Raw genomic sequence first — 57671 nt, forward strand, 5'->3', positions numbered from 1 at the left:
GAACATGACTGTAGCCAGTGCCGTTGAAGAACAATCGGTAACAGCAGAAGAAATTAATCGCAGCATCGACAACCTGAAATCCATGGCGGTGGAGTCCGACGCGCATTCTCAGGACACCTTAAAGGAAGTTGTTGAACTTTTGTCGTTAGCCAGAGATATGCAATCGTTATTAAATCGATTTAAGGTCGAATAACTTGTAGAGCTGCTTATGCAATCCCTGTGTCGTAGTGTAATTTTCCTGCTTTGTTTTAGTCAGCATAGCTGGGGAGCGTTGGTGACATTTCAACTCAAAGATAACCAGGGTGACCCACTCCCCCATGCCATTATTAGCCTGTTCCCGCTAACAGAGGGAGCAATTCAGCTGGCCGCCAACAGCACCCCGCAAAGCGCCACTCTGAGTCAAAGTAATAAGCAGTTTACACCACACGTTGTGGCCGTAAAAAAAGGCGCAACGGTTACATTTCCAAATCAGGATTCGATAAAACATCAGGTGTATAGCTTATCAGAAGCACAGCCTTTTGATTTAACTATCGAGGCTGGCGAAACTGAGACGGGACCGACAATGTCTGCCACCGGTGCAATTCACATCGGCTGTAATATTCACGACTGGATGCAAGCCTACGTATATGTCACCGATACCCCCTGGTTTGCAGTATCTGACAGCAATGGTGCAGTTACTATTGAGGTTCCGGAAAATGAGCAATTTCGCTGGCAATTGTGGCACGCGAGATTGTCACAACAAGAGCCCGTTCACCAGGGTGAGCTACTAACGCCTTCAGCCCCGGTTTCTGTACAACTGCAAACAGCTTTATTGCCCGGCTACGATGAAGCCAGCGACTTAGACGATTTTGATGATTATTGACGGCGGGCTACACACCCCATTGCCAGTCGTTTTTTGAATATTAGCCAAAACCGAGAACAACAATGAAATCTGTCGCCTTCCTCATCACATTAGCTATTACGCTGTCCACCTCAGTTCAGGCTGAATCTCTAAAAGTGCGCGGGTTGATTCAGGGCAGTCTGGCCTTATCTGTAGATGATGAATTGAGTTTTACAGAGGGTGGCACCGGCATTTTAAGATACGATGCTGATAATAAATTGCAGCTCAGTCAGGCTTTATTAGAATTATCAGGCGATCTGACAGACTATGTTTCCTGGCATTCCGTGCTCAATGCAACACATTCACCCAGTTCACATGCCGGACTGACCCAGCTCTCGATAAAATATAAACCCATCTGGTCCAGCAAGTATCGCTGGCAATTTAAAGCGGGGATGTTCTATCCTGAATTTGGCTTTGAAAACCCTGACATCGGCTGGTTGTCACCTTATACCTACACCAATTCAGCAATCAGCAGTTGGATAGGCGAAGAGGTCCGTACTTTAGGTGGCGAATTTAAAGTCACCCGTCCAGGTCGGTTTCACAACCGTAGTCCTCATACCTTTGCATTTTCAGGGGCTGTATACAAAGGCAATGATCCCGCCGGAACACTACTCGCCTGGCGAGGCTGGGGTCTGCATGACAAACAATCTATTGTGAATGAGCGAGTTTTCTTTGCAGATTATCCCTCCATTGGTGAGGGCCAGGCACTGGCCCCACAAGCCAACTGGGTTGAACCCTACCGGGAAATCGACGGACGTTGGGGATATCAAATGGGCTTACACTGGGATTACCAAAAAACATCCCGATTGCGCTACCATTATTTTAACAACAACGCAGACGAGACCGTTTTGGCTCGCGGCGGCCAATATGCCTGGCATACCATTTTTCATTCTTTGTCATGGCAATATCGATTTGACCGCAACTGGCGTTTGATTATGCACGGTATGCATGGACGAACTGCAATGGGTCCAGGCGCAGTACTGGTGGGGTTTAATAGTTGGTATGCCATGATTGCCTACCGCGATAAGCAGCATAATTTTGCCCTTAGATTTGATGACTTTAACACAATAGATAAAGACACTTTGATTCCTGAGGACAATAACAACGGTCACGGCTGGGGATTGACAGCCGCCTATCGGTATAACCTTGATGAGCACTGGCAAATAGGAACAGAGTTGCTGCTAACCGAAACCTGGCAAGCCAGTCGTCAACAGTTTACTGACACAGATGCCAAATTGTCACAACAACAGCTACTCGCCGTCGTGCAATTCAGGTTCTGATAGTGCCGGGATTAAAAATTCGCTTTACAAAATTAGAATGGTAGCGCTAGTATTACAATCAGATATTCACAAAAATCGAACATTCTCATGTATCGCTCTAAAACGACTCTCGAGCAATGGCGAATTTTACAGGCAGTTGTTGACCACGGTGGCTACGCTCACGCTGCCAAAGTGCTGAATAAAAGCCAATCTTCACTCAATCATGCAGTCGCAAAATTACAATCCCAACTAGACGTTCAGCTTTTGGAAGTGCGAGGTCGTAAGGCTTACCTGACCAAAGCCGGAGAAGTCATGCTGCGCCGTTCCCGCCTGCTGAGTAAGAGCGTTGAAGACCTGGAAGAGCTGGCCAAAAGCATCAACCAGGCGTGGGAACCAGAAATAAACATTGCCGTTGAGCTGGCGTTCCCTGACCAGTTTTTGACACCTATCCTGATGGACTTTTATCCATCTTGTCGGGGTAGTCGGCTGAACATCATAGATACGGTGCTGACCGGCACAGAAGAACTGATTAATGAAGGTTGGGCTGATATTGCACTCACAGCCTCAATTCCAAAAGGGGTGCTCAGTGAGCCTATACTCAACGTCAAATTTGTCGCTGTTACTCACCCGGAAAATCCGTTAGCACAGAAAAAAGGGCCTATTGATCCGAATGAGTTGGTGCAACATTTGCAGATAGTTATCAAAGATACAGCAAAAGCGCCAATTGAACGACAGGGTTGGTTAAAGGCTGAGCAACGCTGGACCGTCAGCCGCTTTGAAACTGCTATCAAATTCCTGCGTCAGGGACTTGGATTTTGCTGGTTACCTATACACAATGTTGAAAAACATATTGAGGGCGGTGAACTGGCGCAGTTAAATATACAAGGCAGTAGTTTTCGCTCAGTTACTATGTCGCTTGTTAACCCACATTCAGATAGAATGGGACCAGGTACTAAAATGCTGACCGATTTAATTTTGGCCCAACGAGAACTACAACAATAATTTGGAATAAAATATGGCAATGACCCGCGAAGAACTTGATGAATTGATGCAAGACAGTGCCAGAAATGCGGTGATTACGACACGTGACGAGTTCGGTATCAATCTTGATGGCAGTGCTGATAGCATTAAGGTGATTGATGAAGTTATCTTAAGATGGATTAATAAATACCGCGACCAGGCGCTGGAAGACAAAGCCGTTTTTACTCTGTGCAATATTTACGGTGCCTATGTAGGTGAAGTATTTAGATCCACTGTAGGTGGTCAATGGAGTTATGACGAATCAAACCCGGATGCCCCGTATGTACTTCTTGAATACGGCATTCACTCCTATGCTTTTGCCGGGGTTTGTTATCAACGTCTGGTGAATGACAGTCAAATTAGCGTTGAAAATTACTTCAATCAGGCGATCGCCAATAACACTCAATAAAACCGAAAATAGCCGATAAATTATCATGCAGGGGAAAAGAGTGTTGTGTGACTTAACTGCGTGCCACACAACAACCCTTGTCTGTCTGTCAGATTCTTCACAACTTGCTTCCTGCCCCTGAAGAATTCTCCTTGCTCTGACAATTCCCTTTTACCGACAACTCCTTGTAAGGGTTGTCACTGGTCCTGTCCAACACAGGTTATTTCCTGCTAACCTGGCGTTGCACTGTTGCCCCTTCCCTTGTTGCCCATCAACGCTGAGCTAACCGCCTTCCTGGCTAATTTCGGACCCAAGCATCCTGCTTAAATATTAAATGCGAAGCTCATCCTGAGTTCACATTAACTTGCTCCCAATGCTTACTGTTCCCTTGTGCAACTAACAATTTAAATTAGTGTCAACATCCCGTTGATATGGCCTGAATGCGTCCTGCCTTCCGCCTCGCTGTGTAAGCATAGATACAGATTAGCAGAGGAATAATAATCGGCTTTAACCTGCAAGCCTTCAAATCATAAAAATGGGACCCAATTGAATTTAATTAACAGTGACAAAGAGACAAATTAACTGACCAACAGTCAATTAAATTGGTAAACACTTGATATTTATCAGATTAAAATGAAAGCGGCAGTTCTGAAGACTGCCGCTAGAATTTAAACAATGAAACTTATTCGAACTTTCTGGCCCGCTTAGTTTCGATTGTATCAATATAGGCATGCCATGAGGCATAGCCAATTAACGGCATGGTAAACAGGAAACTACCAAACCCAAGAATATAATCCAGCGTAATGCCGACAACAAAACCAAAAGCAACACAGGTAAATATAAAGCCACCCCAAATAGCCATGACTTTTTTGTTGACCCACACAGCATTCATACTGGTCATTACTGCAGTTGCCAGATCCACCTTGCGCTCCATTAATATAGGTTGGGTAAACGCACTAATGAAAAACACCAGTAAGGTAAAGCCAGCCCCCACCAAGGTTCCTACCGTCAGGAAGGGAAGCAAGTTTTCTAAATTGTCTTCCAGATAAGGCGGGTACAATGCATGTATCAATGCGGCCACTCTCAGCCAGAAGATCATCAGCACCATCAGCAATATTCCAAATGCCCATTCGTTCACGGCGTTGCGGGTAATTGCTTTGATACTGTGCCAGATACTGGGAACGTGATTTTTCTCCAGCTCCCAGGAAACATCGTACAGCCCGGCAGCTAAAAACGGGCCAATTAACATAAAACAAACCAGGGCGGGTAATATTACAAGGTGCCACCCGGTTTGCTCCACGAGGTATGCAATAAACCAAGGTACAATGGCAAACAGCAAGCCGAAAAAGGCAGTAATGTGTGGGGCTTTCAGCATATCTTTCAGCCCCAGGCGTAACCATTTAATGGGGTCGCCGTAATCTAACTCTTTGCAGCGTATTACTCGCGCAATTTTACTGTCTGTGATGGCATTTTGCGGTTGTTCCTCAAACTTATGCGACATATATTCTCCTAATCTTCCAGTTCTTCTAGTTTTTGGTTTTTCAACGGATTATCGAAGGTCGTATCCTTGCCGAGGTATCGCGAACCGGCTTCTGTTTGTTGCACAATCTGCTTCGCTTTATCGGCGTGCTCATCATCAGTATATACAAGCATGATAGCTTTGCCATTTTTCAGCTCATTTTCATAGCGACTAATGCGATAATTTCTGTGACTGATGCCAAAAAGGCCCCCTATCCAACCACCGAACCCCGTCGTCAACGCCAGAACAAAAGCGGCGTTAACCGCTCCAAATTGCCATCCGTAAGGCTGGGTTTGATACAGGATAACACTCAGTAAAATACCGACAAAAAAGCCCACAATGCCATAACGTACAGCACTGTGGAGCAAATCACGTTCTTCAAAGATTGATGCCTCATGTATATGATGCCCGGCATAGTCGCGGTTCGTTTCGGTCACAAAGTGAATGTCGTTTTCTTTGATTCCAGTCGCGACTAAGCTAGATTGCAGCAGATCAGATTTATCCAAATTATTTAACAGAAATTGATGTTGCATAACAACACCCTCCACTATTGAGTTAAAACAACCGACATTGGTTAGTTTTTATACTGTCAATTTTAGCAGGCAGTTTAGTTATAGCGTAATTTCTGTACAGAAAATTTGTTTCAGGTCAAATTTTCATGGGGAATTTGCCATTTCAGACCAGTTTTAACCATGAAACCGGCCCCTGGTGAAAAGCGTTCAGTCGTTTATTGAGGTCGGTGAAAGAATGCACCGGCTCTCTGATATCACTGAGCATTTCCCAAACAAAGCGATGGCAGTTATTGCTGAATAAATCATAGTTTCGATATTGATAGATGTGTTTTACGGCATTTATCTGGGTATTTTCCGAGATCATGGGTGAGCCTGTTGCATCACAAGCAATGTAGGCGACTTCTCCTGAGCGGTCGGCCAGGAATCGTTCCGGACTGATACTTCTCACAAGGCCATTGCCGTTTAATTCGATAATGCTTTCTTCCACCCATATGCCGGTGTGATCCAGAACGCCATATACTTCACAACAAATAATGGCGCCATTAACAGGTTTAACGGTTTGCAGACTACCACCGGGCAACACGTCAGCATAGCCGCGATATTGTGAAACTTTACTGCTGTATTTTATGCCGGCATAGGTGGCTGCAGCGGCACCTAACCATAAAAGGGGTATTGCCATTAGGATGAAATTACATTGACATTAATGAATTATTAATCAGGATATAAGCAACAAGCCAAGATGAAAGCAAATCCAACTTCGTAAAATTGTATGTCTGACCTACAGGAAGCCACCGAAAAACTGGAACAGTGGATTGCCCAGCAATTGCGCAAAGGGGTAAACAAGCAGCAACTTTTTTACTATCTGCTAAAAAGAGGGTTTTCTGAATCTGTTGTAGCTGCTTTGCTGGGCGGGTATACGCCACCCACACCAGGCGCGATTATTGAGCAACTACCTGACAACATTTCCTCGCAGGCGGATGTGTTCGGCTCTACCGGTTATTTTTATGCTTTATCCAGGCTCAACTTTACACAACAATTTATGCGTCATCAGATCCGGTGTGACGAACTGCAGTTGTTTGTTGTTCCCAATATACTGGACGCTAAATTGTGCGAGCAACTTATCATTCGCTCAAAACGGCATTTCGCCCCTTCAAAGGTCATTGGCAAAGCCTATGCGCAAAGTAACTCGGGGCGTACTTCCGACACCGCGCTGGTCAGGGATATTGCCAGGGACATCGAACAAAAAGTCACGCAGCACATCAGCAAGGTCATGGGGATACACCCTGCTTATTGTGAGCCTTTGCAAATACAGCGCTACGAACCGGGGCAATCTTATCAGAACCATGCGGACTGGTTTGACGAACAGCACCCGGGCTACCAGCAAGCGATGAAAGATCAGGGGCAACGCACCTGGACCTGCCTGCTTTATTTAAATGATGATTTTGAAGGTGGAGACACTTATTTCACTCAGTCGCAGCAAGTGGTCAAACCCGTCGCAGGTGCCGCCTGCATCTGGAACAATTTACAGGCCTCAGGCGACGTCAACACGCAGGCCTACCACGAAGGTAAGCCTGTCACAAAAGGCAACAAGTTTATTCTCACAGCCTGGTTCAGAGCCCGGCCCTATTTATAATGTGGATCAGGCCTTCGCTTTATGTGCTTTAACCGCTGTACCGGCGATACTCACCATTAACATACTGCCTTTATCGCCAACTATCTGATAATCGATGTCGATACCAATTACAGCATTCGCACCGCAACCTCTGGCTTCAGCCTCAATTTCAGAAAAAGCAATTTTACGAGCTTTAGTTAATACATCTTCATAGGCGCCACTGCGACCACCGACAATATCTCTGACTGACGCAAAAATATCTTTGAACAGATTGGCGCCCATTACCGCTTCGCCGACGACAATCCCGTAATAGTGTTCAATCTCATATCCCTGTAATTCGTGTGTGGTGGTTACTATCATCCTGGTTCTCCTTGTGTGTATTCGATAAATTGTGAGATTAACGCTGAACTGGCGTCCTGACTATAGGGTTTCGCAGGAAATTTACCCCATACCGGTGCAGGCCAGGCTTCATCATGACTAAAGCGGCCAATATGGTGTACGTGAAGTTGCGGGACCACATTACCCAATGCCGCCACGTTGAGTTTATCGGCGTTAAGCTCTGTACTTAAAAAGCGCTGTGTAAGAGCCGATTCAAACCAATACTGCCGGGCATCTGCGTCGGATAACTGCATCAACTCGGTTAACCCTGCAACTCGAGGCACCAGAATAAACCAGGGGTACCTGGTTTCATTCATTAAAAGTACCCGGCATAACGGCAAGTCCTTTACCGTAAAACAATCTTCCTGCAGACGCTGATGCAGTGTAAAAGGCTTGTCCATTTATTTATCCTTCAGGCTGGTAGGAACGACTGTCAGTAACGCCCGTTGCCCTAAAGCCACCCTGGCATTAGGAAACACAATCGCTTCGCCATCCTGTTCTGCCCGGTACTCCGCGCCAGGCTCGGAAGCCAGTAATGTTCCTTTGGGATAATCAGTGAAATTGGGGGTATCGTCTTCAAAGTGAAGTACAAATTCCGGTTTGTGGCGATTGATTATCTGATTGACCCGATAAATGTGAAACTGCGTTTCGTCGAATTCAGGTAATGCGACTTCTGACTCTGTTGCCCAGCGTTGCAACATTCGTTTTGCTGCGGCAAAACGCGACATGTCGTTTTCACCAAAGGGGCGCACTTTACCCAATTCCACTGTAAAGGCGTCAGCATGAAAATGTTTGCAACTGAAATAACTAAAGGTTGTTGTTGGCGATTCGGATAACAGAATAGTGGACACGCCACATTGCTGTAAAAAGACCAATTGTTCCGGATTTCTTGCCCGGCCGTGAGTAAAGGGATATACCGCAAACTTTTCGTTTTTAGAATCCCGAATCGCCGTGTGTAGATCATAATGATAGCGCTGTCTGCCGCCTGGCACCGACAGGAAGAAATCCCTGACCCTTTCTTCCAGGTGTTTGGCGCGCTTTCTTTCCGGGTTGCTATCTACCTGAGGATTACTGTGTTCGCCATCAAACAAACGATTCATGTTTTCATGAACAAATCGCTGTGCAATATCCATAGCGGGTAAGTTGCCAAATAACACAAGCAGACGATGGGCTAATTGCAGTTCTTCGCGCAGTACCGCCTGAACAATATCGTCACAAATTTCGATTGGCGCAGTTTCGTTGCCGTGAACACCACAGGAATAGACAATATCTTTCGCCCCATAATTTGCAGGCTCAAATTGAATGACACCTTCAGAGTGAATCTGCACAGTCGTTTGATTGGACAAGGTAAATTGCAGTGGATGAGCAAATAATTCGGGCGATTTTCTGGATAACTGCAGAAAGTTACCCTGTGCCAGTAAAAGATCGATGGTTTTGGACATAATAATGTAGGGTATTTATTTTTTTAGTCTTTGATAGCGCAATAATACAGGAATGCAAAGGCTTTTATAAGACGGGGACCAGCAAGAATGCCCGGTTTGGCTTGTCAGATTTGACGTTTAGGCTCGTTCGGTAAAAGCGTAGGAGCCCCCCACACTGATATCAGTGTGCAACAAAGCGATAAAATCCTGCATTGGAACAGCCTGAGAAAACAAATATCCCTGGCCTGACCCAATTCCCAGTTCCCGCAAAATATGCAGGTGTTGTAACTCTTCGATACCTTCCGCTACGACATTACAGGACAGCGAATCGGCAATCACTTTTGTCGCTTCGACAATGGCTTTATTTACCGGATTTTCCAGTAACTGCATGATAAAGGTTTTATCGATCTTGATGGTATCGATATCCAAATCACGAATGTATGCCAGGTTAGAATAGCCTTTGCCAAAATCATCGATAGCAATTTTGGCTCCCAGACGCTTTGCAGCCGCAAGTTGTTGATTCACCATCAGTGAGTTAGACATAGCTGCATCTTCGGTCAGTTCCAGCTCGATACGACTTAAATCAATACACATATTTTCGCTGTATTGCTTTAAGCGGTGAACAAACTTATCGTCGTACAATTGCGTCGGTGAAACATTGACCGCGAGATTGATATCAAACCCTGCGGCCTGAAAATACAACAGGCTATCAAACGCTTTACGCAACGCCCAATACCCCAGTTCATTCATCATATTGTAGGATTCAGCAGCGTCAATGAGGGCCCCGGGAAACAATACACCGTCTAACGGGTGATGCCAGCGCAACAGACATTCAGCCCCAATGATCTTAAGTGTTTTAAGATCAATCTTAGGTTGAAAATAAAGCTCCAGTTCGTCATTTGCGAAAGCGCGTTTTAAGTCAGCCTTTAAGGCCAGAGCACGCCCACCTGTGTGCTTTTTTTGCGTCAGTGAGACAATTGCGAAATTATCGTATTTGTTGCCTTTAGCTTGTTTTAGTGCGGTTTCTGCACCTGAAAAGAGTTTATTAACGTCGCGATTTTCATCCGGGTTAGACACTGCGCCTACGTTGAAATCGGCGATAAAGGCGTGATCACCAATGTGAATTGGCGACTTAAAATGTTCGTTGAGTCGGGTGTAAAAGCTGTTTAACTGGGTTGTTCTGTGTTGCCCCGGAAATACCAGACCAAAGACATCACCACTGACCCTGCCCACTTCAGCATCAAAAGCAAAAATTGACTGAATGCGTCGAACAATTTCAGACAAAATATAATCACCCGCTTTGTAGCCAAAGCTGGTGGAAACGTCCGAAAATCTGACAACATCAATAATGAACAACGATACCTGTTCGTTCTGGTCGATTAAGCTTTGCACTTTCTGCAAAAAAGCATACCGACTCGGAATCTCAGCAAGCACATTGTGAATAACACTCATAGAGTACGACTGAACCTCAAAAAACCAACAGGGAATTTAGCGCTTTTTTAATCAAAAAAAAAGCCCTGACACAATAATCAGGGCTTAATTCTGTAAAGTATCGCGTAAACTTGCTTAACGCCTTAGTTTAAAAGGTGTTATATAAGATACTTGTCTTACTTTCACCTGCGTTTTTGGGTTAAGAAGTTACCTTACAACTGTCTAATTTCCAGATTTTAGACACATAATCACGGATAGAGCGATCTGAGTTAAATTTACCCATGTTCGCCGTATTGATTATGGCCATCTCTGCCCAGCCAGCTTTATCTCTGTAGGCCTTGTCAACCCGACTGTGTGCCTCTGAATAAGACTCGTAATCCGCCAGTGCTAAATAGGCATCGCCGTGATCCAATAAACTACGTTTTATGGAAGATAATTCACCAGGCTTACCCGGGGTAAAGTAATCGGTATCCAACCAATCCAGAACCGCTTTAATTTCAGCGTTCTGATAATAGTGATCGTGTGGGTTATAGCCTTTTTCACGCAGTGCATTGACTTCATCCACTGTCAGTCCAAATATAAAGATATTATCTTCACCTACCTCTTCGGCAATCTCAATATTAGCGCCATCCATAGTACCGATAGTCAGGGCACCGTTTAACGCCAGTTTCATGTTACCGGTTCCGGAGGCCTCTTTACCCGCGGTAGAAATTTGTTCTGACACGTCAGCCGCAGGAATCATTTTTTCTGCCAACGAAACCCGATAGTTTGGCATGAAGATCACTTTAAGTTTGCTGTTTACACGCTTATCGGCATTGATGCGTTCTGCCACCTTGTTAATGGCATAAATGATGTCTTTTGCCAGTTTGTAGCCCGGTGCCGCTTTAGCGCCAAAGATAAATACTCTTGGGTGCATATCGTAGTCCGGATTTTCCAGCAGGCGACGATACAATGCCATGATGTGCAGCAAATTCAGATGTTGACGCTTATACTCATGCAAACGTTTGATTTGAATATCAAAAATGGCATCAGGGTCAATGGTCTCACCGGTCAAACGCAATACTTCTTCTGCCAGCGCGACCTTATTGCGACGTTTAATTGCCATAAATTCATTCTGGAACTTTTTATCTTTCGCAAATTGGTTTAACCCGGTTAATTTATCCAGGTGTACCGGCCAGTCAGTACCGATTTTGTTGTCAATCAGCGCAGACAACTCCGGATTACAGGCTTTAAGCCAGCGTCGCGGGGTAATGCCGTTGGTGACGTTAGTAAATTTGCCAGGCCACATTTGATCAAATTCAGGGAACAGGTTGGCTTTCACTAATTTAGAGTGAATTTCGGCAACGCCGTTTACTGCAAATGAACCGACAACGCTTAAATGTCCCATGCGGACCATTTTCTCATTGCCTTCTTCAATAATCGAAAGCTTGGTTTTAATCTCTGCCTGCCCCGGCCACTTAGCATCGACTTCCTTCATGAATCTGTGATTGATTTCATAAATGATCTCAAGGTGACGCGGCAAGATTTTCTCAATCATTTTAGCCGGCCACTTCTCCAACGCTTCAGGAAGCAATGTGTGGTTGGTGTAGGCGAATACTTTTGTGGTCATACTCCAGGCGTCTTCCCAGGGCATTTCAACGCGATCCACCAGGATACGCATCAGTTCAGGGATGGCGATCGCCGGGTGAGTATCGTTCAGCTGAATAACAACCTGCTCGGCAAAGCGGCTCCAGTCGTTTCCATGGGCGCGCTTGTAGCGTCTTACGATATCTTTCAGTGAACAGGCACAGAAGAAATATTGCTGAATTAAACGCAGCTCTTTACCCGCTTCGGTCTCATCATTGGGGTACAGTACCTTGGAAATGGTCTCTGCCTGTACCGTTTCTGAATGAGAGTCGATATAACCTCCGGCATTAAATACATCCCAGTTAAAGTAGTCAGATGACTGACTTTGCCACAATCTCAAAACGTTGACGGTTTTACCTTCATAGCCCACTACCGGGATATCCCAGGGTAAACCTTTAACGATGGAACCCGGGTGCCATTCTTTTTGAATTTTGCCGTTTTCGCCGTATTTAGTCTCTACGTAACCGTATAAGGGAATTTCCTGGATAGACTCAGGACGGCAAATTTCCCATGGATTGCCGTAGTCACGCCAACTGTCTGGTCGCTCAATCTGTGCACCATTTTGGATCTCCTGGCGAAACAGGCCGTGCTCGTAATGCAGACCATAACCAATCGCCGGAAACTCCAGTGTCGCCAGTGAATCGATATAACAGGCTGCCAGTCTGCCCAGGCCGCCATTACCCAACGCCATATCCGGTTCTTCTTCCATGATATCCGTCAGATTAATGCCCAGTTCCTGTAAGGCTTTGTCTGTATTTTCAAACAATCCCAGGTTATGCATATTGTTGGACAGCAATCTGCCCATTAAAAATTCTGCCGAAAAATAATGTACCGCGCGGGTATCATTAAAATAATGCGTTTTTTGCGTGGTACGCAAACGCTCTAATACCTGCTCATTAATGGCTGCACAAACGGCTTTCCACCAGGCGTGATTATTCGCTTTGTTCTCATCTGTCCCCAGGCTGCAATGCAGATGACGAACGATTGATTGCTTTAATGCTTCTTTGTCAAACTTAATTTCGCTGCTGACAGGTGTGTTTGGCTTAACCGTTTTAGAAACGGCGGCTTTTTTAGCTGTAGTTCTTTTTGTCGTGGATCTGGTTGCCATTGATTTAAACCTCGTTAATGCACATCTGGTGCTTATTTTTCAGTTCAAAAATGAAAAAACTCTACACCGTTCTGTAATTAAATTACATTTAGTGCAGAGTTAACCATGTTTAGATCACAAATTTAAGGGGTTAAATGTTATTTTTTTGTTATTTTTTTAGCGCAAACGTATGCATAACAACTCATTAACGCATTTATTAACACCATATTAACACTTGAGAAACCAACCATTAACAACCTTGCTTTTTGAATACCTCATCAACCAATTTTTGTGCTTCAGCGAGCAACTCATCAAGATGCTGATCGCCCTTAAAGCTTTCAGCATAAATTTTATAGATATTTTCGGTACCGGATGGTCTGGCAGCAAACCAACCATTTTCTGTACTGACCTTCACGCCACCGATCGCTGCACCATTTCCGGGCGCATGAGTCTGCACCTGCTTAATCGTTTCACCGGCTAATTGCTCTGAACTGACGTCATTCGCACTGAGTGACTTTAATGCATCTTTTTGTGCCGGTGAGGCAGCCACGTCGATGCGTTTGTAGGCAGGTGCTCCAAACTGTTGGGTTAACGCCTGATAATGTTCACCGGGGTCTTTTTCGGTTTTTGCCAGAATTTCAGCGCCCAATAAGCACAAAATAATCCCGTCTTTATCTGTTGCCCAGGCAGAACCATCTCGACGTAAAAAGATGCCCCCTGCACTTTCTTCCCCGGAAAAACCCAATTCAGCATTCAACATCCCCTGCACAAACCATTTAAAGCCAACCGGCATTTCAGCAACATTACGACCCAAAGCATTGGCAACTCTGTCGATCATGGAGCTGGATACCAGGGTTTTACCTATCTGCAGTGAGCCAGGCCACTGTGGACGGTTTTGATACAAATAATGAATAGCAACCGCCAGGTAATGATTGGGGTTCATGAGTCCCACTGAAGGGGTGACGATACCATGCCGATCAAAATCAGGATCGTTACCAAATGCCAAATCGTATTTATCTTTAAGCCCAATAAGCCCGGCCATCGCATACGGTGAAGAACAATCCATTCGCAATTTGCCATCCTTATCCCGGGTCATAAATGAAAAGGTCGGGTCGACACGGCGATTAACTACATCGATATTCAATCCATAGCGATCGGCGATATGGTCCCAGTACTCTAATCCTGCGCCGCCCAGTGGGTCCGTGCCCAATTTCAGATTAGCCGCCGCAATTGTCTGCATATCTATTACCTGGTCCAGTTGCGCAATGTAATCTTGCTTGAAATCTCGTTCAGAGTATAAATCGCTGTTAACCGCCTGATTGAAGGTCACTTTCTTAATATCGCGATTTCCATCAACAATAATTTGATTTGCCCGTGTTTGAATAATCGTCGTAACATCACTATCAGCAGGGCCACCATTGGGTGGATTATATTTAAAGCCACCATCCTCGGGGGGATTGTGTGAAGGCGTAATAACGATACCGTCTGCCTGGGCGCCGCTGCTGTTTTGGTTGTAACACAAAATAGCGTGGGAAATAACCGGTGTGGGTGTATAACCCTGATTTTGCTGAGCGACCACTGTAACGCCATTTGCAACTAACACTTCAACTGCAGTAACAAACGCCGCTTCTGACAGTGCATGAGTATCCATGCCGATAAACATAGGACCGGTTGTGCCTTGATTTATTCTGTATTCCGCCAGCGCCTGGCTAATCGCAGCAATGTGGGTTTCATTAAAGGTGGAAGAAATTGAGCTACCTCTGTGCCCAGACGTGCCGAACGAGACCATTTGGGTGCTGTCAGAAGCATCCGGTACCTTACTGTAATAACTGGTCATCAATCGGGGAACATTAACTAACTGCTCTCGGGAAGCCGGTTGACCGGCCTGCGGATGAAGTGCCATATCAATAAATCCTATTTTTTAAGACAATAAACGAAGCGACGATTGCAGGGGTAACGGGGAATAATATTGTATCTGCCGACAGCAGCACAGTATCACTCTTGTTCTGGTTCATTGGCAGTATCAGGGCTGTTTTCATGTCCAAAATGCAAATACCAGTATTTTTATACTTGTTAAATTAACCTATTGCCTACACATTTCAATTAAATTTATAAAATAACATCGCTGACCAGTAAATAAGTAACCATATGACTTTGAATTATGACGTTAAGGGCCGAGGAGAGCCGATTGTATTGCTACATGGATTGTTTGGTAGCCTGGAAAACCTGGGCGTGATTGCCAGGCAGCTTGCCGGCGAATATCAGGTAATTAGTATTGATTTGCCGGACCATGGAAAATCCCCGTTTTCTGACACCTTCAGTTTTGAGCACTATGCGCAAAGTGTTGCCGCAACACTGCAAAGTATTGAAGTATCCCAGGTGAATTTACTGGGTCACTCACTGGGAGGCAAAGTGGCAATGCATCTGGCGTTATCACAACCTTCACTGGTGAAGCGACTCATGGTGGCAGACATCGCACCGGTGCAATACTCACCGAGGCATCAGAATGTGTTTAATGGTCTGCAAAATGTTGATCTGGCACAAATCAACAGTCGTCAGCAAGCGGATAAACTGATGGCGGAATTCATCATGGAACCCGGCGTGCGACAGTTTTTATTAAAAAGTTTATACAAGCAGGATGACGGCAGTTATGCCTGGCGTTTTAATTTAGATCTGTTAATCCGTGACTATGCCATTCTGTCGCAGGCGATCCTGGGTAGTGCCCCTTACCGGGCCAGAACTCTATTTATTAAAGGTGGTAACAGTGACTATATCACCCGAGACCATCAACCAGCTATTGGGGCGCTTTTTCCGCACGCGGAAGCAAAAGTCATTAATGGCACGGGGCACTGGTTACACGCAGAAAAACCCAACGTGTTCGCGGGAATTGTTTCAAGATTTTTAGAAGACAGTGACTAAATCGTCAAGATGATAATGAAAATCAATTGCACAATTAACAACAAGTCGCGTCTGTGCTATAGTGCGCGCCAATTTAAAAGGGTCGAACCAAGAACGCCATGCTAAGCGAGTACTATGAACAGATAGAAGCCATTGTAATGTATCTGGCATTGAGTGGTTTATTCGTATTAATGGGGTTTGCAGTACATGATGTACTGAAAAAGAACAACATCCCAATGGGCGGCAGAATTGTAGTATATTCTGTGCTGTTTTTTGGTTGTGTCGGATTTTTAGCCAAAGGCGTAATCCAGGTATTTTTTAGCGCCTGATGCCTGACATCAGCGCTTTTTATTAGATTTAGTAACTTATCAGGCCTGAACCAGTTCAGGAATAATGTTTTAGAGTGAGTATATAAGTTTATGGCAATCGTCGGACTGTTTTTTGGTAGTGACACGGGGAATACCGAACACGTCGCCAAAATGATTCAGAAAGAAATAGGCAAAAATGTCATCGAAATTCATGACATTGCTAAAAGCACAAAAGAAGATATTGAGAAGTATGATTTCTTACTTTTAGGTATCCCTACCTGGTACTATGGTGAAGCCCAATGTGACTGGGATGACTTTTTCCCTGAGCTGGAAGAAATTGACTTTACAGACAAACTGGTGGGTATTTTTGGTTGTGGTGATCAGGAAGACTATGCTGAATATTTCTTAGATGCCATGGGCATGGTCAGAGATATCGTAGAGACAAAAGGCGCCATCATCGTTGGGCATTGGTCAACTGAAGGCTATGATTTTGAAGCGTCCAAAGGCCTTGTTGATGATAACCACTTTGTTGGTTTGGGCATTGATGAGGACCGCCAGCCAGAATTAACAGAACAAAGAGTTAAAGCCTGGTCAAAGCAAATATTTGATGAAATGTGTCTGGCTGAATTAGCCTGATTCAGATTGATAACTCAAAAAAGGGAGCCTCGCTCCCTTTTTTGTTTTCTGACACCTAAATTAAACTTTAAATCGCGTTACCGCGTCCTGCAATTGCGCCATCAGGCAATTGACTTCTTCGGTCGCTGTATTCGACTGTTCTGTCAGTGCTGCGCTGTTATCCGCCAGATCAACAATGGTGTTCAAACGTTTCGATACATCATTAAGCACCCTGTCCTGTTCGCCTGAATCTTTCACAATGCGATGATTCACGTCTGACAGTTCTTCGATAATATTTGTGATCTGAGAAACCTTGCTGTTTACTTCGCGGATCATTGCCACACTCTTATCTGACAACTCTTTACCTTCTTCAATAGTCCGTACAGCTTTATCAGCATCAGATTGCAAACTGCCAATCATGGTTTCGATTTCTTGTGTGGAATTCTGTGTCTTTGTCGCCAGGGTTCTAACTTCATCCGCCACAACGGCGAAGCCCCGGCCTTGCTCACCCGCCCGGGCCGCTTCGATAGCGGCATTGAGTGCCAGTAAATTTGTTTGCTCAGCAATACTCTTAATCACATCCAGGATGCCGCCGATATTGCGACTGTTTTCAGCCAGGTTTGAGATAACCTCCCGGGAATAATCTGCCTGCGTCGCCTGTTGCTGAATTTGCTTTTCACCCTGGGCAGCAAGCCCACTTGCCTGCGCGGATTGTTGTGCCACTTCATTGAGTTTTTCCATTCCCATGCGGATTTGCTCAACGTTATCCTGGCTACTTTTTCTGACTAATTCGGTACTTTCTGCAGTAAGGTGGATTTCCTCCCGCTGTTTATCCACTTTTTCAAGCGCTTCATGACCCAACTCTACAGTTTGCGCAGTTGCAGCATTTAATCCCTCCTGCTGTTCAAGGATATGTACCACCAACTGATGCAGGTTCTCTGAAAGTACATTAACCTGCTTCGATAAGTCACCAAATTCACAGTTGCTGGAAGCATCCGCCTTATGCGTCAGATCACCTGAGCTGATTACACGCAAGCTGCGGGCAATTCGGCCAATTGGCACAGAGATACTCTTGTAGACTACAAAGCCTGTGCCGACAGCCAGACCCGTGCCCAACAACATAATAATGACACCGATAGTGATGTTACTCTCGATAATCTCCAGTATTTCGTTCTGCCCGGCCAGGGTGCTGTCATTAACTTCGTCAAACAACGCTTTAAAATGCTCGATTGCCTGATCCAGGCTGGTTTCAGAGGCTGTTTTGGCCTGTTGTGCGCTGGCCAGTTTGTCCAGTTTAAATCGGTGCATAGCAATGACACCATTGCTGCCAAAAATCAGCGGCCTGAGTTTTGCCAGTTGTTCTTTGTAATCTTCTACTAATCCATCAGTATCTACCGACTCAGCGAGCCGCGATACAAACTGATCAGCTTCATCGATATTACTCATGGAAAACTCCATGGTACTGGCGATGTCTTCTGATACTTTGGGGTCCTGGGTAACAACCAATTCGTTCGTGGAATTAAGCAACGTAATCAGCAGCGTATCTATGTTGTTGCCGGCTCCCGCCAGACTCTTCAGGTTGTCGTCGCTCTCCGCACCCGGCATATACGCTAAATCCAGTAAGGGTGCGCTGGTATCATCCACTGCCAGCGAAACCTTGTCCATGTAGCTGATTATACTGTCCCGCTGATTTAAAAAACTCTGTCTTTCTAAATACATGTTTTTCGCATTCTGTAGGTAGGACTCCACTGAACGCTTGCCGTCACTCAAATAACGAAGCTGACCATCGCCCATCGGCATGCGCTGTAAATCGCGTAGCGTTCCTTCAAACTCACCGAGTAGTTCGTCGAATTGTGCTTTATTGCTATTAAGTGCTGACAGATTATCCAGGTAATAACCGCTTAAAGACGCTTTGCCCAGATTGAGCAACTGGGTTTGGATTTTCAGAACCTGACTTTGCAGAGGCATTTTTTCATTTATCACCGACTCAGATGACTCGCGAATATCCGAAAGGCCAACATATGACATGACATTGGTGATAAACAACACAAAACCCAGCAAGATAAAGCCGAGAATTGTTTTCGCTACTACTGTAAATCGCATATCTTTCCTTGCCTCATTATTTTTCTAATTGGCATTCAATCGGTTAGGTTTGTATCGACCAAACCCAGGTTACCCTTTAATGTTGCCTTCGGGCCTGAATAAACATGTTCCAACATAGGGCTTTAAATCTCTGATTTTCTTAGCATACTCTCTTAATTCTAGCCTAGTATAGCGCCATGTGGTACAACCAGTTAACTTGTTTTTAACAAATAGCCAATATTTTTATTCTGAATACCCCCCTTTCAATCCTGTAGAAGTCACTTATAATAACGATAATTAATGTCTGAAAAGCCAAGAACATGGATCAAAATCAAGAACTAAAGAAAGCCGGCCTGAAGGTTACGCTGCCCCGTCTAAAGATACTGGAAATTTTAAAAGAACCGAAAAATCAGCACATTAGCGCAGAAGATGTCTATAAGATTTTGTTAGAGCAAGGCGAAGATATTGGCCTGGCGACTGTGTACCGCGTATTAAACCAGTTTGATGATGCGGGTATCCTGGACAGACACCACTTCGAAGGTGGTAAATCCGTATTTGAAATCAGTGATAAAAATCATCACGACCATCTGGTTTGCCTTGATTGCGGTAAAGTCATTGAATTTGAAGATGACGTTATCGAAACCCGCCAGAAGGAAATCTGTGAAGCGCATGGTATTAAACTAACCAACCATAGCTTGTATCTATATGGCAGATGTATTGACGGTAAATGTAATCACTAATTCGCTGTCTAAGCAGATTAGTGATTACAGGTAGGATACTACTCTTAATCTGTTAAATATTTACCCCAAGGCTGGCCGATCAGGACCAGCCTTTTTTACGTCTCCGAAAGGATATAGGTTTTCGGTACACGCAGCGGCATTCGGGTAACCAATTCATAACCAATAGTATCAGCCCAACGTGCCACTTCGTTTGCACTTAACGATTCCCCCCACAGAGTTACCGTATCGCCCATTCTCACTTCCGGAATATGCGTAATATCAATACTCAGCATATCCATGGAAACCCTGCCCGCCAAACAGGCTCGTTTTCCTCGCACTAACACCGGGGTGCCACTTTTGGCATTCCGGGGATATCCGTCACCATAGCCTATTGCCACAGTCGCTATGCGCGAAGGTTGCGGTGCCTCCCACGTACTGCCATAACCAACGCGTTCGCCTTTATCAATAGTGCGTATCGCAATGATTTTTGACTGAAGTGACATGACTGGTAGCAGTTTATCTGCCTCGGGATGCGGAACGTCGAAAGGTGACAAGCCATAAAGCATTATGCCGGGCCTGACAAAATCACTGCGCCCCTCGTCCCAGCCCAGGATAGTGCCGGAATTCCCAATACTGGTTGAAATATCACTGGCTCCGGAGGCGATGATGTGTTTTTTAACCTGTTTAAATATCGCCAGTTGCTGCGCAGTGTATGGTTCATCCAGTAAATCTGCGCTGGCCATATGGGTCATCAAGGTGACCAGGTCTCGCGTTTTATTTGATTGTTTTAAGCGCTGATACAAACGCAAAGCTGAATCGGGATACACGCCAAGCCGATGCATTCCGGTATCGATTTTAAGCCAGGCCGATAAGGGTTTAGTCAGCGACTGCTTTTCCAAAGCATTAACCTGATACTCACTGTGAAATACAACCGAAAAATCAAAGGCTGCAGCCTGGGCTAACTCGTTTTCACTGAAACAGCCTTCCAGCAATAAAACCGGGCGTGTTAGCCCGGCATCCCGTAAATGCATGGCTTCTTCAATACTGGAAACCGCAAACATTTCCACCCGGTCCTGGATAGCAAACGCCACTTCCACAGCACCATGTCCATAAGCGTTGGCTTTTAACACGGCAACGATTTTGCTTAGCGGGCTGCTCTTTTTAGCAATGGCCAGGTTATGGCGCAGAGCATCAAGATTAATTGTCATAGAAGCTGGGCGAGACAAGACTGTTTATTCCCTTACTAAATAGGTACGCTGCGAAAAACTAAGAAACGAATTACTTATTTGAGTCCGATTGCTGTTTTGAGCACTAATTCTGTGTCACCCGGGGCTCAATGAACGCGCAGTAACTGAATTGCGATTGTAACAGTACAACCCGGCCTGATGAAATACACCATCGCGATTTTATATAAAATCGACATTCAGACAGCAGAAGCTGAATGTCTTTACCGCTCACAGGTTCATTTTTGCACAGCGTCAGATTCCCAGCCATTCAGTGTCTGGGTAATTAATCCGGCGGTCATTTGAGGCTTTTCCAGGGGAAACATATGGCCCACGCCCTTAATTAACTGATGTTCCATTGCAGGCTGTTGCTTTAGCAAGCGCCGCACCATCGGCGGAAAGCAGGCATTAGTATGTTGTGCAGTAAAAAGCTTAGCAGGAACGCTTAGTTTGTTACTGAATAAGTTCAGATTGTGAGGAATATTTCTAAAAATCGCGGTTTCAACTTCTGCATGATAGGCCAGTTTGGCTCCCTTGCCTTCCGCCCTGATAGCTGAGGATACATAATCTTGTACACATTCAGGGTCAAAATTCCGGAATAACGCTTTGGGTTTAAAGTATTCCAGTACCTGCTCTTTATCATCCCAACTTACCTTGCGAATTTTAGATTTTCCCGATGGGGTTAATTTATCAATCAAAGGCGTTTTTTTGAGAACCCGAAATACGTGACTCATCATTCCCACCATGATGGGAGGATCTAACATTATCAGCCCTTTTACCAAATCAGGTCGTTGGCAACTGGTTAAAAAGGAAATCACACCACCAAAAGAATGCCCCACTAAATATACGGCTTCCTGACAGTTGTCCTGCAAATAACAAATTAACTCATTCACCTGATTTTGCCAGTTGTCGTTAACCGGGAATCGTTTGTCATGGCCGAATTTTTCATGGGCATGTATCACAAAATTATCCGGGAAAAACTGCCATAACTTTTTATAACTGCTGGCCGGAAACCCATTCGCATGGGCGAAATGCAATGTAACAGGTTTAGCGATATCTGTCGGAATCAAATTGTGTTCAGTGTTATTCATGGTGTTGTTGCTTTATCCAGTATTTGCTGGCGAAATTGAGTGGGTGTCAGGTTAAACCAGGTTTTAAAGGCTCGCCGAAAGTTTGCTACATCGTCGTAGCCTAATGCCCAGGCAACTTGCTGTATGGTCATAGCGGACTCCGACAAATATTTCTCTGCCTGCGTTTTTTTGTGAGTTACCATTAAATCCCGAAAGCTGGTACCTTCAGCGATTAGTCTGCGGTGTAAGGTGCGGGGTGTTACGAATAATAACTTCGCCACGTCCTGCAATGCCGGCACGCAATGCTGTTCCTGTTTTAATATAGCCTGCACTTTATGTTGCCATGATTCAGGTATGTCCGTGCTAATCTGCTTTAACTGCTGTTCAAACTGACGGGTTAATTGTTTGAGCGCCATCTCATCGGCCTGACTAAAATGGTGGTGAAGCCATTGTTTCTCCAGACCAATTACGCAGTCATGAGCGGAAAAGTACAGTGAAGTCGGCAGGTGGTGCTGAAAACTCGCGATGTAATCGGGTTTAGCAAAGTCAAAGTGAACGGCTTTGATAACCGCTGCCATGCGATCCTGCCCGGCCAGAACAGTAAACAGCTTGGCCAACGAAACCGCTACAGTTTCACAAAACGCCTGGTGCAAAGCCTGATTTTCAAAGGTGGAGCAAATTTGGATATTCAAACTGTCGGATGTTTCTTCAATCGCAGTTTTAATAAAACCGCTTCGGGTACTGATGTATTTATTCAACAGCCTGGTCGCCTGAGCCAGATCCTCGCACAACAACAAACCATACCCCAGTAAACCATGGCTTCCTATCCCCAGCATTTCTCCCAATCTTAATCCGATATCAGGCACCGGTGACAGACGCAGCGCTTCTTCGACAAGTTGCTCATATTGTCGACGAGGGAGCCACAACGAGTCATCTTCCAACAGTTTTGGCGATGCTTCACACTCTTTTAGCCACTGCAAAGCATCAATGCCCATTGCCTGAAGTAATTTACCAATGTGCGTTATGTAATGTGCCGGGACGTACAAACTAATTCGCGGTGCTTTTATCACTATGACAGAAGCACGTTATGCCGGTTATTGTTGACCTTGTCAATAAATGACTCCCCTTTTGTCACAAGTACACCTCCCCACAAGGCTGGCTGTTAGTTCAATATCTGGCGGTACCGGTTTTACTGTTACTTTGAGAAAACGTGCATGCACTATTTAAAATTTTTTCTGTTTCACTTTTACGCGCTGGTTGGAATTGTGTCTCTGAGTCTGGGAGGCATGTGGATTGTTGCGGGTTTTCTTTTCACCCTGATGTCCATTATTTTGGGAGACCTGATGTTGGGTGATGATTTATCCGAGCCTGCACCCAAAGCGAACGTGTTTTATCATTGGCAACTCTGGAGCGCATTACCACTATTATCAGTGCTGATTTTCAGTGCCATTTGGCAACTTGCCCGAGCAACAGGGGAAATTGACTTAATCTGGTGGGTAGCCGTTTTTTATTGTGGGCTACTGACAGGCACACTGGGTACAGTCACTGCCCATGAGTTAGTGCACCGGAAATGGGGAAGCACAGCCCACAGCATCGGACGTTGGTTACTGGCATTCAGTTTTGATAGTAACTTTGCCATTGAACATGTTTTTGGTCACCATATCAACATCGCAACCACACAGGACGCCGCCAGTGCTCCGCGCGGCAGAAACGTCTACCAGCACATGGTGATATCCACAATCCAGGGCAATATCAGTGCATGGAACATAGAAAAAAAGCGGTTGTTGCGAACAAACACAGCCGTATTGTCGCTGCAGAATCGATTTATTCACGGGGTGATATTGAGTCTGATATTAATGCTGATCAGTTATGTATTGGGGGGATTATCCGGTCTACTGTTCTTTGTATTATCAGGCGTTATTGCCAAAAGTTTGTTGGAGATTGTCAACTACATGGAACACTATGGTCTGGTGAGAGTTCCCGGAAAACGCGTATTTCCCAGACATTCATGGAATGCCAATAACAAAATTAGCAGCTGGTCACTGTTCAACTTAACCCGACATTCGCATCACCACGCCAATGCCAATGTGCCCTTTCAATACCTTAAACCGATGAAAGAGGCGCCTTTGATGCCCACCGGTTATCTGGGCACGTTGGGCCTGACTCTGGTTCCTCCATTATGGTTTTACCTAATGAAACCCAGGCTGGCAGCATGGGATGAACAATTCGCCTCCCCGGAAGAGCGACAATGGCTGCTTAAACAAAATGAACAACACTAAAGCACAAAGTACTGGTATTTCCGGACAGCCACCCTATATCTTCCTTAATGATGAGTGATTGGAAATTAGTTTGTCTTCTGTAAAACCTGGTGCTTTAGTCAGTATTAAACAGGCTGCCATACCCGGCCTGTTGTTTGTAGTGAGTTTGTGGTGTATTAAAATTGCTGAGGTAACGCTGGGCGTCTCGCTCCATGAACTCGGTGTTTACCCGGGTAAACTTGCGGGGTTAGTCGGCATTGTCACGGGGCCTTTAGTACATGGTTCATTCGAACACCTCGCCAGCAATAGTTTGCCGTTATTACTGTTGCTGGGGGCGCTCTATTTTGGCTACCCCAACTCTAAATATTGGACTATCGCTATTGTCTGGATTGGTTCCGGGCTGGGTACCTGGGTATTTGCGCGTGAAGCGTGGCACTTTGGTGCCAGTGGTTTAACTCACGGACTTTTCTTCTACCTGCTGCTGGCCAGTATATTGCGGCGGGACAAACGTTCAATTGCCCTGATGATGATAGCATTTTTTATGTACGGCAGTATGACCCTGACTATCTTTCCCAGAGAGCAAGGGGTGTCCTTTGAATATCACCTGTTTGGCGCTGTTGCTGGCTTAGTAGCCGCTGTGTTTTTCCGCCGCGCAGATCCCAAGCCGGTCGAGCCACTATACCCCTGGGAAGAGCAAGACCAGGAGGATGAAGTGATTGGTGATGAATGGCAATTACCCGAACAACAAAACTCCCCAACACCGGATTCGCAAATATCGAACAATACTAATAAAGACAATAACTTACTCTAAAGACAGGTTCTATAAGTTGCGAACCCTGGCGGTTTGTCTCACACTTAGCACAGTTAAAATTGCAAATTGACAACACTATGTTTGAGGTTCGCCCATTTGTTAAAATGGATTTTGAATGTGTTCAGGCTATCTACCAGCAAGGCATTGATAGCGGTTTAGCCACCTTTCAAACTGAGGTCAAGTCCTGGCAGGAATGGGACGAGTCCTTTGTCCATTCCTGTCGCCTGGTGATCGTTAACGAAAGTAACCGGGTATGTGGTTGGGCAGCCTTGCCGCCGGTTTCCAGTCGATGTTGTTACGCCGGCGTGGCTGAGGTTACCGTCTATATGGCATCAGATGCCAGAGGCTTTGGCGGTGGCAAACAACTTTTGCAGGCGCTAGTCAATTGCTCTGAACAACAAGGGATCTGGACATTAAAAGCCGGTATCTTCGAACAAAACCTGGCCAGCATTGCGCTTCACCAAAAATGCGGATTCAAAACACTTGGCACCCAGGAACGACTCGGTAAACTGCATAACACCTGGATGAATGTGGTTGCAATGGAACGCCGTAGTCAGGTGGTAGGCATCGATTAACGCCTGTTTACTGGCAATACAATTGGTGCAATAAACTGACAATAGGGATCACCTTCTTATCTGCCAGTGAATAATAAATAGTTTGTGCGTCTCGCCTTGTACACACCAGGTTTTCCCGCCGTAAAAACGCCAGATGTTGAGATAAGGTAGACTGCGGTATAGTCACCAGCGCATTTAACTCAGAAACTGACTTTTCACCCGATTGTAAAATACATAGCAACAACAGGCGGTGTTTATTGGCCAGCATTTTTAGCATGGCGACCGCCTGCCCGGCATGTTGTTCCATTTCAGAAAAAGGCATGTTCATGAATTCATCCTTTTCCTGAATATCTCAGTGTGTCAAACACTTTCATACTGACAACCATCACAGTAACGAACACCAATAACCGCGGCTCCCCACCAGGTATGTTGGCCAATGCCGGACCAGGACACAACCCGGTTATTCCCCAACCGGCGCCGAATAAAACAGCCCCCCACAGCAAGGACTTGTCAGGTTTTTGCTGAACAGGCAGGTTAAAACCCGGTTCACACCAGGGTTTAGACAGCCTGGGTTTAACCATGAAATAACCAGCCCAATAAACTGTCAGCGCAGCTACCATAACCAACAATAAACTGGGGTCCCAGCTACCAAAGAAGTCTAAAAAGTTCTGAACCTTCAGCGGATTCACCATCTGAGACAGGAGTAATCCAATAGAAAAAGTCAGGCCCGATAAGAATGCCATCAAATTTGATACTTTTGTCATGGTTGTTTCCTATACCACCAGGTGGCGCATTAGCGCGACAGCAACAATGCCCGTTAGCATAAATACACAGGTAGCAATGACCGAACGAAGCGAAAACCGCCCAATACCACAGATACCATGACCACTCGTGCAACCGGCACCCATGCGGGTACCCACCCCCACTAAAACCGCACCAGTAATTATTTGCCACCAGGACAGTGATATTTCCGCAGGTAATTTAATCTGTGCGTAATCATACTGAAATGCATTGATTATCGCGGGGCCAGTCAGTAAGCCCAGAATAAACCAAACTGCAATACGGGATTGTTTTGGCGCATTGATAATATTACCCACTAAACCAGATACCCCCATTACCCGTCCATGAGCCAATAACAATATCACCCCGGCCAGGCCAATGAATACTCCCCCAACCATTGCCATCAACGGTGTAAATTCTGTCATAACCCACCCTATATTGTATTTTGTAAATATACGATATAATAACCCTGTTTAGCGATTAAGAAAAGTGCAGCTCCTTATTTTACGGCCTTCGCAGTCATAGCGGAGAATAGTTTTACAACGACGGTGATCTTTCCTATGCTGGATCGGTTAACCCCATCCAGAGGAAAAACAGTTGGATTTAGTTTTGCTAAAACCTGGACGTCAAGAATTAGCGGGAGCCAGCATGATTGATGGTGAACTGATGACGTCCGGCGAAGACTTGTCAGGATGTATCGAGCTTGTTTCCATGGGGTATGGTTTTAAACAACAAATGACCACCAATGTGAGTAATTCTGCCAGAACCTCAGGGCGTCCTGATATGGAAGATCTCAAAATCGTTAAATACATAGACAAAGCATCACCGCTCTTATACAAGCATATGCTATCCGCTACCCCAATTGACGATGGTATTGAACCGACTCAATTATTTTTATGCCGCAATGCCAACATCGATGGAGATGGCAATTCCATCATCGGTAATATAGTGACGGTTAAACTCTTCAACTGCATGATCAGCTCCATTGAAACCCAATCACATGCAAATGATATGGCCACAGAACAATTAACTCTCAACTTTACCGATATCGAATGGACCACATCAGAACAGGACAGTCAGGCAAACACCACAGGGAATTATGTGTTTTTCTGGAGTGAAACCTGATTTCATATTACAGGAATTAAAAGTCTTTTCTGCCGCGAATAAAAAAGGCGCTTTTCAGCGCCTGTTTTGAACGTTGTCGCATTGAACCGCGGGACTATTCAGTGACTTCCGGTTTCATGTGCGGGAACAGGATCACATCTTTAATCGTCGGTGAATCAGAGAACAACATCACCAGACGATCGATACCTATACCCTCGCCTGCTGTTGGCGGTAATCCGTATTCCAGGGCGCGAATGTAGTCGTCATCGAAATGCATGGCTTCATCGTCACCGGCTTCTTTTTCTTCCACCTGCTTTCTAAAGCGCGCCGCCTGATCTTCAGCATCATTAAGCTCGGAGAAACCGTTGGCCAGTTCACGACCACCTACGAAGAACTCGAAACGATCAGTGATAAAAGGATTGTCATCGTTGCGACGCGCTAAGGGCGACACTTCCCACGGATATTCAGTGATAAATGTGGGTTGCTCCAGCTTTTCTTCCGCTACCGCTTCGAAGATCTCACACAGGTATTTTCCTGGTCCCCAAATACCATCCACTTCCGGCTCTTTGATGTGCAACTGACGGGCTATGGCTTGTAAACCTTCCAGATTGTTTTCTGCATCATTAATGATGGCAGCATCCACTTCCGGGTAATGTTTGATAATAGCGTCTGCCATGCTCAAACGGGCAAAGGGTTCGCCAAAGTTGTAGATCACTTCACTGACAACTTCACCCTCTTCGTTTTTGGTAGTGTTGCGAATATCCGTAGTGCCTAATATATCCCGCGCTAAGGTACGCAACATGTCTTCGGTTAAATCCATCAAATCGTGATAATCGGCATAAGCCTGATACCACTCGATCATGGTGAACTCGGGATTGTGACGCGTTGACAGACCTTCGTTACGGAAGTTCCGGTTAATTTCGAATACCCGTTCAAAGCCACCCACCACTAATCGCTTCAGATATAGTTCCGGAGCAATACGCAAATACATATCAATATCTAACGCATTGTGATGAGTTACAAATGGCTTAGCCGTTGCACCGCCTGGAATAACCTGCAGCATCGGAGTTTCGACTTCCATGAAATCGCGATCGCTCAGGTAACGGCGAATGCCGTCAACAATGCGGCTGCGCATCACAAAGGTTTCACGGGTTTCCGGACTCATGATCAAGTCCACATAACGCTGGCGATACTTGGTTTCCTGGTCAGCCAGCCCGTGGAATTTTTCAGGTAATGGTCTTAGAGACTTCGTCAACAATTCGTAGCTTTCCATGTTGACATATAAGTCGCCTTTACCGGATTTATGCAGCGCTCCGCTGACACCGATTATGTCACCGATGTCCAGTTGGCCGTATTTCGCTTTTAAGTCCTTTTGCACATCTTTGGCGGCATAGGCCTGAATACGGCCTTTCATATCCTGTAAGACTAAAAAGGGGCCGCGTTTGGACATAATACGCCCAGCAACAGACACCTGAACGGCCAGTTCTTCCAGGCTTTCTTTATCGTGATCGCCAAAAGCCATTTGCAAATCGGCACTGTAGTTCTCTCTGCGAAACTTATTCGGGTGTGCATTCGCAGGACAATTTTCCCGAATAGTCGCCAGTTTGCCACGGCGTTCCGCGATTAATTTGTTTTCATCGAGTTGTTGCTCAGACATGTGTCTATAATTTCCTGATTTAAAGGCCAGATTTCAAGCTGGCCTGAATAAACTTATCCAGATCACCGTCCAGGACGGCCTGAGTATTTCGGGTTTCTACACCGGTACGCAAATCTTTGATGCGCGAATCATCCAATACGTATGAACGTATCTGACTGCCCCAACCGATATCCGATTTGTTATCTTCCATCGCTTGCTTTTCTTCGTTTTGTTTTTGCAACTCAAACTCATAAAGCTTCGCTTTTAACTGCTTCATGGCCTGGTCTTTATTCTTGTGCTGCGACCGGTCATTCTGACACTGCACCACGATATTGGTGGGTAAGTGAGTAATACGTACCGCTGAATCCGTTCGGTTTACGTGCTGACCACCGGCACCTGAGGCCCGATAGGTATCAATGCGTAGATCAGCCGGATTAATTTCAATTTCAATATCGTCATTGATTTCAGGGTAAACAAACGCTGATGCAAAAGATGTATGACGACGATTACCTGAATCAAACGGTGATTTACGCACTAAACGATGCACCCCGGTTTCTGTGCGCAACCAGCCAAAGGCATACTCACCACCAAAGCGAATTGTAGCACTTTTAATACCGGCCACATCCCCGTCAGACACTTCAATCAGTTCGGTTTTAAACTGATGTTCTTCACCCCAGCGCAAATACATGCGCAACAGCATATTTGCCCAATCTTGTGCTTCGGTGCCACCGGAGCCCGCCTGAATGTCCAGATAGCAATCATTGCTGTCATTTGGACCGGAAAACATGCGGCGAAATTCCAGCTCTTCTAACTTACCGATCATCGCGTTAAGTTCTTCCTGAGCTTCATTGAAAGTCTCTTCGTCTTCGGCTTCAATCGCCAATTCCAGAAGGCCTTCTACATCTTCAACGCCCTGGTCTAACTGCAAAATCGTATCCACTACGATTTCCAATGCAACCTTCTCTTTACCTAAGGCTTGCGCGCGTTCAGGCTCGTTCCATACATCAGGAGATTCCAGCTCCCGATTAACTTCTTCAAGGCGCTCTGACTTTACAGCAAAGTCAAAGATACCCCCTAAGCAGTTCAGTACGCGCTTTTACGTCTGCGATACCATTTTGCACAGGATTGATTTCAAACATATTTATTCTTTACTTACCTCAAAAACAGGGCCGGAATTCTATCTAATTTGCGGCGAATTGAACAGCGAACAATCTCTGGGAACAGGGTGTAATAGAAAATTATCAAACAAAAAGTACAAAATTCGACCTTTTGGTCAAAAAAAATTAACAATAATGCAAAAATGGCGCTAAAATACCTTCCCGCGTAAAGAAGCACTTCATCACGAAGCTGCCACACAAATAATGCCTTACAAAAACACCTTCCCGACAGCAAAGCCATCAGCATATTGCTAAGCCCGGAAGCCGTAGGCAACAAATAAAACATACACACAATCGCAACACCGGCCCAGATCTATGTGGTGTTGCAACGGAGAAAACATGAACACACACCGCGACAGCAACAGGCTGCTCAGAACATCACTTCTGTGCGCAGCAATTCAACTTGCACTTTCAGGCACGGTCAATGCCCAGGAATCCGAAGACGAGGCGTCAGAATTCGAAGCAATTACCGTTACCGCCACAAAACGGGCGCAGGTTATCTATGAGGTCCCCATTGCCATCAGCGCTTTTCAGGGTGACGCGTTGGCAGAGCAAGGCATCAGCGACCTGACGGATGTCGGCAAGTTTGTTCCCAACCTGAATGTTACCGGATTTTCGGCTGGCCACACTTCATCAGCCAATCCATTTATTCGCGGTATCGGTTTACAAGACCACCTGATCACCACAGATCCTGGCGTCAGTGTTTATGTGGACGGGGTTTACCTGGGTCGCCAGGTTGGACAAAACTGGAGCCTGTCAAATATCGAGCGTATTGAGGTTTTGCGTGGCCCACAAGGTACGTTGTATGGCCGAAACTCTATCGGTGGTGCAATCAATATCATCACCAAACAACCCAACGAGGTAAACTCAACTAAAGTCAACCTGGAAGCAGGCACCCGAGGTCGTCTGCGCACCGATATTTTCACCAACCGTGAACTGTCGCCAGGTTTGGCGTTTAACATGAATATTGGTTATACCGAACGCGATGGTCTGGGTGAATTCTACAACCTGGAAAACCCTAAATGGGATGTGGGTGAAACTCAGGAAGTATACGGTCGTTTCTCCGTTAAATATGAACCTTCTGATTCATTGCGCTTCATTCTGACAGCCGATGGCAATAACGGTGACGGTGGCTTGCGCCCCTACACCGCACTCATTGACGAGCTGGGCCCTGACACGCGTTACACCTCAGGTAACAACGGTGTCGGCGTGATGTTATCGAATGACGACGTCGCAGCAGACATCTATGACAATGCCACTGGTACTGACGCCGTCAATGAAGTTTCCAATAGCGCTCATGGCGTGTCTTTTACAACTGAGTGGGATATCAGTGATGACCTGATGATGAAAATTATCGCCAGCCATCGCTCTTCAGAGTACAAAGCTGGCCTGGATGACGATGCAACGGTGTACGCGCTGGATCATTATCCTGAGCGTGGCAGCGCTGAACAGGACTCTGTAGAACTGCAGTTTAGTGGTTACCTGGGAGAAAGCGCTGACTTTGTGGCCGGTTTGTACTGGTTCCAGGAAGAAGGTGACAACCGTCAGGGTGCTGACTCCAGTTTCGACGCAGGAGGCAATACCCTGCAACTGGATCAAAAAGCGACCAGTAAAGCAGCCTTTGTGAATGTGGGTTATGACGTTTCAGACGCACTTCGTCTGTCAGGTGGTCTGCGCTATACAGAAGATGAAAAAGACGCATCAGCCAACGTTTTCCCGGCGCTTGGCACTATCTATGACGCTGATGAATGGGATGAACTGAGCTGGGAATTGGCCGGAAATTACACGTTTGACAATGGCATGAATGCTTACGCCACCATTCAGACGGGATATCAGGGGGGACAATATCCTGCCCGCCCTTATTGTTTGATTGGTCAGTTCTTTGGCGCCGGAGGTTTTGATGACCTGGACAATGCAATTGAAACAGTGAACGCAAATAATTGTTTTACTGCGACTGAAAACATCACTGCCGTGAACTATGAAGTGGGTGTTAAGGGCCGTTTAACTGACTATCTGGATATGAGCATCGCCCTATTCAATACAGAATATGATGACCTGCCTTATCAGGTAAGTCAGGTCAGTGATGCCGGTTTTGATACTGCTAACCTGGTAGTGTCGCAAACCTCCCGTGGTGTAGAATTCGACAGCAACCTGACACTGGGCAATTTCAGCCTGCAAACCAGCATTGGCTTTATGGATGTTGAAGTAGACGAGCAATTGGTGGATGGCACTGTATTCACCCCGGTTGCACCGTTAACCCCTGAATGGACAATCGCATTTGGCCCCGCCTACGAGTTCTTTATGGAAGACGGCGCCTCAGTGAAAGTCAGAGTGGATTACTCCTGGCGTGATGATATGTATGGCGAGCCCAGCTCAGCACCTGAGCGTATGACGTTGATTGAAGACCGCACCCTGGTGAACATGGATATTTCCTACACGCCAGGCAATGAAGCCTATACAGTAGGGTTATACGGACGAAATATCTTTGATGAGCGTTACGACAATGCGCGCCTGAATACCGGCGACTATGTATTGCGAATTTTGTCTAACGATGCCAGTGAATTCGGTGTCAGATTTACAACCGAATGGTAGATTTTTAAGAGTTTAACGCTTAAACAAGACCGGCTCGCGCCGGTCTTTTACTCTGACAATAACAATAGCGCTTTCCCTTTAAATACGCTCCCCTACTTCAAAAGTACAGCCTGAAATCAATTTATAGGGCTCGAGGGGTGATAGTTTTTGCATCTCAATGCGACTAATCTGATCGGTTGTAGTAGAGCGGCTAATTTCAAAATACATATGCCATTGGGTATTGTTGCCAGGCCGTAGTTCCACATAAGGGTACTGTCGGTAATGCCAACTGCCTCTAACTAAAGGCAATTCCTCCTGGGTCCACTCACGTCCTGTTAGCTGATAGCTGAAATCTGCATTTAATTGCAACCGCAACGGTGTTTTGCATTCAGACACCTGATATTGATGCACCAGATCCTGCTGATAAAAGTGATTATTTGTACTGCTGTCAGTTGGAAACAAAATCAGGGCTAACGAGTTTTTAGTATACCAATGATTGCCCCTTACCATAGGTTGCAACAGATTCACCTCAAACCCACTCTGTTGCAATGCCGCCACTGCATTATCTAATGTCGCCTGCTCTTCCAGCATCAGCGAATACAAAATGGTGTTTTCTGTAATAGACACCGGGGTATCCAGTTGATTGATTTCGGCCTGGTAACCCAGTTCCACAAACTGTTGTTCTAATTGCTGAACAGTATCAACCTTCAGATATTTGCCATAGATATGTACGGTGGGTTGAGTACTGCATCCCGCAAGCAACAGTAGCAGCGCACTAAGTAAAATAAACCTGATGTTTTTTAACACGGGTAACGAGTCGTTATTCACACTTTTCCCTATTTGCAGCAATTCCTGAAATGGACAATAGCAGTTCAGTCTGATTCAGTTCAACGGTCAGATAATTCCGTCTCCGTGTAAAAACTAATACTGCCTGTATAAATAAAAGTACAACTGTATCAATCGCTTGCCTGCCATTACAGTGATATTTTTAATAATTTACTTGACGACACATACTATACGGCGCATAGTATTAACACTGTTTATCACACAGTATTTATCAAACAGTATGCAGTAACCAGTATAAACTCCCTGGCTAAGTCTGGGGGCAACATGCATATTAAAGTATTAGTGTGACCGCGTTCAGGAGATGACCTTTGGAAACCGAACAACTGGATAAATTAAAACAAGAATTGCGCCGCGGAATTTTGGTGCTTGCTGTACTTATGCAACTCAGGCAAGAGCACTATGGTTATTCTCTCAGGAAAGCACTGATTGAGAATGGCTTAGATATTGATGAAGGTACGCTATACCCACTTGTAAGGCGCCTTGAGAAACAAGGCCTGCTCAACAGTGAGTGGCGCGAAGAAACAAAAAGAAAAAAGCGTTTTTACTGGTTGTCTGAAGACGGCGTTATTGCTTTACAGGCCATGCAAAGTGAGTGGCGAATCCTAAATACTAACATTGAGCAAATTCTGCAAGGAGTGGAAAAATGAATCTGGTGCAAACTTACCTGACCCAGGTAGAGTCGAATTTACCCGACTCAGCGGATAGAGATGTTTTAGCTGAACTGCAAAGCAGCATCGAAGAGCATCTGGAGACCATTGCCGAAGAAAAAGGACGAGATGCCTCTGATGAAGAAATCGCTGAAGTTTTGAGGAAGTTGGGCTCGCCCCGCACGGTTGCCGCCAAATACGGAAAACAGCAATATCTGATTGGACCTGAGCTGTTTCCGGTTTGGCGCTACAGCGTGCGAATCGCACTGACTCTGGTACTCATCCTGTTCTTCATCAATGGGCTGTTGCGCTATGTCACCGGCACCAGCGATCTGTTCCTCACGTCCGGCTGGTTTGGGGGATTAATGGAATTGGGGCTGATTGCTTTTGCCCTGACAACCCTGATATTTGCAATTTTGGAATACCAGGGCAAAACCGATTATTTCAAGGAAGATTGGGACCCGCTCAAAGCCCAGGGAATAAAGCAAAGTAAATCAGATCAGCAGGATGCCGTCACCAACGTGATCAGCGATGTAGCAATCTTTATTATCTGGAATCACTGGCTGGACTTTTCGCAGGATGCAACCTACACATTAGACAGTTTAACGATCCAGTTTCACGATATTTTTCACCTGATGTACTGGCCGGTAAATATTCTGTTGCTGTGCTCTATCGCTTTGTATGGTTGGCAATTGTTCAGCCAACTGTGGCACAAGTCTACGGTTGTGTTGGCCCTGCTGATTGACGTTGTTGGACTGATTATTTTGGGGCTGCTTCTCGCCCATGCAGATCACACAGTAATTGTGGGTATTTCTGAAAGTCTGGACCCGCGCATCACTGAGCATGTGGGTTTGATCTTTAAGGTGAGCCTGGCTGTTATTGCCGCCTTCACCGTTCTGGATCTAAGGCGTCACATCAAAATAATGAACAGCCTGTAAGTTAAAACACGATCAGGAGGCTCAGAGAGAGCCTCCTGATATCCCTGACGTTATTTAACAAATACAGCAACGGTGAGTGCTGGTACAACAAAACTGTCAGCATTGGCCTGAGCTGACGCCGTTACCGGATCAGCGCCGCCAGCCTGGCGAGGGTGCAGTGTATATTCGCCGGCGCCTTCAAAGGCAAACGATTGAGGCTTAATGTCATTGTTAAAAATTACCATGATGCCATCGAACGCCGCATCGATATCCTTTTGACCTTCACCATCTGCAATACTCATAGCAATGAGTCCAGGCTGTTGTGCCTTTCCGGTGTTGTGAAAAGCAACCCGCTCAATAACCTCCTGTTCTGTTTGTAAGCTAAACAAGTGGGAGGAAGCGCGAATTGCAATAAAGTCCATAAAGACGCTTGCTGCGAACTGAATATGCGCGGGTTTAACCTTATCGCGCCCTTCGTTACCAGCAATAAGACGGGTGATCACATCCCAGTTGGCTTCATCTTTAACCGCTGGCGGTAAACCAACCTGATAGTTGTTTGACTGTTTGCCAAAATCCACCGCATTAAACCAGTCACCGTAATCATAGCTGTCCCGAAGGTAGGACTTGGAACGCAACAATTCCCCCCCCATGTGCAAAAACGGAATCCCCTGAGACAGCAGAGGATAAGCCAATGACAGGTTCTGCATTCTGACCCGTTGCTCGGTCGTAGCGTCAAACGCAATGCGATAATGGTTGTTATCCCACAGGGTTTGATTGTCGTGTTTGGATACGTAGTTAATGGTATCAGCGGGGTCAAGCGCGTAACCTGTAGGTGCCCCGCCATACGGAATATCCTTACCTGTCACTGAGTTTCCGAGTGCATTCACTAACGGAAAGTTTGCCAGGTTACCTGCCAGTCCGACTCTGATCTGATCCATAGACAAGTAGTATTCAGCCAACTGAGCCGCCTGTTGTGCTTCGGTTTGCAGTTCATTGGGTTGCACCAGTAAACCGTTACCAATGCCCTGCCCGAACCTTAGCTCATCAGCACTGACAAACGAGGAGCCACCACGCACAGCATCGCGAAGACGGTCAGTAAAGGTACCTATTTCAGTCCCTGCCAGGGGGATTTGGGCCGCCTGTTCAAATTGTGCATTATTGGCCACTTCACCAAAGTTCCAGCCTTCGCCATAAAAATAGGTGTCGGGGTCCACCGCTCTGACAGCATCGCGTGATGCCAGCATTGCCGCCTTAGGTTGGTGTCCCATCAGATCAAAGCGAAAGCCATCAATTTTGTAATCTCGCGCCCAGACGACCAACGAGTCTGTCATCAGTTTAGCCATCATACGATTCTCAGTGGCCGAGTTTTCACAACAGGTAGACTTTTCCACTATGCCGGACATGGGATTCAGGCGGTGATAATAGTTTGGCACCACTTTATCCAGTACCGATTTATCATCCAGACCAGAGGCAAAAGTATGGTTATAGACCACATCCATGATCACCCGAAAACCTTTTTCGTGAAGACTTAGCACCATTTCACGAAACTCCAGTATGCGATTAATGCCTTCCGGATTCAGCGCATAGCTGCCCTCAGGTACCGTGTAGTGATAAGGATCGTAGCCCCAGTTGTATGGGTCATAGGGCCTGATCACTTCTATAATTGCCTGCGCGTCACCGGTCATTGGATCAAAGCTCTGCAACAGCGTTTGTAACGACTGGGTTTTATCAATAGCGCTGTTACAAACCGCCACCTGAGGCGCTATCTGACACACCTTAGTCATTGGATCTGACGGGAAGATCACGTTTGATGGATCTTCATTTACAGTAGATATGTCATAGGTGGGTAACAAGTGAACCGTGTTTAAACCGGCCAGTTTCAGCGCAGTCAGGTGTTTTGCACCGTCACTGGCCGTTTCAGTAAAAGCTTTGTATTTACCGGCATAATCAGGATTAGACAAATTTTTATCTGATGCACTAAAATCGCGAATATGGGTCTCATATAAGATCAGGCTTTCAGGATGAGTAAGTTCGGCAACCGATTGTTTTTCCCAGTTGGCAGGTTGGGTTTCTTCACTGCCCAAATCTACAACCTGAGAATACAGGCTGTTGCGAGACAAACTCAATGAATAGGGGTCTGTGACCTCATAATGCTCTATGGCCTGCGAACGGGGATGATAAACTTCCAAATCATAACGATACCAGGTACCCTGCCCTAAATCTGATGATGTGCGCCATATGCCGTTTTCATCTTCAACCATGGCAAGTGAAGACAACAGCGATTTGCTATCGTCATACAGATTGACCTTTACGCTTTTCGCAGTCGGTGCCCAAAGTGCAAACTCACTGCCAGTCCCCTGAACCGTTGCCCCCAAATCACTGGCGTCATCAGCGTCATTACTTTTTTCAGTGTACAAGGCATCCAGCACTCTGGCGGTTTGCACATAAGAAACACGGATCACTTCACCACTGGCATTGTGTTGTGCCACCGCCAGTTGCCCTTTCAAAAGTTCTTTAAGATCAGCGACTTTCTCCGTGAATGTCAGCGCATTAAATTCCGTCAGGTGCGGTGCAACAGTGGCCAGCCAATCCGGCTTTTCGGTTGCTTTTAGCGCCAGCGCTACATCGGGCTTTACCCCGTCATCTAACTGAGCCTCTGCTGAAACAAACAAGGAAAAGGATTCAGCCTCAGCATCGGGTTGGATTAACAGTAACTCTGCAGATAGCCAATGTGCTGCAAAATTAGCCGGAGTATCTTTGCTCACCCCGATATCAGAGACAGGCTTACTACATGCTCCCAGCATTGACGCTACCAGAAGTCCGGTTGCCAGTTTTTTCATTGAATTTGCTCCTTGATCAGGCTGTTATTAGTGATAATTTGAATGCTTACGTCGAGATTGTTCCAATCAAATGAAAACCGCAGATTTTCATTGTCGGATGAAGTAATGAGATGTGGGACTTTGTGCCCTTTCTGCGTGACCCTGATACCCTTCACATTTTGAGTATCAACATTAATCAGGCTAAATCGGATTGTTCTGTTGCCAACCATAGAAGGAAAACCTTGTCCTTCCGTGTTAATTTCTATATTCAGACCTGATGGGCTTTGCGCGGCGCTAAGGTGGGTCAGATGTAAAGCCTCAGTCAGAGAATCTCGGTTTTTACCATCGTCTTCATACAACAGCCCGGTTCCGGTGCTGACAGAATCGTGATGATAATAATGAATATCAAGCGCGTCACCGCGATACTGGCTTAAAGGCTTAGTACTATGGCTAAAAGGCACAAAACTTCCGGCCTTGACAAATAGTGGTATGGTATTCAAAGACACTGCAACTTGCTGCTCTTTGCCACCTTCGACAACTTCATTGTTCCAAAAATTAAACCAAATACCTTTGGGTATGCGAGTAGTTACGGAATCCACACCAGGTTCGGTTACCGGATGCACGAAAAAGGCGTCTCCCCACAGATAACTCGCCTTTTCTTGCAACAAATCGATATTGTCCGGCTCGGCAAAATAAACCGGGCGCATTAAGGGCATACCGGTCGTCGCGTTTTCATATGCAAGGGAATAGTTATAAGGGAATAAGCGATATCTCAGCTTAATCCAACCTCGCAAAATATCCTGAGTTTGTTGATCGTGAAAAACCGGTTCGGAAGGAACAGATTCAAACGCATGTGGCCGGTAAACAGGTTGAAATACCCCATACTGCAACCAGCGAATGTACATCTCTTTATCAAAGACATCTTCGCCACCGCCAAAACCACCTAAATCAGAGTGGGTATACGCTAATCCGAGCATGCCCATTTGCAGGGTAAGTTCAACTTGCGGCTTTAATCCACCCCAGGAACGGCTCACATCTCCGGTCCAGGGGATCATACCGAAACGCTGTGACCCCACAAACCCTGAGCGCATGAGTAAAAATAATCTGTCGTCGGGAAAGTCCCGCAGATGATTTTCATACAAGAGCTGTGCCCAGCGATGCCCATAGGCGTTGTGAACTTCGTTGGCCGTCCCTATGGCATGTAGGGTATTTTCAGGGTGTACTTCCGGTTCCCCGAGGTCGCCCCATACTCCGGCTATTCCCTGACTTAAAATATCTTTATTGCGTTGCCAGAACCACTGCTGACCAGATTCACTGAAAACATCCACCAGGCCTGCGGTGCCAAAAAACATGTCGAACACGCGCGGCTTTTTGCCAGACATGTCCGTAGCCAGAGCGGCATTGTCTACCGCACTTTGCCAGTTTTTAGAGGTGTTTAAAATAAATGGCTCAGTGATTACAACGGTTTGAATGCCCTGGTCTTTAAAATCGGCAATCATGTTTTCCGGCGTTGGCCAGTTTTCCCTGTCCCAGTCAAGGTTGCCCATGTGCCCCTGCATTTCAGGACCAAACCAGTAGAGATCCAGCACCACGGTATCCAAAGGAATATCAGCATCCTGATATTGTTTAACCACTTCCCGTACCTGTTTTTCAGAGCGATAACCAAAGCGGGAGGCAAAGTTTCCAAAGGCCCAGGCAGGTGGCAAGGGTTGTCGTCCGGTGATTTCGGTAAAATTATTAATGAGTTGCGGGTAATCCACCTTGTTGTCAACGATACCTGTCACCAGGATGTAAGCGTTGCGTCCGGCAACAGCTTCAAACTGCATAACATTGCTATCTGAGGCACCTAAATCCATAAAACCCTTTGCGGCATTATCAAAAATCAACCCGTATCCATTGGAGGACAACAGCGCCGGTAATCCAAAGTACATCTGGCTTGATTCCGTGGTATAGCCCCAATGGGTTTTATTGTATAAGGGCAGTCGATGACCACGGCGATTCATACCCAATACACGTTGTCCACCGCCGATCAGAAATTCGTCTTTTTGCAGGTTAAAACGCACTCCTTGCAGGCCCTTATGTTGAAAAAAGCCTGACTCATGACTCAGCAGCGGCACATCATTGTGGAAAAACGCAATTGAGATGGGGGCCTTGTTGATTTCAACCCGTAACTCTTTGCCGAGCAAAAGCAACGCTCCGGGCTCTTCATACAAACCAAACGCGGGTCGTTTCAGATCAGGGGAAATGGCGAACGACGGGGCCGTGGTGTTGTCGTCTTGTAAATATAAAACTTCCACCGCCGCCTGGCTTAAGGGGGTTATCTGAATTGCCCCCTCGGTAGTTTGAACCTGCAGCGTATTTCCGATAAATGTATGGTCCAGGTATTCTTTGGCCCCCAAGGAATACGCTACGAACGGAAAAAGAATACAGCAAAGTACCAACACATTGCCGAGCCAACGCCTGGTACTACTAAAACGCTTTTTAGAATCAATCATGACGCAGTGCCACCAGGTTGTCATGATGCGGTTTAAAGTTTAAAGCGCAGCCTTGCACATACTGCTCAATGTGTTGCTCAAGGTACAAATCCCCTTTGCCTGGTTGATTAGGTGCAAGCGCCGGGTAAGCGCCATAACCCGAAAGTAAACAATGCCAGGAAATATTATCCCAATGTTTAGCAATATCCTGACGTTGTATTTCTTTACTTATTTCTCCGCGTTTAAACCAGACATCCAAGAGCCGTACCAGTGATGGCGACAATTGTTGGTTTTCCCGGTTTTGTTGCCAATATTCGCTATCTGTGCGGGTGTTAAGTTTATAATGAGCAACAATGTAATCACGCACGCCGTCAAAACGATCTCTCGCAAACCGATTGAACTGAGCCTGGAATTGCTCGCTAAATTGGCCTTCTTCAAACTTGATAATGAACATTTCGATACAGATTTGCACCAGGTGTAAGGCAGTCGCTTCCAACGGCTCCATAAACCCCTGTAATAATCCGATAGCCAGACAATTCTTTTCCCAGTGACGTGCGACCTGTCCCACTTTCATTTTCAGATGACGGCAAGTTAAATCGCTGTCTTGGATACCTAAATGTATTCTGAACTCTTGTTCTGCATCATGCTGATTCAGGTGTTTTGAGCTGTAAACGTATCCATTCCCCACCCGGTTTTGAAGTGGAATTCGCCAACACCAACCATGACTTAACGCTGTGGCTTCTGTTTCATTTGCAATATCTTCCGAGCCCGGCGTTTGCACTGCTACCGCCGCATCATTAAACAAGCAATCCTGATAAGAGTTGAATGGGACATTGAGGGTTTCTTGCAGTAACAGGCTTTTAAAGCCAGTACAATCAACAAAAAAGTCACCGGCCAACTCAGTTCCGTCTTCACACATTAAAGATTGTATACGGCCGTCCTGGTGTTGTTTTGCTGTCAGAATACGTTTGCAAACGTGTTGTACACCCCGCTGACACGCCAGTTTTTGTAAATAGTTGCCCAGTAACGCGCTGTCAAAGTGATAGCCGTATTCCATTTTGAACGGAAAGTTATCCGGGGTTATTGGTCCCAGGTTGTTTTTGGCCAACGCCCCATTAATCAAAAAATCTTCGGGCACAGTATGGGTATCCAGGCCGTGACGACGGGTGCGACAATTCACTTCAAATGCCCGTTGAGTAAAAACATCTGTCTGTGAAATAAAGGGATGACGGTAGCTTTCAATGCCAGACTCAGGACTCCAGCCATTAAATTTAATGCCCACTTTGTACGTCGCATTACAGGCCGGCATCCAGTCTTTTTCAGGCACCTCCAGCATTTCAAAAAAGCGTTTTAAGGAGGGTGTAGAACCCTCACCAACACCAATAGTCCCAATATCAGGGGACTCCACCAGAGTAATTTTTACCGGCAATGACGCCCACTTTTTAATCATGAGATTGGCTGCCATCCAGCCTGCAGTTCCGCCTCCGGCAATAATAATGTTTAACATAGACATGACTATTGCTTACACAAAGATTCAATAAACTGATCGTGAGAGGGCAGCCGGGTTAATGGTTCATTTTTAACCCTGCGCAACTGCTTCATTAATTCAGGTAAATTATCTGGCGCGATATTATTGGCCAGCGGATGATAATCCTGAGGTTCAATACCCTGCCCCATCATCACCTGTAGCCATGACGGCTCGAGAAATAAATCGTTTTGCTCCCTGAAAAGTTTACCGTTCGCTCTGAACAACTCAATCTTGTGAGTCAGTGAATCAGGTACCTGCATTTCTCTTAAATCACGCCAGAACTGCGAGTCAGTCCGTTCATTGACATGATAGTGCAGGATAATAAAGTCCCTTATTTGCTCATATTCAAGTTGTGATTGCTTATTGAATTCTGCAACCATTTGAGGGTCAATACCGTTTTGCGGAAACATATGTACGAGTCGGGTCGCAGCAGATTGAATTAAATGGATACTGGTAGATTCCAGAGGTTCAAGGAAACCACTTGATAACCCAACAGCAATCACATTTTTATGCCACTGCTTTCTGGCACGCCCGGTTCTAAAACGAATAAAATTGGGGTCCTGTAGCGTTTTGTTTTCGAGGTTAGACATTAATTTGGCTAACGCTGCTTCCTCACTGTAATGGTTGCCTGAATAAACCAGTCCATTACCATTTCGGTGTTGTAGTGGAATTCGCCACTGCCATCCCGCATCGTGGGCAATCGCACGGGTATAAGGTTTTGTAATTTCATCACGCTCAGTTGGAATGGCTACAGCTCTGTCACAAGGCAACCAATGTCCCCAATCCTCATAACCTACGTTTAGTGTTTTTTGTAATAAAATTGCTCTAAACCCGGTGCAATCAATAAACAGATCACCAGATACTTCATGCCCTGATTTCAAGCGGAGGCTGGTGATATAACCGGACTCAGCGTCCTGGTCTACATGCTCTATTAACCCTTCAGTGCGTGTAACGCCCATTTTCTCACAATGCGTCCTCAAAAATTTCGCATACAAACCGGCATCAAAGTGATAAGCAAATGGCATTTCAACAACCGGGTCCTGAGTTTTAATAATGCCAAATTTACCGGCTTCCGCGGCTAAATAATTCAGGTCATAGTCCCAGATTGAATAAGGTTCGTTATAGTGACGCTGTGCCCTCTTAACAAGATGATGGAACAGGCAAAATGCGTAGGATTTGCCCGGGGCACCAAATGTGTGGTAGTAGCTATGGCCTTGTGTTTTCCAGTTCTCAAATTTAATTGCCAATTTAAAAGTGGCTTTGGTTTCACGAATAAAATCAGCTTCGTTAATACCCAACATGTTGTTGAGCAAACGTATCGGAGGAATCGTCGCTTCGCCTACGCCAACGGTCCCTATTTCTTCACTTTCTACCAACTCAACCTGAATTTGTACGCCGAGCAACTTTTTTAGAGTCGCAGCTGAAATCCAACCTGCAGTTCCACCACCGACTATGACGACCTTTTTAATTTTATTATTCATTAAGACAATCCAAACTAGAGGAGCTATTGCTCTACCCTCTCAAGTTAGACAACGAAGAGCAATAGCCACTTATTATTAAAAAAGCCCCAACAGCAAGCTAATTGGGGCTATGACACTTTTAAGTGTTGCTGACCCATAATGCGTCGAGCAACCTATCAATCACATTTAGAAAGAATAGTTGAAGCCAACCAGGAAGTTTCTTCCGTATGACTGGAACAATGTGACCTGACGAGGGTCGCCATTGGCAAACTGAATATCATCTTCATCCGTCAAATTCTGCCCTTGCAGGGTTACACGTAAACCTTGCAGATATTCAATGTCAGATTCGCTGAAATCATAACCAATTTGCGCATCCCAAAGCTCTCCGCCCTGACCGGTACTAGGTTGCAGACTGAGACTCAGTCCACGTGTTTCGGTGGCAAACGCATCACGTTTTGTACCAGATACACGAATTTCCCAACCGGCATTTTCATAGTACATTGTTAATGAATAAGACTCATCAGACAATCCAGGTACGCGTTCAACAGGTGCAGGTGTATCCCCTGTCACTTCATCCAACTGACCATCCAGGAAACTTGCACTGGCAAACATACCAAAGCCATCAAGCACATCTGCAATGTGGGCAAATGGCAAGCTCAATTGCAATTCCCAACCTCTTACATAGCCGGTTCTTCCATCTTGAGTAAAGTCAACTAAACCCAGCAGTGTACCAGGAGCCTGCCCATCAGATGTTTGATGAAATCCAGGAACATAAACTTCACTAAAGTCAGCCACGGCTTTGCCTGCGGTATGCCAGTTGGTTAGATCTTTATAGAAGAATGAAACGGCAAAGTAAGCGTCATCTGCAAAGTAATTCTCATAGGCCAAATCGAACTGGTTTGCTTCCAGCGGTTGCAACGCTGGGTTACCTACAGAGCCTGACCATGGACCACTTGCAGGTGACGTTGCCAAAATCACAGGATCGTTAAATTGGAAGTTTGCCTGATTGTTAGCTTTCATTTGATCCATTCTTGGACGCGTCATAACTTTTGACATCGCAGTACGAATAAATTGATCTTCAGCCACTTCCAGACTCAAGTTTAATGTTGGTAAGACATCAGTATATGAATCCTCTCCTGTTACTGGTACAGCAACGATAAAACCGTCATCACCAGCAAATGTACTGAAGCCAGATGAACTCTGATCTACGTCAACTACCTGAACACCGATATTACCTCTTAATAACTTTCCACCGATTTCAGTGTCAATATCAAGTTTCGCAAACAGAGTAGTCACTTCTTCATCTACAGTGTAAGTGTCACCTAATCGGCCGGCGTCAATAGGCTCTGCATCAGTTGCAGTGTAGTAACCACTGTTGTACAAGCCAAGAGAATCATAGGCCAGAACACCGGGTATACCGATAAAGGACATATCTGCAACACCCAATACTTCCGGAATCGGACCTTGTCCTGGGTATTCAGGTGCAGTCAGGTAGAAACCTTTGTTGATCTTAGTTTTTGCACGATCAGAATAGTTAACACCTGCCGTAACCTTGTTAAAGATGCCCCATTCAACTAAGCCTTCAACTTCAAAACGTACGCTGTCTAACTCTTCGTCAAAAATCGGAGCGTTAACGAATCCATCTTGTGCGTCACTGGCAATTGGTCCACCACCCCATGCCTGAGGCCCTGCCAGGGAAATAAGACTTGGATCGGTTAAGTCGGCGCTGGGTAATGTTGGATGCGCACTATACATAGGTCCATTCGGTGTCATAACCCATGAACGCGCTGAGCCAGGACGCCCATCAACACCCGCTCTGCCCACACCAGAATAACTTTCTACATCTGTAAGTTCTTTATCCACAGAACTTGTCGATAGGTCAGCAATAAGGGTCCAGTTGTCGTTAATTGCATACTCAATATTCAGGCCAAATGTTGTCAGCTCTGATTTTTGTTGACGCACATCATTACGCACTACGGAGTAAAAATTGTCAAAATAACCAGCCGTTACTAATCCATTATCCGTTGCTGTAGGCGCCCAAGGAGTTCCCCCCCAAACAGCACCACCTTCTTCAAGACCACGACGAGCATCATTTTCCTCAAAATCAATGTACAAAGCATCAAATTGAACTTTCAGATCATCATTAGGTGCATACTCAATAACACCGGCAATTGAGGTTCTTTCAAGCATCGCTGAGCGAGTGAAAGAGTCATGGCCTGTTAAGACTAGTTCGTCAGTCATAGCAACGCCTTCACCTTCTGTTGGTGGCGTTCCACCATTTAGAATTGGATCGTAACCCCAGGCTCTAAATTGATTTTCCTGACGTGGAGACTCCATGGTTGCCACTGTTAATGCAACACCTAAAGTATCATCAGCAAACTGGTCAACGAAGTTCATAGACAAACGATGCCCATCATTATCGAAGTCCGGGTTACCGGCGTCTTCACCATTTTTCTCAATATTGCCGTTAATGGTCAGTGTAGGATCAGCGCTCAAAGGTTTGATGGTTTGCAAATCAACGCTACCACCGATCCCCTGGGATACCATACCTGCTTCAGGTGTTTTGTAGACTAAGATATTGGCAACAATTTCTGTTGGGTACAAATCATATTCAACCCCACGGTTGTCACCCATACCCAAAAGTTCGCGACCATTTAGTGAAGTACCAACGTAGTTTTCATTAAAACCACGAACAGATAAGCCACTGGTACGACCGTTTCGACGTTCACCGGCCAGACCAGGTAAACGCGCTAACGATTCGGCAACAGAGGTATCAGGTAACTTACCGATATCTTCTGCAGACAGTGCTTCTACGATGGAGGTTTCGTCCATCTTAATTGCTTGTGCACGTTGTAGTGCACCGCGGATACCAGTGACCTGAATGACTTCAGTATTATCAGCAGCGTCTTCAGCTTCCTGAGCAACAACCGTAGTTGCTGTCAGGCCTGTCATCGCAGCAGATACCGAAAAGGCCAACATGCTTTTTTTGAATTGTGACATTGTGTTTTCCCGTTTTTATTACCAGAGTTAAGGGTCAGGCTGAAAATTGATTTCCTTTCTCAGCGTTTCTCTTATTTTTATTTACCAAGATTTTAACGCCTGAATTTGAAACGTGACAACTTCTTGCATACGTATTCATACTCATTATCGTACATTTTTTTAACATTTCCATTTTTGGAATTATTTTTACCTGAAGTGCTTAAACCATTGTTTAATATAGATTTAAATTAAAGGATGGGTAAATTTGAGAAACATTTGTGATGAACAAGTGAAACCATCATAAGACTTTTTCATGGGAACTTTAACAGCATATTTACATAATATGCATTGAAAGTGGCTTTCAAAATTAGTCGAAAAAACACCCTGTTTCGACTAAATCAAACGACATAAAAAACGCCACAAAATATGTGGCGTTTTTTCCTCATTCAGATTATTGCAAAGTGATTCGCAAATCCGGAGACGCTTTATCCGGGCCAATCAGTTCAATCAAATAGGTACCAGACTGAGCAATATTCAGACTCAAATCCCCCCCTACCGGCGCCAGAGTGAGTCTTTCACCAACAACAACACTGTTGCCTTGTGCACCTGCGCCCAGGTCTACGGTAGCCCAGTCTTCACTGGCAACTTTAAACTCGTAGCTTCCAGCTGCCAGAGGCAATGACAACGAATAGGTTTTAACACCATCAAACTGCAGTTCGTCCACCGTACTCCAGTCATTCATCGTACCGCGAATAAACACCGGCGTACTGCCATACATACCCCCTTCAAACACACTCAGACTAATCGCATTCAAATCGGCGGCATCCATGGTAAAGATATAAACACCGTCAGTGGGGATTGTAATTTGTACATTACTGGCACCGGCATATAAGCCGTAATCTGACTCCAAAGACAGCGCTGAACCATCGCCGCCGAGGTTGACGGTTTCCCAATCTGCTGAGGCAACTTTGAATTCATAATCACCGGCCGCCATTTGCAACTGAACACCGTAAATACCTGAGCCTTCATAAACAAACCGGTTGTTTTCGCTCCAGTCGTTCATGCTACCGCGCAAATATACACCGACTCCCGCGAAAGGTTCCTCCACTCTGACAGTAATGGATGGTGCCTGTGCGTCGCTGGCATCTACAGAGAAAATATAGGATTCGCTAGAATCGGGAGTGAACATCAGATTATTACCATAACCCAAGGTCAGACTCTCTCCGGTAGCTATGACTTCACCATTGTCACCGGCGCCAAAGTTAACAGTGGCCCAGTCTTCACTGGCAAATTTAAACTCGTACGTTACCCCCTCTACCAGGCTAATGGACACCTGATAAATGCCTTCCCCCTGATAGCTCAATGGGTTGGACGTGCCCCAGTCATTCATGTCTCCGCGGATGTAGACTGCGGTGTTGCCATAAACCGGCAGATCAGGTGTGCCGATGGTAGCGTATTGGTTAAGTCCAACTCCCTGAGCACCTTGCTGATGTTGAACAAACACCGCCAATGAATAAGCCGGTACAGTAAACTCTCCCTGTTCGCCATTTTCAGAGAAATAGGCAGCAGCCACCTGAGGATCAATCGAGTTCATTTGAACCGGATGCAAACTGAAACCGGATGCCGATGGGATTGCATGGGTTATGGCACTGTCTGTGGTATTAATCACCACAACGACAGCATCATAAAGTGGATCGATATCCTCCAGGTCTGCCCCATCATCTATGCTCATCACAATCAGGCCTGATTCCTGTTCGGGCCCCACGTTATGAAAGCCAATACGCGCTTTGATTTGCTCACCGCTGGTCAGGCGGAACAGTTTAGTTGACTGGCGGATATCCAGATATTCCTTAAAGACTTCAGCCGCAAACTGAATATCTGACATGGCGGCCGCCCGCCCTGCATCTGCTAGGATAGGACGGATCTCATCCCAGCGACTGCCATTTTCCGATTGCAATGGCATACCCACGTTCCAGTTATTGCCATTCATCGAGAAGTCAATTCGGTTAAACCAGTCACCGGCGTCATAGGTATTGCGGTCCATGGATTTTGAGCGCAATAAATCACCACCTTGCTGCAGGAACGGAATGCCCTGACTCAACATCGCGGTCGCCATCGAAATGTTCTGCGCTCTGACCCGGTTCTCAATAGAGATATCAGACGGCAGGGTGTAATTTAGTTGATCCCACAAGGTTTCATTATCGTGCTTAGACACATAGTTGATAATGTCTGCCGGGTCCTGTGCATAACCTCCGATGGTATTGGTTTTGATAAAGGCATTCGTGGAACTCACAAACTGAAAATCAGTCAACGTGCCAGCTAAAGACATTCTGATTTTGTCCTGAACCCGCAATATTCCTGAACCAGTGTCGCCACTGAACATGGCTGCACCGCGGATAGCTTCGCGGATCTGGTCGTTAAAGGTCCCCACTTCGGTACCCGCCATGTTCTTTTGGGTAGCCTGTTCAAAGAGACGGTCACCGCCCACTTCACCGAAGTCCCAACCTTCACCATAGAAATAATTATCGGGGTCCACGGACTGAACTGCCGCCCAGGAGTCCATTATGGCACTTTTAGGGATATGCCCCATCAGATCAAAACGGAAGGAATCGTAGCGATATTGTTCCGCCCACAACACCAGAGAATCAGACATGAATTTGGCCATCATGCGGTTTTCTGTTGCGGTATTTTCACAACAGGTTGAGCGTTCGATATCGCCGGTAACGTGGTTATACCTGTGATAGTAGCCAGGAACCACTTTATCAAACACCGAATTTTGGTTAGTACCAGAGGAAGAGGTATGGTTGTATACCACATCCAACGCGACACGCAGCCCCATGTCATGCAGAGCTTTAATCATGGTGCGCATCTCTACAATACGCGCTACCCCATCAGCGTCGGAAGCATAGGCGCCATCAGGCACATTAAAGTGATGCGGATCATAACCCCAGTTGAAACTGTCATAGCCACGCATTGCCGCAACAAGAGCCTGTGCATCTTCTGACGCCGGATCATAACTTTCAAATACGGATAACAAAGTGGCAGAATTATCTTCAACACCACACACCGGCGCACCGCTATTTAATGCACATAAGTCCGCCACAGTGTCTTCCAGATTCACCACTTGCGCGGGATCTTCATTAATACTGGCGATATCGTTTGCCGGCATGATGTGATAGAAGTTTAATCCTTTCTCCACCAGGCTTTGCAGGTGTTGCACCGGCACCGAGCTGGCATCCGTGTAGGCCAGATATTTACCGCGATAGTCTTGCGACACCGAACTATCTAACGCGCTGAAATCACGAATATGTGCTTCATATATAACAGCATCTTCGAAGTGTTCTATCACCGGTGACGAGTGACTATCCCAGTTGGCCGGTTTTAAATCATCGTCATTGAGATCAACGATTTGCGAATAACGGCCATTAGTTGCAACACTGACAGAATAAGGGTCAGTACTTTCCACGGTAACAAGGTCATTCTCAAGCGGATGGAAAACCGTCAGTTCGAAGCGGTAAAAGAGACGATCCAGTTCGGCGCGACTTCCGCTATAACTCCAGATACCAGTTGTCCCGTCATAGGTCATGGCTGTCGTATTCAGCGAGGCTTTATCAGCATCATACAATTTTAAGCTGACATTTTGCGCTGTAGGAGCCCATAGATTTAAGCTGACGGTATCTCCCTCATAGTGTGGACCGTAACTGGCCTCATCGGCATCACTTTCACCGCGGGTATAAAGATCATCCAGCACCGGCGCTATTTGCACACGAGTTGCAGCGGCAACGTCACCGTCAGCGTCCATAGCGACAACGATCAACTGAGATTTCAGCATTTGCTTAACCTGTTCGACTTCAGCGTCTGTCGTCAGGCTATCCCAGTCCGCCTGATTTAACGCCAATGCCGCTTCGCTGTTCTGTGTCTCAGAAGTTGTCAGAGATACGTAATGGTCTCCGGCTATGCCGCTTTCAGGATCGAATTCCAGATCTGCACTTTCAGACCAGTACAGGCGAATATCGGCGTATTCACTGGTATCGGTTCCCCAAACTAAGGTATCACTGTATACCCAATGAACCTCAGCGTTTTGCACCGTGACCGGTATTTCAACAATGGCCTCATAAAATACATCTGACACACCCGACAGCGTCCAGGCCATACGTTCACCGGATAAATCCATCATCAAATCTTGCTGTGAAATATCTTTATTGCCATCGGCGTCATGCACAATAAAGTTCATACAATCTGAGTAGCCTTCCAGTAACGGTACGATGAAATAGCCACCAAACACAGGATCTGTACCCATCACTGATGGCCCCTCTGGCCATGTAGTTGGCTCGGCTACCGTATCGGGGCAGTTTTCATTATTCCAAAGGTGCAATACCCAACCGTCATATTCTCCATCCGGACGATTGTAAAAAATAACCGCCTCATTATCCTGAGCAACCACAGTGGGAGCTGGTAGTTCACAAGCATCGCCGTCTGCATTGACCACTTCCGGTGCATCACATGACAGCGGTGCAGGCGTATCCGGGTTTGCGGATGGCGGTGGAATATCAGGAAGTTCCAGTTTATCAGACGAACAAGACAGCAGTGCCATGCTCATCAATGTCGAAGTCAGTAACTTCAGTTTGAGTGATGGTATTTTCATTATCATTTCCGGTTGAATTTGCAACACCTGGTATGCTCAAAGAGCAACTAAATGGACCTAACGCGGGAAATTAGTTTTTTAAACATTTATTTACAAGGCATTAACATATGCATACGTATGTAAAGCCGCATGAATACGTATGCAGCAGAACCGATAACAATTCGCTTCAACATTGACAATTTAAAAAATGAAGAGTACTTTGTGCCGCAGGTGGCAGAGGCGCCTGTTCCGCTCAAGATGACATCACTCTGAACAACCTCCTTTTTAACAAGGATTAAAGTACCGGTTCTGATGAACCTAAGTTGGCCCTGCGGAAACCAAATTACTTAGGAATCACATTATGACCGAATTAATCTTTGGCCCTGGCCTATTTAAAGTTTCCACAAACCTGCTTCCCTGTCAGATGACAGATATTGCGCTGCTTATTTTAGTGATTTGCTTGTATCGCCTTGCAGAACAGAATTTGTGCCGCTCACATTTTTCATCGAAGGGAGATGCCTGATGAAAAAGTCCATAACCGAACTCAAAATTAAAGCTAAAAAACAACAAAAATGGCTGGCGCAAACAGGAACTCCGCAGCCACTCACAATGTGCCAACAACAGATCGCATGTGAGGCTGGGTTTAACCATTGGCATCACGCCTCTGAGGTATTGACCGGCGCAGGACAAGTCACACAGGATTATGGGTCACTTTGGTATCACCCCAAGTGCGCCCCCCTGTTAAATCTATGGTTTGCTAACAGAGAAGAGGCAAAACAGGCACTGTTGGCAGACAAGAGTAAAGTTCTTGTTCCTTTCAAAACACAGTACATTCTGGTTACGGAAGAATATCTGACGATGCTGGGCGTAAATGCTGTGTACATTGAACAACTGTTTGCCGGTGCTCGGGATCTTGTTGAAGTTTACGGCACAGCGCTGTTTGATGAGGTGGCAATGTGTTGCATTCTGCACCGGCTGAAGTAACAGCAATAAAGACGCAAGGGTGAGCGCAGGCTCACCTTTTTCTGTTGACACCAATTAATGGTGGATGACAATTTTTTCCCGCAACTTCTGAATTTGTGCTCGCAGTAGTTCTGTTGACGGGTCTTTGGGACAACGTTCCACAAAATACTCATAATCTGCCGCAGCGACTTTAGGACAATCCAGTTGATGTAGCAAAAAGCCTCTGTCTCGAATTTCAAAAGGATCATCGGGACACAAGCTCAGTAACAAATCAATGGTAGATAAGGCGTTGTGGTATTTTTGTTCATTGATAAAAGAAGCTTTCAGATTTTGCAGCAGCCGCAAGATGGTTTCTTCACATCCCGTGGGCTCTAATGTTTCCAGAGGCATCTCTTTTTCAGCCTGCTCTCCCAGGATACTAAAATAGTTTTTTTCCAGTTGCTGCCAGTTAAGGCATTCGCCATTGAGAGGGTCGATAAACACAATTTTTGAGTCAGACACCTGAAACCGCACCAGAAAATGCCCGGGAAAGTTAACACCCTGCATTTTTAATCCCAGCGCATTACCTAACTGGCAAAAGACGATGGCCAAAGTTACAGGGATACCGGTGCGATATTGTAGTACTTCATCCAATAAATTATAGCGGGCTGCAAAATAGTTTTTACTGTCGCCACTAAAAGCCAGTTGCTGATAAAAGAAGGTTCTGAGGCGTTCAAAAGCAGCAAATTTGTCGCCTACATTACCGACAAACTTAGCGGCCTGATTGATAAGTTGCTCCATTTGGGAAATAGATTGCGCGATATCCAAATCACTTTTGTAACAACGCGAAATCAACAACGCAGATTTAAATAAATTATGCTGCTGAATCGCATGTTTAAGCTCTATCACGGTATTTGTCCTTTATACATCACACTTATAGATGTTATCGGACTGGCAGGAAAATCCTTTATCAGAAAATGAAAGCTTGTTTGGTAACTGCAATTTTGCCAATCATGGCAAAAACCGCCACCGCGCCGACAAAAGCAACGCTTTTTATCACCTTGTTTTTCCCCAGCTTCAATGCGAATAATCCCAACAAAATATAGGCAATCAGGCCAATCACTTTTTCTGTCAACCAGCCGTTGTAAAGCGGATATTGTGCCAGCAAAATGCACAAGGTGATGGCACTGGCTAATAAGACGGTATCTATCACGTGAGGGACTACCTTCACCCACTTTTTCGACATCATTCCACTGTTAGACATCACCCAAATAAAACGCAATACCAGAAGTAAAAAACTGACGGCGATTGCCGTCATATGAATATGTTTAACCATTAAGTACACTGCAGACTCCTGTTTTTCTTATTGTTACGACAGTTATGGTAATTATTGTTTGTCGGGATAGGCAAATATTATCGCTTCAAACTTTTTAATATTATCCAGCAAGGTATCCACTAACGCCGGATCAAAATGTTTTCCCCGCTCTTGCTGGAACTTTTCCACCACCTTTTCAACGGTCCAGGGCTCTTTATAACAGCGCGTTCCTCGCAGTGCGTCATAAACATCGGCAATGGCCGCAATGCGTGAGAACAGATTGATCTCTTTGCCTTTGATACCTCGCGGATAGCCGCTGCCATCCCAGCGCTCGTGATGCTCTCTGGCTAATAAAGCGGCGGTTTTTATAATGGGCTTATCACTGTCTCTGAGCAACTCGTAACCATCATTGGCATGCTTTTTCACCAGTTCAATTTCTTCTATGGATAATGGCCCGGGTTTAGTAAGTATCTCCACCGGAACACGCAGTTTGCCCACATCGTGTAACGGCACAGCCAGCTTAAGAATTCCAATTTCATCTTCTGACAAACCGTGCTCTCTGGCTAACAGCTCACATAAGATAGTCATACGTTCGATATGCCGACCACCACTAAGCTGGCATTCCATGGCCTGCCCCACTTTTTGCAGTATTTCTTTTTGGGTGTCCTCGATGTCTTTTGTAAGCAACACATTTTCAAAAGCCACCTGCACATGGCTGGCAAAAATCTCAATTAAATGTTTATCGTTGGCATTGAGTTTTCGCGGAATCCCGGACAAATATAACAGCGAACCTGGTTCTGTGTTGCTCTGGCAATAGGCAACCACATAATCATCAGCGTAGACCACATCTTTTTCTCTCAACGCCTTTTTACAGGCGTTCAGAATATCGCCTTCAACGACCTCTTCCAGTGGGCGAACCGCTTTTTCGACTTCCGCAGCGTTGTCATTCATACCCGAGAAGACAACAAAGCCACTGAGCTCGTGGCTACTGCCACCTCTGGTAGACGCCAGTGCGTTGGTAATATAGGCGGCGTCTGTGGCGCCTCCCAGTAATGAACTGAGCTGTTGAATTATGCCATCTATGAAGTTTTCCAAAGAGTGGATACTAAATAAATCGGCTGAGGCAGAAATGATCTTTTCCAGTCCTTTGCGGCTTTCTTCAATAGAAATAATATCCCGGTAGGAGCGCAAAGTAGCGATAATAACCGTAAATAACTTCTGCGCAGTGAGTTCGGTTTTTGATTTGTAGTCGTTGATATCGTAATTGACGATGACGTGTTTTTCAGGAGCCTGGCCCGGTTGCCCGGTTCTGAGAATAATGCGGGTAAAATGATTGTTGGCTTCATTGCGAATGAATTCAGCCACCTTGAGACCGGCGTCATCCGTTTCCATCACCACATCCAGTAGCACGACCGCAATGTCATCGTGCTCCATAAAGACCTTTTTCGCCTCTTCACCACTGTGGGCACTGATAAATTCCAGGTCTTTTTCCTGAAACACAAAGTCGCTTAGTGCCAGCTTAGTGACGGCATGAACTTCAGGTTCATCATCTACAACTAAAATTTTCCATGAGCCCCGCTCTTCAATTTCTTCTTCTTCAGAATCATCAGCGAAAAGAAAATCGTCAGACATCCAGTTTCCCTCAATAACGACAATAACTAGTTTTACACCTTTTAAACTAGTCTTTTATAAAGGGTTATGCAACTTGAATTGAGCGAATGTCACCCTGTCGTGACCAGCGCAATCCTGGCGGGTCTGAATTTGCTCATACCCTGCATCAGCAAATAATTCCTGGATCGCATTAGCCTGTTTAAATCCGTGCTCAATCAGCAACCAACCATCAGATTTCAGGTGTTGTCGCGCTTGCGGAATAATTAGTCGGATGTCATCCAGCCCGTCTTCGCCCGATGTCAAAGCGCTGCCGGGTTCGAAACGCAAGTCCCCCTGAGTTAGATACGCACTATCAGACTCTACATAAGGCGGGTTTGTCACTATCACATCGAAAGCTTGCTCACCCAACGCGGAAAACCAATGGCTTACCAGAAATCTGGCATTTTCTACGTGATTTTTGCGTTGATTATGGGCGGCCAGTTGCACCGCTTCAGTAATCCGATCGCAACCGGTAACCTGCCAGCCTTTGCGCTCACTGGCTATCGCCAGAGCAATTGCCCCGGTGCCTGTACCCAGGTCCAGACAGCAACTGTTATCTGCTACCGTCAGGTCCAGGGTTAACTCCACTAACAACTCTGTTTCCGGGCGCGGTATCAGGGTAGATTCATTGACGTCCAGCGACAACGTCCAGAAATCCTGATGCCCGATAATATAAGACACAGGACGCCCCTGAATTCGTTGCTGCAGATACTCCTGCCAAAGACAGGCTTGTTCAGAAGTTAATATATAATTAGCATCGACAATGAGTTTGGTGCGATTGCAGTGCAGAACGTCGCAAAGCAGTGTTTCAGCATCTGTTTTTGCACTGTCTGAATGGTTTTTTAGCGCCTGAATGCCCATATCAAGCGCTTGCTGGATAGTCAGATTGTCCACAAATTTCAGGTGTTACAGGTCATCAGACAATGACGCCAACAGGTCTGCCTGATGCTCTTGCTTGATGGGTTCCAGCACAGCGTCCAGCTCCCCTTCAATCACATCTTCCAGTTTATATAAAGTAAGATTGATACGGTGATCAGTCAACCGGCCTTGCGGGAAGTTATAGGTGCGAATTCGCTCTGAGCGGTCACCACTTCCCACCAGGCTGCGACGAGTGCTGGCTTCCTCAGCGGCGCGTTTATCTTCTTCCACCTGGTTTAAACGAGCCTGCAATACCGACATCGCCTTGGCGCGGTTTTTGTGTTGTGAACGCTCATCCTGACACTCCACCACTAATCCCGTAGGTAGGTGAGTGATACGAATTGCAGAATCGGTCTTGTTTACGTGCTGTCCACCGGCACCGCTGGCCCGGAAGGTATCCACCCGCAAATCTGCAGAATTAATTTCGATTGCTTCAGACTCAGGGATTTCTGGCAAGACGGCTACCGTGCAAGCAGAAGTATGGATGCGTCCCTGAGATTCGGTTTCTGGTACCCGTTGCACCCGGTGACCACCAGATTCAAACTTCATGGTGCCATAGGCGCCATCACCTACCAGGTTGGCGATGATCTCTTTGTAGCCACCATGTTCGCCTTCATTGGCGCTGATGGTTTCAATGCGCCAGCCTTGTTTTTCTGCATAGCGACTGTACATACGGAACAAATCACCGGCAAAGATAGCAGCTTCATCACCGCCAGCACCGGCACGAATTTCCAAAAAGCAACTCATGTCGTCGTTGGGATCTTTGGGCAACAGCAGAATTTGCAGTTCCTGCTCCAATTGTGCGATGTTGTCTTTGGCTTGTTTGTATTCTTCCTGCGCCATTTCCTGCAACTCAGGATCATTTTCCTGCAACATCTCCTGTGCTGTCGCTAAATCTTCTTCCGCCTGCTGCCAGGACTTAAAGCACTTAACCAGTTCTTCCAGTTGCGAATACTCTTTAGATAGCGCCCGAAACTTGTTCTGATCTGAAATGATCTCAGGCGCACTCAGCATCACCTGGATTTCTTCAAAACGTTCTATCAGCGTTTCTAGTTTAGTAACAACAGATGCTTTCATTTACAGTTAATTCTCTTCTACATTATTCGGTTCAAGTTTATAAACTTCTGACAACTTGTTTAACAGTGTCATATCTTGTGCTTCTGCGGCCTGCTTAATCGCTTGCGTTGGTGCATGGCTTAGCGCATTGGTGAGCTTATTGGCAAGCTCTGTAAGCACAATCTCAGGTTCAGCCCCTTCACTCAACAGGTTCCTCGCCCGTTGCAGTAATTTTTGCTTTTCGTTCTCGTGTTTAAGCCGCAATTGCCGGATCAAATCACTGTGTTGTTGGCGATTTTGCCACGAAACCCATTTGTTTACCTCTTCGACAATCAGGCTTTTCGCTTCATCAGCGGCTTTTTGCCGGGAAGCTACATTTTGCGCCACTATCGTTTGTAAATCATCGACCGTATACAAAAAAGCGCCATCTAATTCGTTGCACTCTTCTTCAATATCCCGGGGGACCGCCAGGTCAATCAGCAACATGGGTTTGTAACGACGGTGCTTCAGTGCCGATTCCACCATACCTTTGCCCACCAGAGGCAACTGACTTGCCGTAGAGCTGATCACAATATCG

The 57671-nt window shown here is 45.8% G+C and carries 49 protein-coding genes (2 of these 49 cut by a window edge); 18 read left to right on the forward strand and 31 right to left on the reverse strand.

Annotated elements, in window-relative coordinates:
* The 5 genes from LJ740_RS02725 to LJ740_RS02745 form a co-directional block, all read left to right on the forward strand.
* Positions 1–193, forward strand: the 3' portion of a protein-coding gene (locus LJ740_RS02725) for a methyl-accepting chemotaxis protein (protein ID WP_229527514.1). 1457 nt of this gene lie to the left of the window's left edge; only the last 193 of its 1650 coding nucleotides appear in the window; its start codon lies beyond the left edge, outside the window; its stop codon occupies positions 191–193.
* A gap of 81 nt (positions 194–274) precedes the next feature.
* Positions 275–862 carry a cupredoxin domain-containing protein gene (locus LJ740_RS02730; RefSeq protein ID WP_229527515.1) on the forward strand — a complete coding sequence of 196 codons (588 nt, stop codon included), beginning with the start codon at positions 275–277 and terminating at the stop codon, positions 860–862.
* Positions 863–924: 62 nt separating this feature from the next.
* Positions 925–2160: a hypothetical protein gene (locus LJ740_RS02735; RefSeq protein WP_229527516.1), complete on the forward strand. Its 1236-nt coding sequence runs from the start codon at positions 925–927 to the stop codon at positions 2158–2160.
* Positions 2161–2247: 87 nt separating this feature from the next.
* On the forward strand, positions 2248–3141 hold the full coding sequence (locus LJ740_RS02740) for a LysR family transcriptional regulator (RefSeq protein ID WP_229527517.1): 894 nt from the start codon (positions 2248–2250) through the stop codon (positions 3139–3141).
* A 13-nt stretch (positions 3142–3154) separates the two neighbouring features.
* Positions 3155–3568 carry a hypothetical protein gene (locus LJ740_RS02745; protein ID WP_229527518.1) on the forward strand — a complete coding sequence of 138 codons (414 nt, stop codon included), beginning with the start codon at positions 3155–3157 and terminating at the stop codon, positions 3566–3568.
* A gap of 661 nt (positions 3569–4229) precedes the next feature.
* Here the strand turns inward: LJ740_RS02745 and LJ740_RS02750 are convergent.
* The 3 genes from LJ740_RS02750 to LJ740_RS02760 all read right to left on the reverse strand — a co-directional run bounded on the left by LJ740_RS02750 (position 4230) and on the right by LJ740_RS02760 (position 6257).
* The gene (locus LJ740_RS02750) at positions 4230–5048 is read right to left on the reverse strand and encodes a DUF2189 domain-containing protein (RefSeq protein WP_229527519.1); all 819 of its coding nucleotides are present in this window, start codon (positions 5046–5048) and stop codon (positions 4230–4232) included.
* Between the two features lie 8 nt (positions 5049–5056).
* Positions 5057–5599 carry a hypothetical protein gene (locus LJ740_RS02755; RefSeq protein ID WP_229527521.1) on the reverse strand — a complete coding sequence of 181 codons (543 nt, stop codon included), beginning with the start codon at positions 5597–5599 and terminating at the stop codon, positions 5057–5059.
* 142 nt (positions 5600–5741) lie between these two features.
* Positions 5742–6257 carry a hypothetical protein gene (locus tag LJ740_RS02760; protein WP_229527523.1) on the reverse strand — a complete coding sequence of 172 codons (516 nt, stop codon included), beginning with the start codon at positions 6255–6257 and terminating at the stop codon, positions 5742–5744.
* A gap of 90 nt (positions 6258–6347) precedes the next feature.
* On the opposite strand from LJ740_RS02760, the gene LJ740_RS02765 reads away from it, so the two are divergent.
* Positions 6348–7211: a prolyl hydroxylase family protein gene (locus tag LJ740_RS02765; protein WP_229527525.1), complete on the forward strand. Its 864-nt coding sequence runs from the start codon at positions 6348–6350 to the stop codon at positions 7209–7211.
* Between the two features lie 6 nt (positions 7212–7217).
* Here LJ740_RS02765 and LJ740_RS02770 read toward each other — a convergent pair whose 3' ends face one another.
* From LJ740_RS02770 to pgm, 6 genes are all read right to left on the reverse strand, one after another.
* Complete coding sequence (locus LJ740_RS02770; protein WP_229527526.1) at positions 7218–7550, reverse strand: heavy metal-binding domain-containing protein; 333 nt, start codon at positions 7548–7550, stop codon at positions 7218–7220.
* Positions 7547–7969 (reverse strand): HIT domain-containing protein, encoded by a 423-nt coding sequence (locus LJ740_RS02775; RefSeq protein WP_229527528.1) that lies wholly within the window; start codon positions 7967–7969, stop codon positions 7547–7549. The genes LJ740_RS02770 and LJ740_RS02775 overlap by 4 nt, the downstream gene beginning before the upstream one ends.
* Positions 7970–9010 (reverse strand): succinylglutamate desuccinylase, encoded by a 1041-nt coding sequence (gene astE, locus LJ740_RS02780; RefSeq protein WP_229527529.1) that lies wholly within the window; start codon positions 9008–9010, stop codon positions 7970–7972. It lies immediately after the preceding gene.
* A 117-nt stretch (positions 9011–9127) separates the two neighbouring features.
* Positions 9128–10441 (reverse strand): putative bifunctional diguanylate cyclase/phosphodiesterase, encoded by a 1314-nt coding sequence (locus tag LJ740_RS02785; protein ID WP_229527530.1) that lies wholly within the window; start codon positions 10439–10441, stop codon positions 9128–9130.
* A gap of 178 nt (positions 10442–10619) precedes the next feature.
* The gene (locus tag LJ740_RS02790; protein ID WP_229527531.1) at positions 10620–13154 is read right to left on the reverse strand and encodes a glycogen/starch/alpha-glucan phosphorylase; all 2535 of its coding nucleotides are present in this window, start codon (positions 13152–13154) and stop codon (positions 10620–10622) included.
* A gap of 229 nt (positions 13155–13383) precedes the next feature.
* A complete protein-coding gene (gene pgm, locus LJ740_RS02795) occupies positions 13384–15036 on the reverse strand; it encodes a phosphoglucomutase (alpha-D-glucose-1,6-bisphosphate-dependent) (RefSeq protein ID WP_229527532.1) in 1653 nt (550 codons plus the stop codon).
* A gap of 245 nt (positions 15037–15281) precedes the next feature.
* On the opposite strand from pgm, the gene LJ740_RS02800 reads away from it, so the two are divergent.
* The 3 genes from LJ740_RS02800 (at position 15282) to fldA (ending at position 16975) form a co-directional block, all read left to right on the forward strand.
* On the forward strand, positions 15282–16052 hold the full coding sequence (locus LJ740_RS02800; protein WP_229527533.1) for an alpha/beta fold hydrolase: 771 nt from the start codon (positions 15282–15284) through the stop codon (positions 16050–16052).
* A gap of 98 nt (positions 16053–16150) precedes the next feature.
* The gene (locus tag LJ740_RS02805; protein WP_229527534.1) at positions 16151–16360 is read left to right on the forward strand and encodes a DUF2788 domain-containing protein; all 210 of its coding nucleotides are present in this window, start codon (positions 16151–16153) and stop codon (positions 16358–16360) included.
* Between the two features lie 90 nt (positions 16361–16450).
* Entirely contained in the window at positions 16451–16975 is a 525-nt protein-coding gene (fldA, locus tag LJ740_RS02810; RefSeq protein ID WP_229527535.1) for a flavodoxin FldA, read from the forward strand.
* 60 nt (positions 16976–17035) lie between these two features.
* On the opposite strand, the gene LJ740_RS02815 is transcribed toward fldA, so the two are convergent.
* Positions 17036–19057, reverse strand: a complete 2022-nt coding sequence (locus LJ740_RS02815) for a HAMP domain-containing methyl-accepting chemotaxis protein (RefSeq protein WP_229527537.1) — start codon at positions 19055–19057, stop codon at positions 17036–17038.
* Between the two features lie 299 nt (positions 19058–19356).
* Here LJ740_RS02815 and fur point away from each other — a divergent pair, with 299 nt between their 5' ends.
* Positions 19357–19776 (forward strand): ferric iron uptake transcriptional regulator, encoded by a 420-nt coding sequence (fur, locus tag LJ740_RS02820; protein ID WP_229527538.1) that lies wholly within the window; start codon positions 19357–19359, stop codon positions 19774–19776.
* 95 nt (positions 19777–19871) lie between these two features.
* On the opposite strand, the gene alr is transcribed toward fur, so the two are convergent.
* The 3 genes from alr to LJ740_RS02835 all read right to left on the reverse strand — a co-directional run bounded on the left by alr (position 19872) and on the right by LJ740_RS02835 (position 23118).
* Positions 19872–20963 carry an alanine racemase gene (gene alr / locus LJ740_RS02825; RefSeq protein WP_229527539.1) on the reverse strand — a complete coding sequence of 364 codons (1092 nt, stop codon included), beginning with the start codon at positions 20961–20963 and terminating at the stop codon, positions 19872–19874.
* A 254-nt stretch (positions 20964–21217) separates the two neighbouring features.
* Entirely contained in the window at positions 21218–22069 is an 852-nt protein-coding gene (locus LJ740_RS02830; protein ID WP_229527541.1) for an alpha/beta fold hydrolase, read from the reverse strand.
* Positions 22066–23118, reverse strand: a complete 1053-nt coding sequence (locus LJ740_RS02835) for an AraC family transcriptional regulator ligand-binding domain-containing protein (RefSeq protein ID WP_229527543.1) — start codon at positions 23116–23118, stop codon at positions 22066–22068. The genes LJ740_RS02830 and LJ740_RS02835 overlap by 4 nt, the downstream gene beginning before the upstream one ends.
* A 144-nt stretch (positions 23119–23262) precedes the next feature.
* Here LJ740_RS02835 and LJ740_RS02840 point away from each other — a divergent pair, with 144 nt between their 5' ends.
* The 3 genes from LJ740_RS02840 (at position 23263) to LJ740_RS02850 (ending at position 25692) form a co-directional block, all read left to right on the forward strand.
* Positions 23263–24327, forward strand: coding sequence for an alkane 1-monooxygenase (locus LJ740_RS02840; RefSeq protein ID WP_229527544.1), 1065 nt, complete (start codon positions 23263–23265; stop codon positions 24325–24327).
* Positions 24328–24397: 70 nt separating this feature from the next.
* The gene (locus LJ740_RS02845; RefSeq protein ID WP_229527545.1) at positions 24398–25117 is read left to right on the forward strand and encodes a rhomboid family intramembrane serine protease; all 720 of its coding nucleotides are present in this window, start codon (positions 24398–24400) and stop codon (positions 25115–25117) included.
* A 77-nt stretch (positions 25118–25194) separates the two neighbouring features.
* A complete protein-coding gene (locus tag LJ740_RS02850; RefSeq protein WP_229527546.1) occupies positions 25195–25692 on the forward strand; it encodes a GNAT family N-acetyltransferase in 498 nt (165 codons plus the stop codon).
* 7 nt (positions 25693–25699) lie between these two features.
* Here the strand turns inward: LJ740_RS02850 and LJ740_RS02855 are convergent, their stop codons facing one another.
* Genes LJ740_RS02855 through LJ740_RS02865 form a run of 3 tightly spaced genes read right to left on the reverse strand, consistent with a single transcriptional unit; the run spans position 25700 to position 26876 of the window.
* Complete coding sequence (locus LJ740_RS02855) at positions 25700–25993, reverse strand: ArsR/SmtB family transcription factor (protein WP_229528027.1); 294 nt, start codon at positions 25991–25993, stop codon at positions 25700–25702.
* Between the two features lie 10 nt (positions 25994–26003).
* On the reverse strand, positions 26004–26435 hold the full coding sequence (locus tag LJ740_RS02860) for a DUF6691 family protein (RefSeq protein WP_229527547.1): 432 nt from the start codon (positions 26433–26435) through the stop codon (positions 26004–26006).
* A 9-nt stretch (positions 26436–26444) separates the two neighbouring features.
* Positions 26445–26876: a YeeE/YedE family protein gene (locus tag LJ740_RS02865; RefSeq protein WP_229527548.1), complete on the reverse strand. Its 432-nt coding sequence runs from the start codon at positions 26874–26876 to the stop codon at positions 26445–26447.
* A 172-nt stretch (positions 26877–27048) separates the two neighbouring features.
* On the opposite strand from LJ740_RS02865, the gene LJ740_RS02870 reads away from it, so the two are divergent.
* The gene (locus tag LJ740_RS02870; RefSeq protein ID WP_229527549.1) at positions 27049–27576 is read left to right on the forward strand and encodes an Hcp family type VI secretion system effector; all 528 of its coding nucleotides are present in this window, start codon (positions 27049–27051) and stop codon (positions 27574–27576) included.
* 94 nt (positions 27577–27670) lie between these two features.
* Here LJ740_RS02870 and lysS read toward each other — a convergent pair whose 3' ends face one another.
* A complete protein-coding gene (lysS, locus tag LJ740_RS02875) occupies positions 27671–29212 on the reverse strand; it encodes a lysine--tRNA ligase (protein WP_229527550.1) in 1542 nt (513 codons plus the stop codon).
* A gap of 19 nt (positions 29213–29231) precedes the next feature.
* A protein-coding gene (gene prfB / locus LJ740_RS02880; RefSeq protein WP_229527551.1) for a peptide chain release factor 2 occupies positions 29232–30330 on the reverse strand; the annotation gives its coding sequence in 2 pieces (ribosomal slippage) (positions 29232–30254 and positions 30256–30330; 1098 coding nt in all).
* Between the two features lie 357 nt (positions 30331–30687).
* On the opposite strand from prfB, the gene LJ740_RS02885 reads away from it, so the two are divergent.
* A complete protein-coding gene (locus tag LJ740_RS02885) occupies positions 30688–32940 on the forward strand; it encodes a TonB-dependent receptor (protein WP_229527552.1) in 2253 nt (750 codons plus the stop codon).
* 78 nt (positions 32941–33018) lie between these two features.
* On the opposite strand, the gene LJ740_RS02890 is transcribed toward LJ740_RS02885, so the two are convergent.
* Positions 33019–33747 carry a hypothetical protein gene (locus LJ740_RS02890; protein WP_229527553.1) on the reverse strand — a complete coding sequence of 243 codons (729 nt, stop codon included), beginning with the start codon at positions 33745–33747 and terminating at the stop codon, positions 33019–33021.
* A 326-nt stretch (positions 33748–34073) separates the two neighbouring features.
* Here LJ740_RS02890 and LJ740_RS02895 point away from each other — a divergent pair, with 326 nt between their 5' ends.
* Complete coding sequence (locus tag LJ740_RS02895) at positions 34074–34412, forward strand: PadR family transcriptional regulator (RefSeq protein ID WP_229527554.1); 339 nt, start codon at positions 34074–34076, stop codon at positions 34410–34412.
* A complete protein-coding gene (locus LJ740_RS02900; protein WP_229527555.1) occupies positions 34409–35350 on the forward strand; it encodes an HAAS signaling domain-containing protein in 942 nt (313 codons plus the stop codon). Before LJ740_RS02895 ends, LJ740_RS02900 begins: the two co-directional genes overlap by 4 nt.
* 50 nt (positions 35351–35400) lie before the next feature.
* Here the strand turns inward: LJ740_RS02900 and pulA (LJ740_RS02905) are convergent, their stop codons facing one another.
* From pulA (LJ740_RS02905) to pulA (LJ740_RS02930), 6 genes are all read right to left on the reverse strand, one after another.
* Complete coding sequence (pulA, locus tag LJ740_RS02905) at positions 35401–38169, reverse strand: pullulanase-type alpha-1,6-glucosidase (protein ID WP_229527556.1); 2769 nt, start codon at positions 38167–38169, stop codon at positions 35401–35403.
* The gene (locus tag LJ740_RS02910; protein WP_229527557.1) at positions 38166–40643 is read right to left on the reverse strand and encodes a glycoside hydrolase family 31 protein; all 2478 of its coding nucleotides are present in this window, start codon (positions 40641–40643) and stop codon (positions 38166–38168) included. Before LJ740_RS02910 ends, pulA (LJ740_RS02905) begins: the two co-directional genes overlap by 4 nt.
* Positions 40636–42135, reverse strand: coding sequence for a tryptophan halogenase family protein (locus LJ740_RS02915; RefSeq protein WP_229527558.1), 1500 nt, complete (start codon positions 42133–42135; stop codon positions 40636–40638). Before LJ740_RS02915 ends, LJ740_RS02910 begins: the two co-directional genes overlap by 8 nt.
* A gap of 2 nt (positions 42136–42137) precedes the next feature.
* Positions 42138–43631: a tryptophan halogenase family protein gene (locus tag LJ740_RS02920; RefSeq protein ID WP_229527559.1), complete on the reverse strand. Its 1494-nt coding sequence runs from the start codon at positions 43629–43631 to the stop codon at positions 42138–42140.
* A gap of 165 nt (positions 43632–43796) precedes the next feature.
* Complete coding sequence (locus LJ740_RS02925) at positions 43797–46610, reverse strand: TonB-dependent receptor (RefSeq protein WP_229527560.1); 2814 nt, start codon at positions 46608–46610, stop codon at positions 43797–43799.
* Positions 46611–47040: 430 nt separating this feature from the next.
* The gene (gene pulA, locus LJ740_RS02930; protein WP_229527561.1) at positions 47041–51234 is read right to left on the reverse strand and encodes a pullulanase-type alpha-1,6-glucosidase; all 4194 of its coding nucleotides are present in this window, start codon (positions 51232–51234) and stop codon (positions 47041–47043) included.
* A gap of 501 nt (positions 51235–51735) precedes the next feature.
* On the opposite strand from pulA (LJ740_RS02930), the gene LJ740_RS02935 reads away from it, so the two are divergent.
* The gene (locus LJ740_RS02935) at positions 51736–52197 is read left to right on the forward strand and encodes a hypothetical protein (RefSeq protein ID WP_229527562.1); all 462 of its coding nucleotides are present in this window, start codon (positions 51736–51738) and stop codon (positions 52195–52197) included.
* A 54-nt stretch (positions 52198–52251) separates the two neighbouring features.
* Here LJ740_RS02935 and LJ740_RS02940 read toward each other — a convergent pair whose 3' ends face one another.
* From LJ740_RS02940 to hemA, 6 genes are all read right to left on the reverse strand, one after another.
* A complete protein-coding gene (locus LJ740_RS02940) occupies positions 52252–53064 on the reverse strand; it encodes a SirB1 family protein (RefSeq protein WP_229527563.1) in 813 nt (270 codons plus the stop codon).
* Positions 53065–53125: 61 nt separating this feature from the next.
* Complete coding sequence (locus tag LJ740_RS02945; RefSeq protein ID WP_229528028.1) at positions 53126–53491, reverse strand: SirB2 family protein; 366 nt, start codon at positions 53489–53491, stop codon at positions 53126–53128.
* Positions 53492–53542: 51 nt separating this feature from the next.
* Positions 53543–55102 (reverse strand): response regulator, encoded by a 1560-nt coding sequence (locus LJ740_RS02950; RefSeq protein ID WP_229527564.1) that lies wholly within the window; start codon positions 55100–55102, stop codon positions 53543–53545.
* 54 nt (positions 55103–55156) lie between these two features.
* A complete protein-coding gene (prmC, locus tag LJ740_RS02955) occupies positions 55157–56014 on the reverse strand; it encodes a peptide chain release factor N(5)-glutamine methyltransferase (RefSeq protein ID WP_229527565.1) in 858 nt (285 codons plus the stop codon).
* A gap of 12 nt (positions 56015–56026) precedes the next feature.
* A complete protein-coding gene (gene prfA, locus LJ740_RS02960) occupies positions 56027–57115 on the reverse strand; it encodes a peptide chain release factor 1 (protein WP_229527566.1) in 1089 nt (362 codons plus the stop codon).
* Positions 57116–57121: 6 nt separating this feature from the next.
* A protein-coding gene (gene hemA, locus LJ740_RS02965) for a glutamyl-tRNA reductase (protein WP_229527567.1) crosses the window boundary here: on the reverse strand, positions 57122–57671 show its 3' portion. The gene runs 722 nt beyond the window's last position; 550 of the gene's 1272 nt are visible here — the last part of the coding sequence; its start codon lies beyond the right edge, outside the window; its stop codon occupies positions 57122–57124.

It is taken from the genome of Planctobacterium marinum, assembly GCF_020687805.1.
GTDB classification, from domain to species: domain Bacteria; phylum Pseudomonadota; class Gammaproteobacteria; order Enterobacterales; family Alteromonadaceae; genus Planctobacterium; species Planctobacterium marinum.

What these genes read in the sequence shown, in the direction of transcription:
- LJ740_RS02945 (WP_229528028.1), bottom strand. Translation starts at nt 53,491, where the DNA reads ATGGTTAAACATATTCATATGACGGCAATCGCCGTCAGTTTTTTACTT.
- LJ740_RS02815 (WP_229527537.1), bottom strand. Translation starts at nt 19,057, where the DNA reads ATGCGATTTACAGTAGTAGCGAAAACAATTCTCGGCTTTATCTTGCTG.
- pgm (WP_229527532.1), bottom strand. Translation starts at nt 15,036, where the DNA reads ATGGCACTTCATCCGCAGGCCGGTCAACCGGCTTCCCGAGAGCAGTTA.
- LJ740_RS02755 (WP_229527521.1), bottom strand. Translation starts at nt 5,599, where the DNA reads ATGCAACATCAATTTCTGTTAAATAATTTGGATAAATCTGATCTGCTG.
- LJ740_RS02740 (WP_229527517.1), top strand. Translation starts at nt 2,248, where the DNA reads ATGTATCGCTCTAAAACGACTCTCGAGCAATGGCGAATTTTACAGGCA.
- astE (WP_229527529.1), bottom strand. Translation starts at nt 9,010, where the DNA reads ATGTCCAAAACCATCGATCTTTTACTGGCACAGGGTAACTTTCTGCAG.
- LJ740_RS02745 (WP_229527518.1), top strand. Translation starts at nt 3,155, where the DNA reads ATGGCAATGACCCGCGAAGAACTTGATGAATTGATGCAAGACAGTGCC.
- lysS (WP_229527550.1), bottom strand. Translation starts at nt 29,212, where the DNA reads ATGTCTGAGCAACAACTCGATGAAAACAAATTAATCGCGGAACGCCGT.
- LJ740_RS02830 (WP_229527541.1), bottom strand. Translation starts at nt 22,069, where the DNA reads ATGAATAACACTGAACACAATTTGATTCCGACAGATATCGCTAAACCT.
- LJ740_RS02920 (WP_229527559.1), bottom strand. Translation starts at nt 43,631, where the DNA reads ATGAATAATAAAATTAAAAAGGTCGTCATAGTCGGTGGTGGAACTGCA.
- LJ740_RS02760 (WP_229527523.1), bottom strand. Translation starts at nt 6,257, where the DNA reads ATGGCAATACCCCTTTTATGGTTAGGTGCCGCTGCAGCCACCTATGCC.
- LJ740_RS02775 (WP_229527528.1), bottom strand. Translation starts at nt 7,969, where the DNA reads ATGGACAAGCCTTTTACACTGCATCAGCGTCTGCAGGAAGATTGTTTT.
- fldA (WP_229527535.1), top strand. Translation starts at nt 16,451, where the DNA reads ATGGCAATCGTCGGACTGTTTTTTGGTAGTGACACGGGGAATACCGAA.
- LJ740_RS02925 (WP_229527560.1), bottom strand. Translation starts at nt 46,610, where the DNA reads ATGTCACAATTCAAAAAAAGCATGTTGGCCTTTTCGGTATCTGCTGCG.
- LJ740_RS02750 (WP_229527519.1), bottom strand. Translation starts at nt 5,048, where the DNA reads ATGTCGCATAAGTTTGAGGAACAACCGCAAAATGCCATCACAGACAGT.
- LJ740_RS02855 (WP_229528027.1), bottom strand. Translation starts at nt 25,993, where the DNA reads ATGCCTTTTTCTGAAATGGAACAACATGCCGGGCAGGCGGTCGCCATG.
- LJ740_RS02935 (WP_229527562.1), top strand. Translation starts at nt 51,736, where the DNA reads ATGAAAAAGTCCATAACCGAACTCAAAATTAAAGCTAAAAAACAACAA.
- pulA (WP_229527556.1), bottom strand. Translation starts at nt 38,169, where the DNA reads ATGAAAAAACTGGCAACCGGACTTCTGGTAGCGTCAATGCTGGGAGCA.
- pulA (WP_229527561.1), bottom strand. Translation starts at nt 51,234, where the DNA reads ATGAAAATACCATCACTCAAACTGAAGTTACTGACTTCGACATTGATG.
- LJ740_RS02840 (WP_229527544.1), top strand. Translation starts at nt 23,263, where the DNA reads ATGCACTATTTAAAATTTTTTCTGTTTCACTTTTACGCGCTGGTTGGA.
- LJ740_RS02860 (WP_229527547.1), bottom strand. Translation starts at nt 26,435, where the DNA reads ATGACAAAAGTATCAAATTTGATGGCATTCTTATCGGGCCTGACTTTT.
- LJ740_RS02915 (WP_229527558.1), bottom strand. Translation starts at nt 42,135, where the DNA reads ATGTCTATGTTAAACATTATTATTGCCGGAGGCGGAACTGCAGGCTGG.
- LJ740_RS02765 (WP_229527525.1), top strand. Translation starts at nt 6,348, where the DNA reads ATGTCTGACCTACAGGAAGCCACCGAAAAACTGGAACAGTGGATTGCC.
- LJ740_RS02790 (WP_229527531.1), bottom strand. Translation starts at nt 13,154, where the DNA reads ATGGCAACCAGATCCACGACAAAAAGAACTACAGCTAAAAAAGCCGCC.
- LJ740_RS02805 (WP_229527534.1), top strand. Translation starts at nt 16,151, where the DNA reads ATGCTAAGCGAGTACTATGAACAGATAGAAGCCATTGTAATGTATCTG.
- prfA (WP_229527566.1), bottom strand. Translation starts at nt 57,115, where the DNA reads ATGAAAGCATCTGTTGTTACTAAACTAGAAACGCTGATAGAACGTTTT.
- fur (WP_229527538.1), top strand. Translation starts at nt 19,357, where the DNA reads ATGGATCAAAATCAAGAACTAAAGAAAGCCGGCCTGAAGGTTACGCTG.
- LJ740_RS02800 (WP_229527533.1), top strand. Translation starts at nt 15,282, where the DNA reads ATGACTTTGAATTATGACGTTAAGGGCCGAGGAGAGCCGATTGTATTG.
- LJ740_RS02735 (WP_229527516.1), top strand. Translation starts at nt 925, where the DNA reads ATGAAATCTGTCGCCTTCCTCATCACATTAGCTATTACGCTGTCCACC.
- LJ740_RS02950 (WP_229527564.1), bottom strand. Translation starts at nt 55,102, where the DNA reads ATGTCTGACGATTTTCTTTTCGCTGATGATTCTGAAGAAGAAGAAATT.
- LJ740_RS02850 (WP_229527546.1), top strand. Translation starts at nt 25,195, where the DNA reads ATGTTTGAGGTTCGCCCATTTGTTAAAATGGATTTTGAATGTGTTCAG.
- LJ740_RS02785 (WP_229527530.1), bottom strand. Translation starts at nt 10,441, where the DNA reads ATGAGTGTTATTCACAATGTGCTTGCTGAGATTCCGAGTCGGTATGCT.
- LJ740_RS02910 (WP_229527557.1), bottom strand. Translation starts at nt 40,643, where the DNA reads ATGATTGATTCTAAAAAGCGTTTTAGTAGTACCAGGCGTTGGCTCGGC.
- alr (WP_229527539.1), bottom strand. Translation starts at nt 20,963, where the DNA reads ATGACAATTAATCTTGATGCTCTGCGCCATAACCTGGCCATTGCTAAA.
- LJ740_RS02885 (WP_229527552.1), top strand. Translation starts at nt 30,688, where the DNA reads ATGAACACACACCGCGACAGCAACAGGCTGCTCAGAACATCACTTCTG.
- LJ740_RS02770 (WP_229527526.1), bottom strand. Translation starts at nt 7,550, where the DNA reads ATGATAGTAACCACCACACACGAATTACAGGGATATGAGATTGAACAC.
- LJ740_RS02900 (WP_229527555.1), top strand. Translation starts at nt 34,409, where the DNA reads ATGAATCTGGTGCAAACTTACCTGACCCAGGTAGAGTCGAATTTACCC.
- LJ740_RS02865 (WP_229527548.1), bottom strand. Translation starts at nt 26,876, where the DNA reads ATGACAGAATTTACACCGTTGATGGCAATGGTTGGGGGAGTATTCATT.